60 protein-coding genes (2 of these 60 running past the window's edge) are annotated in these 57,671 nt (G+C 41.1%); 34 read left to right on the top strand and 26 right to left on the bottom strand.

All coding sequences use genetic code 11. The annotated features are described in order from the left end of the window. Nucleotides 1-1,684 carry the 3' portion of an ATP-dependent DNA helicase RecG gene (recG, locus tag ACQV1I_RS17570; protein ID WP_116333392.1) on the top strand. The gene continues 371 nt to the left of window position 1, outside the view, so only the last 1,684 of its 2,055 coding nucleotides appear in the window; its start codon lies off the left edge, out of view; the stop codon is at nt 1,682-1,684. 279 nt (nt 1,685-1,963) lie between these two features. Here recG and ACQV1I_RS17565 read toward each other — a convergent pair whose 3' ends face one another. Continuing rightward, entirely contained in the window at nt 1,964-3,250 is a 1,287-nt protein-coding gene (locus tag ACQV1I_RS17565) for a hypothetical protein (RefSeq protein WP_116333391.1), read from the bottom strand. Between the two features lie 273 nt (nt 3,251-3,523). Between ACQV1I_RS17565 and ACQV1I_RS17560 the strand changes: the two genes are divergently transcribed. After that, the gene (locus ACQV1I_RS17560) at nt 3,524-3,955 is read left to right on the top strand and encodes a hypothetical protein (RefSeq protein WP_116333390.1); all 432 of its coding nucleotides are present in this window, start codon (nt 3,524-3,526) and stop codon (nt 3,953-3,955) included. Nucleotides 3,956-4,218: 263 nt separating this feature from the next. On the opposite strand, the gene ACQV1I_RS17555 is transcribed toward ACQV1I_RS17560, so the two are convergent. From ACQV1I_RS17555 to ACQV1I_RS17545, 3 genes are all read right to left on the bottom strand, one after another. Next, on the bottom strand, nt 4,219-4,884 hold the full coding sequence (locus ACQV1I_RS17555) for an MBL fold metallo-hydrolase (protein ID WP_094699458.1): 666 nt from the start codon (nt 4,882-4,884) through the stop codon (nt 4,219-4,221). Between the two features lie 209 nt (nt 4,885-5,093). Further along, entirely contained in the window at nt 5,094-6,143 is a 1,050-nt protein-coding gene (locus ACQV1I_RS17550) for a YncE family protein (RefSeq protein ID WP_116333389.1), read from the bottom strand. 180 nt (nt 6,144-6,323) lie between these two features. Beyond that, entirely contained in the window at nt 6,324-6,863 is a 540-nt protein-coding gene (locus ACQV1I_RS17545) for a MarR family winged helix-turn-helix transcriptional regulator (RefSeq protein ID WP_094699589.1), read from the bottom strand. Between the two features lie 250 nt (nt 6,864-7,113). Here ACQV1I_RS17545 and dinB point away from each other — a divergent pair, with 250 nt between their 5' ends. Then, nucleotides 7,114-8,349: a DNA polymerase IV gene (gene dinB / locus ACQV1I_RS17540; RefSeq protein ID WP_116333388.1), complete on the top strand. Its 1,236-nt coding sequence runs from the start codon at nt 7,114-7,116 to the stop codon at nt 8,347-8,349. After that, complete coding sequence (locus ACQV1I_RS17535) at nt 8,346-8,765, top strand: hypothetical protein (RefSeq protein WP_018671754.1); 420 nt, start codon at nt 8,346-8,348, stop codon at nt 8,763-8,765. The genes dinB and ACQV1I_RS17535 overlap by 4 nt, the downstream gene beginning before the upstream one ends. A gap of 46 nt (nt 8,766-8,811) precedes the next feature. On the opposite strand, the gene ACQV1I_RS17530 is transcribed toward ACQV1I_RS17535, so the two are convergent. Both ACQV1I_RS17530 and ACQV1I_RS17525 read right to left on the bottom strand, forming a co-directional pair. After that, nucleotides 8,812-10,080 (bottom strand): MFS transporter, encoded by a 1,269-nt coding sequence (locus tag ACQV1I_RS17530; protein WP_116333387.1) that lies wholly within the window; start codon nt 10,078-10,080, stop codon nt 8,812-8,814. A gap of 12 nt (nt 10,081-10,092) precedes the next feature. After that, complete coding sequence (locus ACQV1I_RS17525; protein WP_018671752.1) at nt 10,093-10,539, bottom strand: MarR family winged helix-turn-helix transcriptional regulator; 447 nt, start codon at nt 10,537-10,539, stop codon at nt 10,093-10,095. A 132-nt stretch (nt 10,540-10,671) separates the two neighbouring features. On the opposite strand from ACQV1I_RS17525, the gene ACQV1I_RS17520 reads away from it, so the two are divergent. Together ACQV1I_RS17520 and ACQV1I_RS17515 are read left to right on the top strand one after the other, a co-directional pair. Continuing rightward, entirely contained in the window at nt 10,672-11,022 is a 351-nt protein-coding gene (locus tag ACQV1I_RS17520; protein ID WP_116333386.1) for a YolD-like family protein, read from the top strand. A 266-nt stretch (nt 11,023-11,288) separates the two neighbouring features. Further along, nucleotides 11,289-11,570, top strand: a complete 282-nt coding sequence (locus ACQV1I_RS17515) for a hypothetical protein (protein ID WP_003341509.1) — start codon at nt 11,289-11,291, stop codon at nt 11,568-11,570. Nucleotides 11,571-11,893: 323 nt separating this feature from the next. Here the strand turns inward: ACQV1I_RS17515 and ACQV1I_RS17510 are convergent, their stop codons facing one another. From ACQV1I_RS17510 to ACQV1I_RS17495, 4 genes are all read right to left on the bottom strand, one after another. Beyond that, nucleotides 11,894-12,511, bottom strand: coding sequence for an ImmA/IrrE family metallo-endopeptidase (locus tag ACQV1I_RS17510; protein ID WP_094699452.1), 618 nt, complete (start codon nt 12,509-12,511; stop codon nt 11,894-11,896). Nucleotides 12,512-12,641: 130 nt separating this feature from the next. Beyond that, nucleotides 12,642-13,283 carry a GTP pyrophosphokinase gene (locus tag ACQV1I_RS17505; RefSeq protein ID WP_018671749.1) on the bottom strand — a complete coding sequence of 214 codons (642 nt, stop codon included), beginning with the start codon at nt 13,281-13,283 and terminating at the stop codon, nt 12,642-12,644. Between the two features lie 290 nt (nt 13,284-13,573). Further along, entirely contained in the window at nt 13,574-13,960 is a 387-nt protein-coding gene (locus ACQV1I_RS17500) for a DUF2500 domain-containing protein (protein WP_116333385.1), read from the bottom strand. 73 nt (nt 13,961-14,033) lie between these two features. Next, nucleotides 14,034-14,660 carry a stage II sporulation protein M gene (locus ACQV1I_RS17495; RefSeq protein WP_018671747.1) on the bottom strand — a complete coding sequence of 209 codons (627 nt, stop codon included), beginning with the start codon at nt 14,658-14,660 and terminating at the stop codon, nt 14,034-14,036. A gap of 446 nt (nt 14,661-15,106) precedes the next feature. On the opposite strand from ACQV1I_RS17495, the gene ACQV1I_RS17490 reads away from it, so the two are divergent. Next, complete coding sequence (locus ACQV1I_RS17490; RefSeq protein WP_116333384.1) at nt 15,107-15,763, top strand: hypothetical protein; 657 nt, start codon at nt 15,107-15,109, stop codon at nt 15,761-15,763. Between the two features lie 217 nt (nt 15,764-15,980). Here ACQV1I_RS17490 and ACQV1I_RS17485 read toward each other — a convergent pair whose 3' ends face one another. The 4 genes from ACQV1I_RS17485 to ACQV1I_RS17470 form a co-directional block, all read right to left on the bottom strand. After that, nucleotides 15,981-17,030 carry a TolB family protein gene (locus ACQV1I_RS17485; protein WP_116333383.1) on the bottom strand — a complete coding sequence of 350 codons (1,050 nt, stop codon included), beginning with the start codon at nt 17,028-17,030 and terminating at the stop codon, nt 15,981-15,983. 24 nt (nt 17,031-17,054) lie between these two features. After that, entirely contained in the window at nt 17,055-17,891 is an 837-nt protein-coding gene (locus ACQV1I_RS17480; RefSeq protein WP_116333382.1) for a permease prefix domain 1-containing protein, read from the bottom strand. Continuing rightward, entirely contained in the window at nt 17,888-18,214 is a 327-nt protein-coding gene (locus ACQV1I_RS17475) for a PadR family transcriptional regulator (RefSeq protein ID WP_094699446.1), read from the bottom strand. The genes ACQV1I_RS17480 and ACQV1I_RS17475 overlap by 4 nt, the downstream gene beginning before the upstream one ends. A gap of 266 nt (nt 18,215-18,480) precedes the next feature. Beyond that, nucleotides 18,481-19,686, bottom strand: a complete 1,206-nt coding sequence (locus ACQV1I_RS17470) for a S8 family peptidase (RefSeq protein WP_094699445.1) — start codon at nt 19,684-19,686, stop codon at nt 18,481-18,483. Between the two features lie 1,121 nt (nt 19,687-20,807). Here ACQV1I_RS17470 and ACQV1I_RS17465 point away from each other — a divergent pair. From ACQV1I_RS17465 to ACQV1I_RS17455, 3 genes are all read left to right on the top strand, one after another. Then, nucleotides 20,808-21,800, top strand: coding sequence for an ornithine cyclodeaminase family protein (locus ACQV1I_RS17465; protein ID WP_116333381.1), 993 nt, complete (start codon nt 20,808-20,810; stop codon nt 21,798-21,800). A 387-nt stretch (nt 21,801-22,187) separates the two neighbouring features. Further along, a complete protein-coding gene (locus ACQV1I_RS17460; protein ID WP_094699443.1) occupies nt 22,188-22,799 on the top strand; it encodes a YhcN/YlaJ family sporulation lipoprotein in 612 nt (203 codons plus the stop codon). 348 nt (nt 22,800-23,147) lie between these two features. Beyond that, on the top strand, nt 23,148-24,824 hold the full coding sequence (locus ACQV1I_RS17455; protein ID WP_116333380.1) for a GGDEF domain-containing response regulator: 1,677 nt from the start codon (nt 23,148-23,150) through the stop codon (nt 24,822-24,824). Between the two features lie 157 nt (nt 24,825-24,981). Here the strand turns inward: ACQV1I_RS17455 and ACQV1I_RS17450 are convergent, their stop codons facing one another. Next, nucleotides 24,982-25,431 carry a MarR family winged helix-turn-helix transcriptional regulator gene (locus ACQV1I_RS17450; RefSeq protein WP_018670759.1) on the bottom strand — a complete coding sequence of 150 codons (450 nt, stop codon included), beginning with the start codon at nt 25,429-25,431 and terminating at the stop codon, nt 24,982-24,984. Nucleotides 25,432-25,747: 316 nt separating this feature from the next. Between ACQV1I_RS17450 and ACQV1I_RS17445 the strand changes: the two genes are divergently transcribed. From ACQV1I_RS17445 to ACQV1I_RS17430, 4 genes are all read left to right on the top strand, one after another. Next, complete coding sequence (locus ACQV1I_RS17445; protein WP_104065179.1) at nt 25,748-26,140, top strand: VOC family protein; 393 nt, start codon at nt 25,748-25,750, stop codon at nt 26,138-26,140. A 179-nt stretch (nt 26,141-26,319) separates the two neighbouring features. Continuing rightward, nucleotides 26,320-27,039, top strand: coding sequence for a GGDEF domain-containing protein (locus ACQV1I_RS17440; protein WP_116333379.1), 720 nt, complete (start codon nt 26,320-26,322; stop codon nt 27,037-27,039). Between the two features lie 431 nt (nt 27,040-27,470). Continuing rightward, a complete protein-coding gene (locus ACQV1I_RS17435; RefSeq protein ID WP_018670762.1) occupies nt 27,471-28,088 on the top strand; it encodes a DUF47 domain-containing protein in 618 nt (205 codons plus the stop codon). Further along, entirely contained in the window at nt 28,081-29,088 is a 1,008-nt protein-coding gene (locus tag ACQV1I_RS17430) for an inorganic phosphate transporter (protein ID WP_094699440.1), read from the top strand. The genes ACQV1I_RS17435 and ACQV1I_RS17430 overlap by 8 nt, the downstream gene beginning before the upstream one ends. A gap of 33 nt (nt 29,089-29,121) precedes the next feature. Here ACQV1I_RS17430 and ACQV1I_RS17425 read toward each other — a convergent pair whose 3' ends face one another. The 4 genes from ACQV1I_RS17425 to ACQV1I_RS17410 form a co-directional block, all read right to left on the bottom strand. Continuing rightward, complete coding sequence (locus ACQV1I_RS17425) at nt 29,122-29,361, bottom strand: hypothetical protein (protein ID WP_018670764.1); 240 nt, start codon at nt 29,359-29,361, stop codon at nt 29,122-29,124. Nucleotides 29,362-29,525: 164 nt separating this feature from the next. After that, on the bottom strand, nt 29,526-30,320 hold the full coding sequence (lgt, locus tag ACQV1I_RS17420) for a prolipoprotein diacylglyceryl transferase (protein WP_094699439.1): 795 nt from the start codon (nt 30,318-30,320) through the stop codon (nt 29,526-29,528). A 132-nt stretch (nt 30,321-30,452) separates the two neighbouring features. Further along, entirely contained in the window at nt 30,453-31,349 is an 897-nt protein-coding gene (gene ligD, locus ACQV1I_RS17415) for a non-homologous end-joining DNA ligase (RefSeq protein ID WP_094699438.1), read from the bottom strand. A gap of 31 nt (nt 31,350-31,380) precedes the next feature. Next, nucleotides 31,381-31,956: a pyridoxamine 5'-phosphate oxidase family protein gene (locus ACQV1I_RS17410; RefSeq protein ID WP_094699437.1), complete on the bottom strand. Its 576-nt coding sequence runs from the start codon at nt 31,954-31,956 to the stop codon at nt 31,381-31,383. 143 nt (nt 31,957-32,099) lie between these two features. Between ACQV1I_RS17410 and ACQV1I_RS17405 the strand changes: the two genes are divergently transcribed. Next, a complete protein-coding gene (locus tag ACQV1I_RS17405; protein ID WP_094699436.1) occupies nt 32,100-33,572 on the top strand; it encodes a PLP-dependent aminotransferase family protein in 1,473 nt (490 codons plus the stop codon). Here ACQV1I_RS17405 and ACQV1I_RS17400 read toward each other — a convergent pair. Genes ACQV1I_RS17400 through ACQV1I_RS17390 form a run of 3 tightly spaced genes read right to left on the bottom strand, consistent with a single transcriptional unit; the run spans nt 33,557 to nt 35,973 of the window. Next, the gene (locus ACQV1I_RS17400; RefSeq protein WP_094699435.1) at nt 33,557-34,495 is read right to left on the bottom strand and encodes an ATP-dependent DNA ligase; all 939 of its coding nucleotides are present in this window, start codon (nt 34,493-34,495) and stop codon (nt 33,557-33,559) included. The genes ACQV1I_RS17405 and ACQV1I_RS17400 overlap by 16 nt on opposite strands. 56 nt (nt 34,496-34,551) lie before the next feature. Continuing rightward, nucleotides 34,552-35,274, bottom strand: a complete 723-nt coding sequence (locus tag ACQV1I_RS17395) for a polymer-forming cytoskeletal protein (RefSeq protein WP_094699434.1) — start codon at nt 35,272-35,274, stop codon at nt 34,552-34,554. Beyond that, complete coding sequence (locus ACQV1I_RS17390; protein ID WP_201747391.1) at nt 35,275-35,973, bottom strand: YhbD family protein; 699 nt, start codon at nt 35,971-35,973, stop codon at nt 35,275-35,277. Nucleotides 35,974-36,079: 106 nt separating this feature from the next. Here ACQV1I_RS17390 and ACQV1I_RS17385 point away from each other — a divergent pair, with 106 nt between their 5' ends. After that, on the top strand, nt 36,080-36,625 hold the full coding sequence (locus tag ACQV1I_RS17385; protein ID WP_116333377.1) for a glutathione peroxidase: 546 nt from the start codon (nt 36,080-36,082) through the stop codon (nt 36,623-36,625). 75 nt (nt 36,626-36,700) lie between these two features. On the opposite strand, the gene ACQV1I_RS17380 is transcribed toward ACQV1I_RS17385, so the two are convergent. Continuing rightward, nucleotides 36,701-37,675 (bottom strand): Ku protein, encoded by a 975-nt coding sequence (locus ACQV1I_RS17380; RefSeq protein WP_094699432.1) that lies wholly within the window; start codon nt 37,673-37,675, stop codon nt 36,701-36,703. Between the two features lie 80 nt (nt 37,676-37,755). Continuing rightward, nucleotides 37,756-37,899: a hypothetical protein gene (locus tag ACQV1I_RS17375; RefSeq protein ID WP_018670774.1), complete on the bottom strand. Its 144-nt coding sequence runs from the start codon at nt 37,897-37,899 to the stop codon at nt 37,756-37,758. Between the two features lie 426 nt (nt 37,900-38,325). Here ACQV1I_RS17375 and rsmD point away from each other — a divergent pair, with 426 nt between their 5' ends. Further along, the gene (rsmD, locus tag ACQV1I_RS17370) at nt 38,326-38,892 is read left to right on the top strand and encodes a 16S rRNA (guanine(966)-N(2))-methyltransferase RsmD (RefSeq protein ID WP_094699431.1); all 567 of its coding nucleotides are present in this window, start codon (nt 38,326-38,328) and stop codon (nt 38,890-38,892) included. Between the two features lies 1 nt (nt 38,893). Further along, the gene (gene coaD, locus ACQV1I_RS17365) at nt 38,894-39,388 is read left to right on the top strand and encodes a pantetheine-phosphate adenylyltransferase (protein ID WP_094699430.1); all 495 of its coding nucleotides are present in this window, start codon (nt 38,894-38,896) and stop codon (nt 39,386-39,388) included. A 92-nt stretch (nt 39,389-39,480) separates the two neighbouring features. On the opposite strand, the gene ylbJ is transcribed toward coaD, so the two are convergent. After that, a complete protein-coding gene (ylbJ, locus tag ACQV1I_RS17360) occupies nt 39,481-40,698 on the bottom strand; it encodes a sporulation integral membrane protein YlbJ (RefSeq protein ID WP_116333376.1) in 1,218 nt (405 codons plus the stop codon). A gap of 133 nt (nt 40,699-40,831) precedes the next feature. On the opposite strand from ylbJ, the gene ACQV1I_RS17355 reads away from it, so the two are divergent. Both ACQV1I_RS17355 and ACQV1I_RS17350 read left to right on the top strand, forming a co-directional pair. Further along, nucleotides 40,832-41,665, top strand: a complete 834-nt coding sequence (locus ACQV1I_RS17355; RefSeq protein WP_018670778.1) for a patatin-like phospholipase family protein — start codon at nt 40,832-40,834, stop codon at nt 41,663-41,665. Further along, nucleotides 41,622-42,710: a SepM family pheromone-processing serine protease gene (locus ACQV1I_RS17350; RefSeq protein WP_116333375.1), complete on the top strand. Its 1,089-nt coding sequence runs from the start codon at nt 41,622-41,624 to the stop codon at nt 42,708-42,710. The genes ACQV1I_RS17355 and ACQV1I_RS17350 overlap by 44 nt, the downstream gene beginning before the upstream one ends. 6 nt (nt 42,711-42,716) lie before the next feature. On the opposite strand, the gene ACQV1I_RS17345 is transcribed toward ACQV1I_RS17350, so the two are convergent. Further along, on the bottom strand, nt 42,717-43,952 hold the full coding sequence (locus ACQV1I_RS17345) for a nucleotidyltransferase (protein ID WP_116333374.1): 1,236 nt from the start codon (nt 43,950-43,952) through the stop codon (nt 42,717-42,719). 167 nt (nt 43,953-44,119) lie between these two features. Here ACQV1I_RS17345 and ACQV1I_RS17340 point away from each other — a divergent pair, with 167 nt between their 5' ends. From ACQV1I_RS17340 to ffh, 14 genes are all read left to right on the top strand, one after another. Further along, nucleotides 44,120-44,638: a YceD family protein gene (locus ACQV1I_RS17340; RefSeq protein WP_094699425.1), complete on the top strand. Its 519-nt coding sequence runs from the start codon at nt 44,120-44,122 to the stop codon at nt 44,636-44,638. 193 nt (nt 44,639-44,831) lie between these two features. After that, entirely contained in the window at nt 44,832-45,002 is a 171-nt protein-coding gene (gene rpmF, locus ACQV1I_RS17335) for a 50S ribosomal protein L32 (RefSeq protein ID WP_018670782.1), read from the top strand. A 174-nt stretch (nt 45,003-45,176) separates the two neighbouring features. Continuing rightward, nucleotides 45,177-45,743, top strand: coding sequence for a transcription factor FapR (gene fapR, locus ACQV1I_RS17330; RefSeq protein ID WP_018670783.1), 567 nt, complete (start codon nt 45,177-45,179; stop codon nt 45,741-45,743). A 32-nt stretch (nt 45,744-45,775) separates the two neighbouring features. After that, nucleotides 45,776-46,789, top strand: coding sequence for a phosphate acyltransferase PlsX (gene plsX / locus ACQV1I_RS17325; RefSeq protein WP_018670784.1), 1,014 nt, complete (start codon nt 45,776-45,778; stop codon nt 46,787-46,789). Then, on the top strand, nt 46,786-47,799 hold the full coding sequence (locus ACQV1I_RS17320; RefSeq protein ID WP_094699423.1) for a beta-ketoacyl-ACP synthase III: 1,014 nt from the start codon (nt 46,786-46,788) through the stop codon (nt 47,797-47,799). Before plsX ends, ACQV1I_RS17320 begins: the two co-directional genes overlap by 4 nt. Nucleotides 47,800-47,832: 33 nt before the next feature. After that, complete coding sequence (gene fabD / locus ACQV1I_RS17315; protein ID WP_201747390.1) at nt 47,833-48,789, top strand: ACP S-malonyltransferase; 957 nt, start codon at nt 47,833-47,835, stop codon at nt 48,787-48,789. After that, nucleotides 48,789-49,529, top strand: a complete 741-nt coding sequence (gene fabG / locus ACQV1I_RS17310; RefSeq protein ID WP_176452342.1) for a 3-oxoacyl-[acyl-carrier-protein] reductase — start codon at nt 48,789-48,791, stop codon at nt 49,527-49,529. Before fabD ends, fabG begins: the two co-directional genes overlap by 1 nt. A gap of 52 nt (nt 49,530-49,581) precedes the next feature. Further along, nucleotides 49,582-49,815 (top strand): acyl carrier protein, encoded by a 234-nt coding sequence (gene acpP, locus ACQV1I_RS17305; RefSeq protein WP_094699420.1) that lies wholly within the window; start codon nt 49,582-49,584, stop codon nt 49,813-49,815. 130 nt (nt 49,816-49,945) lie between these two features. Then, nucleotides 49,946-51,187: a beta-ketoacyl-ACP synthase II gene (fabF, locus tag ACQV1I_RS17300; protein ID WP_094699419.1), complete on the top strand. Its 1,242-nt coding sequence runs from the start codon at nt 49,946-49,948 to the stop codon at nt 51,185-51,187. 33 nt (nt 51,188-51,220) lie between these two features. Continuing rightward, nucleotides 51,221-51,910: a ribonuclease III gene (gene rnc, locus ACQV1I_RS17295; RefSeq protein WP_018670789.1), complete on the top strand. Its 690-nt coding sequence runs from the start codon at nt 51,221-51,223 to the stop codon at nt 51,908-51,910. 440 nt (nt 51,911-52,350) lie between these two features. Further along, nucleotides 52,351-55,923, top strand: a complete 3,573-nt coding sequence (smc, locus tag ACQV1I_RS17290) for a chromosome segregation protein SMC (protein ID WP_116333372.1) — start codon at nt 52,351-52,353, stop codon at nt 55,921-55,923. A 68-nt stretch (nt 55,924-55,991) separates the two neighbouring features. Further along, nucleotides 55,992-57,005, top strand: a complete 1,014-nt coding sequence (gene ftsY, locus ACQV1I_RS17285; RefSeq protein ID WP_116333371.1) for a signal recognition particle-docking protein FtsY — start codon at nt 55,992-55,994, stop codon at nt 57,003-57,005. Nucleotides 57,006-57,166: 161 nt separating this feature from the next. Next, on the top strand, nt 57,167-57,505 hold the full coding sequence (locus ACQV1I_RS17280) for a putative DNA-binding protein (protein ID WP_003336871.1): 339 nt from the start codon (nt 57,167-57,169) through the stop codon (nt 57,503-57,505). Between the two features lie 11 nt (nt 57,506-57,516). After that, nucleotides 57,517-57,671, top strand: the start of a protein-coding gene (gene ffh, locus ACQV1I_RS17275) for a signal recognition particle protein (RefSeq protein ID WP_116333370.1). Its footprint extends 1,288 nt past the window's final position; the window shows 155 of its 1,443 coding nt (coding positions 1-155); its start codon is at nt 57,517-57,519; the stop codon falls past the right edge of the window.

The raw sequence follows: 57,671 nt of genomic DNA, 5'->3' as shown, positions 1-57,671 counted from the left end.
AATTACCGTGAGTGAAATGACACAAAAAGATTCACCACGGGCCCAAAAACGCAATGATCTAGTTCCGGTTTATCCTCTAAGTGCAGGAATTAATCTTTTATTTTTACGCAAAACCATTCAGCGTGCTCTTGAAAAATACGGTAAGTTAATTCCGGAAATTTTACCTCAGGAACTAGTAGAACGCTATCGTTTATTGCCACGTCATGAAGCAATTGAGTTGATCCATTTTCCGGGGGATGCACAAGAAGGTCATCAAGCTCGCCGCCGCATTATGTTTGAAGAACTCTTTTTATTTCAAGTAAAAATGCAGGCGTTTCGTCGGATAACACGTCAACAGACAGAGGGGGTTGCACAAGCCATTCCGCTGGATCTGGTGCGAGAATTCGTGCGTTCCCTACCGTTTCCGTTAACAGGAGCTCAGAAACGTGTGGTAAAAGAGGTGCTAGATGATATGCAGGCCCCCTATGCGATGAATCGTTTATTGCAAGGGGATGTAGGCTCCGGTAAAACAGTGGTAGCAGCTATTGCCCTGTATGCTACAGTGAAAGCTGGTTATCAAGGGGCTTTAATGGTGCCCACAGAAATTTTGGCTGAGCAGCATTTGCATTCATTAACAAGTTTATTAGAGCCATTGGGGCTACAGATCGCACTATTATCAGGTTCTGTTTCAGGGAAAAAACGTCGGGAGTTGCTTGAAGCTCTGCAATCAGGAAGCTTGGATGTAGTAGTTGGTACGCATGCACTCATTCAGGACGATGTATTTTTCTCCAAACTGGGGCTAGTGATAACAGACGAGCAGCATCGCTTTGGGGTCGAACAACGGCGTGTGTTACGTAACAAGGGACTTTGTCCAGATGTCTTATTCATGACAGCTACACCTATCCCACGTACGTTGGCAATCACGGCTTTTGGCGATATGGATGTCTCTGTAATCGATGAGATGCCAGCTGGACGTAAACCAGTAGAGACTTCATGGGCTAAGCATGAGCAGTTTCATCAAGTGCTAGAACGGATGCGAGCAGAACTATCACAAGGTCGCCAAGCCTATGTAATCTGTCCTTTAATTGAAGAATCCGACAAGCTAGATGTACAAAATGCGATTGATGTGCATGCGCAATTAAGTATGTATTTTCAGGAGTACCAGGTAGGCTTGATGCATGGTCGTTTGCCGTCCAAAGAGAAGGATGAAGTCATGCAATCATTTGCTAGTGCAAACACTCAAATTCTTGTTTCGACGACCGTAGTAGAGGTTGGGGTAAACGTGCCGAATGCAACCTTTATGGTAATCTATGATGCTGAGCGGTTTGGTCTTGCCCAATTGCATCAGTTACGTGGACGTGTTGGTCGTGGTGCTGATCAGTCATATTGTGTACTCATTGCCGATCCAAAATCAGAAGTTGGAAAAGAACGGATGCGTGTCATGTGCGAAACGAATGACGGTTTTGAACTATCTCAACGCGATTTGGAGCTTCGTGGTCCAGGTGATTTCTTTGGAACCAAGCAGAGCGGGGTTCCTGACTTTAAGGTAGCAGATTTACTCAGCGACTATAAGGCGTTGGAGGTAGCTCGCCAGGAAGCAGCGGTTATGGTCAATAAGGATGAGTTTTGGACAGAGCCTGCTTATGAATATTTGCGCTCCTATTTGCGAGAGCAAGGAATTTTAGATGGTACTGTTTTAGATTAGACAAGCAAAAGGCGTTCTTTGTTCTTTTTTGGGGATAACGAATGTAGATGATTCTGAGTATTGTCTTATACTTGTAGGACGAAAAAGAGTGTAAATAAGAACAATAGTTCGATGATTTGGATGTAAGAACCCCCTTCCCGCTTCTAGATTTTAGAAGAGGGAGGGGGTTTTCGTGTGGAAAACGACGAAATATGAGGCGTTTTGCTCGTACTTATGTTCATTTACAAAAATCTTTTGTTTAAAAACCAATCGATGTAGCAGGAAATCAAGGTCCCTTGACTAGTCGATGGAATCTAACAAAATTACTTCACCATTCGTTGCCAGTACTCCATAATGGCAATCTAGTTTTCCACACAATACATAATGGGTTTTCTCTGGATGCAATACATATATGGGCGTTAAAGTGAGGTGCTGTTTAAGCGGTTCGAAGGCAAGCTCTTTGTCAATTGTTATAGGTTCAGCTTGCGCTAGATTTCCATATACGTCTTTCCAAAAGAACTGATTATCAAAATAGGAGACAATATGCAGTTGTTTCGGGTCTAAGAATAAAGTGATTTTAGCTGATATCACTTTGGTGCTAGAAACAGGTCGGAGTATTGCCTGGATATAGCTATTTTGCCGGTACAGATAGGTTAGTTTCCAGCGTCCTGACTCTGTTGGATACATAGAACGTAAAAAGTCGGAGATTGCATGAATGGCTCGCTGCTGCTCAGCCTGTGTAATTGGTAACATATCTGGATGTGGTTCGTTAGCAAATGCTTGTTCGGCTGACACTTCCGCTTGGTTCTGAAACAGGGTAAGTTCTTGTTCCTCATACGTAAGCGTTAATGGTGTGTCCCATTGAAAAACATGGTCGATATTCAATCGAAACCGATTATCTACTATAACTTCAAAAGGATAGGTTGTTGATAAATCATTGGTTATATAAATTTCTTCGAGCGCATAAGCCGGTATCCATTTGTTTTGCTCTGTTGAAGGGAAATCGAGTAAGCTAACCTGTTCGTTTGCGATTTGTATTACATCTTCATCTAGGACAATTGTATAGGGCTCTTCTTTTATCATTCCTTTTGTAGGAAACGATCCACTTACTGAAAAAGAAATAAGCTGTCCTTTATCATTATGTTCTACCGTAATCATTCCACCTGGGGAGAAAGGAACTCCATTATGGCAGGCTGTAAAATTGTAGGTGGTTGAGGGCTGTGTCTGATCATTTAGAATGAACTGCTCTTCATGACGAAGTCCTGTTTCTGTTTCTACCCACTCTATTATTTCTGAATACGTTGAGAAGCGTGTGGAGCTTGTGGAAAAAGTTTCTTCTCCGACAAAAATGACACTGGTAAAGCGCTTGGAGCTAATATCATATTCGATTACGGCTGTACCGGGTGGATTCAAATCATCCTCAGTACGTTCTGTCACCCCGTTTACAAACCATTCCATGCTTAATTGATAGGTTGTACCACGAATAGTATCCGCCGTTGCATATAAACGGCTCGTATGTAAGTGATACGTTTGCAGACCAAATTTTTCATTTGTAGCAGTAATAATCTCTTGCACTCGTTTATCCACTTTTGATCACCTCTATAGTAAGTTACGTAATTTGGTCGGGATGGTTTCACGGGAAACGTACATAGAGTCAAATTGTGGAGGAGTTTTCTAAGGCAAATGCTTATAGTAAAGGATAAAATGAAAAATGAATAGTTGTTCGTTACCATTATAGGATGAAAGCGTTTTTAATTATGGCAAAGTTTCGTCATTTCAAGGAAAGAGTTGGCGAAAGATTCTTTTTTCACTATGATGATTCTTAGTATCTACAGCACGAGGAAAGAGGAGCAGGGCAGCATGTCTTTTTTGCGCATCATCACTGGCTTGTGGGAAAACCAGGAAGAAACATATGAACAGGCTTGGGACCCCATGCTAGCCACGCGTTATTTTGAGATGGATCAGTCTGAGTTAGTACCGATTGTGCTTTGGACTTTAGAACACTATTTACCCAAGTGGAAGATCATTCATTTAGATCTGGAACGAGGTGAAATCATGGTAGAGACCATAGAGTGGTTTCATCAATATGATGTGGTTATCTCCGTTTACACGTTGTTTACAGGCAAGAGCACAGTGGATATAGTATCAGCTAAACGCTCCTGTATGGGTGATCTTGGTGCCTGTTATCGGCACGTTTCCCACTTCTTTGGTGCTTTGCAGGCAGCGCTATCCTCACGAGAGGAAGAGTATGAAGCTTATGAGCTTTTACAAAAAAGATTACTGCAAACATAGAACCAGTCTAAACCTAAAAGAGGGGTAGACTGGTTTTTACTTGATAGGCTAGGGTACTTTTGTGTATATAACAATGGCAGTCAGAACTTAAAGCTCCAGTGTCCAGAGAAAATAAAGTATTAGACTAATCAATCTCTCTACAGAAAAAGCCAGTCGTAACACGAAAATGAAGTGATAGACTGGCTTTGGTTTATTTGAACTATCGATACCCGTTAGCGTAACAACATCGTTTCACCAAAAGATAATCCGCTGAAACTTTAACTTTATAATCCTTGGCTAAGTCCTAATATCTGATCATTACCATTTACATTACTTAATCCCCCGTGATAACAAACCACGGATGCAATGTCGAGGTCTACATACTTTTTTAAAGAGAGACGAGCTGCATTCATATCCGGTGTGGTCGGGACATGAATTCCCCCAAGAATCCCGTTTACACTGTACATCGAATCCCCGGCAATGAGAGTCTTACTTTGCCTTAAATAAAGGCTGATATGCCCGGGAGTATGCCCAGGAGTATGGATGACGCGAATCCCGCCGCAAAACGGCAGTTCCTGACCGTCAATCAAGGTATCGTCCACTTTGCCTTTCGGGGGATTCTCAAGGTGCCCGTCTTTTAAAAGCGGTATCTCCCCCTGAATATACGGCTTATCCAGTTCGTGTGCATAAACTTTAACATTATTACCACACTCCTGCAAAATCTCAGGAAGACTGCCTATATGATCCACATCCTGATGCGTCAAAATCACAACTTTTAGTTTGTCGAACGACACTTCTACCTTTTCCATGGCCACGCGTAAATCGTCAATTTGCCCTGGGAATCCTGTGTCTATTAAAACAGCCATTTCTTGATCCCACAAAAGAATTGGGTGAATAATATTCCCATGAAAATCTAGATGAAGCATTTCTACTCCCTTTGAAATTTCCATAATATCGGGCCTCCGTAAAACAAAATTTTTACGCAAAATAATATTATTCTGTAGGTTTAGTTGTTGTCAACATCTTCTCTATAAATCGCTCGACATAACAGAACGGTTCCCCGCCGCTTAAATGAATTCTTTTATTGGTATATAGGAAGTAGCAAAGGAAAGATAACTGTGTCATATACACATCGTTAGCTTTCCTTTATTACAGCATTCTATATTTCTATATAGGCGATACCATGAGCATTTGGATGTATAGAAGGAACAGACTGATCTTGCTGATCTAGTTTAAGCGTATGAATTTTCTTGTAATGAATCAAATCTAATACACTTACTGTGCCTGATTTAAAATTGGAAACATATCCAATGGTTCCGTCAGAGGAGGAGCGAATGTTGAGAGGAAATAAATCTATTTCGACCGTGCCTAAGACTTGTAATGTTTCCCCATCGAGAATCGATACATATCCTGGTACTGAATCAACGATGTCCTTCGTAATAGCTGAAGGTTTTTCTTGATAGCGTAGATGACCGAGTAAAACCTTCCCGTCAATTGTCACATGAACAGGATGAATGATATCGGAAAAGGCTATCGTTTTGATAATGACATCTGTTTCTGTATCAATCATACTAAGGGTAGGCTGTTCGTTTTTATGATCACTTGAGAGACTTGGGGAAGGGACATAAACTCGGTGACCGTTAGGCGAAATGGCCAGCTCTTCACTACCAAATGGAACAGAAATTTTCTTCATTAGCTCTTTTTTACGTAAGTCTAAAACAGAAATAAATGGCGCTTCTTTATTAGCGGAATATCCTTTTGTACCTTCTGGATGAATCACAAACCAATGAGAGCCTTTTGCCCCAGTAGATATCCGATTGATGACTTGTCGCGTATCAGGATGAATAACGATAACGCCCCCACCATTTGATTCTACACTGGCATACAATAAGTCGTTGCGCTCATCAAAAGCTAATCCATGAGGAGCAAACTCAGGTGATATATCAATTGTATCCAGTAAGGTAAAAGTAGGGATATCGATAACCAGGATTTCATGACCGTTTTCTTTCGCATGACCATAAATTCCAGAACGGTAGGTAATGCTTACATATAACAGTTGACGTCTAGAATCAATACACACCTCATGTGGTTCAGGAATAGGAGATGTTACTTTCCCTACCTTTTCGTATGTTTTTGCATCAAAAAAATGAATATTGCGACCGTTTGAGCTAACGACTGATAAAATGGCCTGATTTTTAGTAACGTTCATTACGATTGCCCCCCTTGTTTGTGTAACGTTTTAAAAGTTCAGCTTGGAAAACAGTGTAATAGAGATCTACTAGAGGACATCACCTCCTTTCATATAATTAACTATCCATATAATAAGGTTATCTAACTATATAGAGAAAAAAATAAGGTAGCTGTATGATTCATTTATTTATTTATCTCTCTATCTCTCTTTCTTTAGCTTTGCCCTTGTACTTTCATGCATTTTCGTTAGGACTTTCTCTAAAACTCGACATTCTTCTTTGGTAAATTCCTCTACCAAAGAGGCACAAGAGGACCAGAAAATCGGTAACGAGCGAAACGTAATCTCTCTTCCTTTTTCCGTGATCTTAATGATTAATCGTCTGCGATCTTGTGGGTGGTGATCGCGTATTATCAATCCTCGTTTTTCCATCCAATCGAGTATGCTTGTGACAGAAGCTCGTTCGATCCCCAACCGATCAGCTATAGCTGATGGACTCATACTAGCTTCTTTCTCGTTTTTTTGATCTAAAATAAATAACAACAAGAAGCCTAATTTACTTTCCGAGATTCCCAGAGGGGCCAAGTCTATATCTATGGCATCTAATACATTATCGGATACCCATAGTGTGATTAATCCAAGCTTAGCTAGCATAGGGTCCGTGTCCTTCGATATCGTCTGCTTTATTAGCTCTTCGTATGCTCCTATTTGCATGGACAGGGATTCATTATTCGATATCATTGCTTCTGAGTGGTCTTTTTTCATGAACGTGCTCCTTTTGAGACTACATATCCATATAGTTAGGTAGGCTAATTAGAATGTTGCTATCATAGCATTAATTTCAAATAAATGCAATTATATGGTAAATGATATTTTTTATCCCGATGCACTTGATCACTGTATAAAATTACCTTCTGGTTCATAGTATAAATAAGAACAAGTGTTTGGTATACTATTCGACGAGAATATACGTTCGATAGGAGTGTTTGAGGTGCACAAGAAGCGGGTGATTTTTCTAATTGATATGCAAAGCTTTTACGCAAGCGTTGAGAAAGCGGCTAATCCAGAACTTCGTGATCAAGCTGTCGTGGTGGCTGGTGATCCAAAGAGGCGGAGCGGTGTGGTACTAGCTGCTTGTTCGTTAGCGAAAGCATATGGTGTGACCACAGCAGAACCCTTGTGGAAAGCTGAACAAAAATGCCGACATCTTGTGGTAGTGCGCCCCCGCATGCAACGTTATTTGGAGGTAGCAGCGCAAATTACGACTATCTTTGAATCCTTTACCGACTTAGTGGAGCCTTTCTCGATTGACGAACAGTTTCTCGATATTACGGGTAGCTTGCGATTATTTGGGAATGATCCAGAGGCGATTGCGACTAAGATTAGACAGCGTGTTCTCATGGAGACAGGAGTAGTCTGCCGAGTAGGAATTGGCGAAAATAAGGTTTTGGCTAAAATGGCTTGCGATATGGCTAAAAAGCAAGGGGATGGGATTTTTTGGCTCAAAAAAGAGGGGCTATCTGATACGCTGTGGCAGTTACCCATCGAAAAGCTGTTTGGCGTAGGTTCACGGATGAAACGTCATCTTCATCGGATGGGTATGTACAAGATTGGCCAGTTAGCAGAAACATCGCTTGATGTCATGATTAAACGTTTTGGAGTAAATGGAGAAGTGCTCTGGCGGACTGCACATGGCATTGATGAGTCACCTGTATCGGTTAAGGCGCATGATGTTCAGAAGGGGATTGGTCATCATATGACATTACCACGTGACTATCATACAGCAGAAGAGATTAAGGTGGTTTTGTTGGAGTTATGTGAAGAAGTGTGTAGAAGAGCTAGAAGCAAGCAACTAATGGGCGGGGTCGTAGCTGTAGGATGCCGAGGAGCGGATTTTGACGTGCCGACAGGTTTTTTTCGACAGATGAAAATGCCAGAGCCAACCAACGATGTGATGACGATTTATGCAGCTGTCTTAGAATTGTTTGAGCGTCATTGGGAGCATTCCCCGGTACGTAGCGTGGGTGTTCACATTGGACAATTGACACCAGATGATGTTTGCCAGCTTAGTTTATTTGAAGACAAAATGAAAAAGCGATCTCTTGCCTACACCATGGATGGCATTCGATCTCGCTTTGGCAATGATGCGATTATACGCGCAGTATCGATACTCGCGGCTGGTCAAGTGAAGGAGAGGGCACACAAGATTGGGGGGCACTATAAATGAGTCAGCCAGCCGTTCCACTTGAGTGGCAGGAGCATGTGCGCGAATCTATTTTATTTGGTTTGTTGTTTAAAGTAGCGATGGTGGACCAGCAGACTTTGCGACAGATTCCATTGTCTCTCTCCTATGTTCATTTATTGGATCACCTGTCTCGTTGGGCAGAGCGTAGACATCATTATCTGCGCAGAGCCCTACTAGACAGAGGATGCGAAGTGATTGGCACACAGACCAAAGGGGGCTTATATCGAGTACAGGTTCGGCTCAACGGCTATGTACACGAGCTACGCTATTCCCCCGAATTATTACGGGCAGAATGTCAGGCACGTGTCCAACAATGGCTGACGGGAGAGAAGCAACCAGATGATGTAGGAAAAGGTAGCACAAGCAGGGGCTTGGTTAAAAACCAAAGATTGATATGAACCTGTATGCTACTACCATCTACCTGCATGCCCTTACTCTCTACGGTTAAATCTTTACGTTCTCAGCATGCTTAGCTAGCTCTCTTTTCATGCGCTTTCCACGTGTCATTAAAAAGAACAAATAAACGAGCAAATAGGTCACCATAGCTAAAGCAGAGATGCGATACATGATTGCATAATTGGCACTCGATGCTACTACGCCGAGCAACATAGAACCGATGGCAACTCCTAAGTCAATGGAGTTGAGAAAAGCAGCATTAGCCATTCCTCGCTTATCTGGGCTTACTTCCTTAATGATCCAAGCCTGCATGGAGGGTTGTAAGGTTCCGTAGCCTAATCCATACAACACAGCCGAACAAATCAAACCTATCATACCAGTCGTGAAGGAGAGAGCGAGTAGACCAGCGATTACGAACAAAGCACCAGGAATCAGAACGGATACATGCCCTTTTTGGTCAAAAATCTTGCCGGATAGAGGACGAATACACAGAATAGCTAAGGCATTAAACAAAAAGAAGTTACCTACATTGTCAATTTGTATTTCCTTTCCAAATAAGGCCAAAAAGCTAAGTAAACCGCCATAAGTAACTGATAGCAAAAGATTTAGCAAACAGGGAAGCAAGATGTTCTTATCCAGAAAGGGAGAGCGACTATTGGATGGCACGGATTCTTGCACCGATTGCGTAATGGACGCCTTAGCATCTGTTTGCATAGTAGGCTCAGCATTTTCAGCTGCAACTGATTTTTGCTTAGGTAAAACGAGGTACAGCAAGGGAAAAATCAATAAAATCAACAAGGTAGAAGAGGCAGTCAATGTACCAAAGCCATACGTTGCTAACACCCATAATCCAATCATCGGTGCAATAGACATAGCTAGGCTGGTAGATAGACCGAAGTAACCCATACCTTCTCCCATACGGCGAATTGGAATGACATGAGAAACCATTGTGGGAAAGGTGGTACTAGACATCCCAAAGCCAATTCCATAACAAACGCGCATAACAAGCAAGACGGCAATAGTTCCACACCAATAGTATCCGGCTGTAGAGAGGGCAGCAATTACCAATCCTGTGAATAGTAGGAAAGTGATCTTCCCCTGCTTCAAGAGTTCCCCTGCGAATAACCGCGTCACAATGGCAGACAAGGCAAAGAGACTTGTTACTAGACTGATCGTAAAATCAGTAGCATAGAAGGTCTCTTTGACATAGGCCGGGAAAGCGGGAAGGATCATTTGTAAGTTAAGAAATAACAACAGATTACAGACTGTTAACAGTATAAATTTTTTGGACCAAAGTTTCTCTTGTTCTCCTATCAAAACGTACCACTCCTAAGACTCTATCTGTTTTTGAGCATTCTCACTCATTTGTTGTAAAAGCTGTTTCATAAACGCTAGATCAGCATCCGAGATGTTGTGGAGTGCTTCCTGAATCGTTTGTTGCTCGATGGGGAGTGTCTGTTTGACCATTTCTTTGCCAGCATCGGTTAAGAAAAGCAAAAAAGCACGGCGATCATTTTCAGACGTTTTTTTGTGAATCAAGCCTTTTTTATATAGTGCATCTAAAATTCGGGTTGTTGTTGGCTGATCTTTGGATGTACGGTGTGCTAGTTCTTTTTGATTAATACCGTCTTGTTTATCCAATTGATACAAAAGTGAAAATTGTTCGGTAGTAATGTCAAATTCCTTTAAGCGTGAAGAGAGCAGATAAACGATCTTGCGGTAGGTCTGACCCAGCATAAAGCCGATAGAGTCCTCAGAAACAATTTGTTTACTCAAAGGGGCTCCTCCTTTCTTAGAAAAAATACTTGCTACAACAATTATATGTAAGACAATTATTCTTGTAAATATATGTAGTTGAAACAAGTTTTTAGTATCATTGAAAAACGAAAAAAGAAAGCAGTGACAATCATGAAAAACAAGCCTGTTTCCAAGAAGGAAAATCTTTTTGCGTCTAGCCGATTTATCTTGCCAGAGCATCGAGACCTATATTTACGAATGAAAGCAGAGCAAGAGAGATACTGTCCACCTGACTTAGACGAGGAGGAGCGTGTCACTATTAGTGCCATATTGTTCCAAGGTTTACAACAAAAGCGTTTGCTGACACTGCGTTATTACGATGATAAGGGAGAACAACGTATTATCGGGCATGCTCTGCATGTTGATCCTGTGTCACAACGACTTAAGCTACAGACACAGAACGGGGTGTCTTGGATTAGCTACCAGACTATTTTGGCTGCTGAAGTGGAGGATATCTGGTGAAAATTTGTGAGGGTCGGAAAATAAATCGAGGAAAAAAATAAAATAAATGTGAGTAAATATCATGGAAATAGAGAGAAAATGAGTAGTAACGCAAAAAATCATGATTCGCCAAGATTGAACGATCTATTTTACGTTTCCAACTGAATTTATAGATTTTTCACTGGAATTTTGCGTGAAAATGCATTTTGCATTGGAAAGCGTTTTGGCTGTATTGTATGTAACGTGAGATTTTTACGAAAACACGTAAGCACAAAAGGGGATTACAAATGTTAGCACAAGAGATGGGCATGGTTTTAACCAAGCACGCGGAAGTAATGGATGCGAAGCGTTGGGCGAATCTGATTGAACAGATGGAAAAGAAAGGTTTGTACGTCGTGATCGAGACAGATACCAACTGCCGCATGCTCAGTCCACTAGGTGGATTGATGCCGATGCCTTCAAAAAATCAACAGCTGACGGTTTTGACAGAAGAAGAATTGCTAGCAAAAGGCCTAGATATTGGCCATCATATTGTAAAAAAGCAAGTAGATGTCGCTAGCGGATCATAAAAAGGATCAAACGAAAAAAACAAACAATGAAACCCACAAACCCACAAAATGAAACTAATGACACCAATGCAGCTGCCATAGGGCTCTCTTTCTTAGGAAGAGAGCTTTTTATTCCTGCTCTATTGACCGCCTTTTCCTCCTGCCGACATTAGTCATAAGCGAGCTTGTAGATTGTTGACATACTCCTAAAAAGGAAAACAGACTGACTCAGATGGGCCAGCCTGCATGCGTGTTTTTGATAAAATGTATACATCCAAATAAAATACTAAGTTAGTTACATATAAATAAAAAATATGAATAAAAAATATGAATGACAAAGTAGCCTAGTTTTGTTTCCTCGATAGCTGTTGCTGCAATTGGCTAAGCAAGCGTTTCGTTTCGGGAGTCAGAGAAGGTAGTTCAGGAGCTAGCCTTCGTTTTTGCCGATACATAATCATACTCCATTCTTGTTCTTGTGCTAGCCAGATTCGGCGTTTGATCTGCTCCCATCGTCGGGAAGCCAATGAGATCGGTACGCGAAAAGCTTGAGCTAGCTGGTTTAACCAATCCCTTTCGTATGTAGGCATAGTTAATGTTTGAAGTAAATAAAAGGGCATAGCTGCGTACAATTGAAAGTGCCCTGCTTGCATTTCCTGTAAGTCACGTAGAGCGGGTGGCAATGACAATTGATTGCCAGAATGGCGCAATGGATGACATAATTCATGAAAAAATTCGGCTCGTCGTTCTACTTCTGACAAATGCTGATGTAAAAAAATCAGAAAGTCTCCACTATTCTCGCACCATCTTACGTGGGATGGTAATCTTGTAAAAGCAATTTCGCCTCCAAATAACTCTGCAATCTCTTCTAGGTGTAATTCCTCAGGAGCTAGAAATCCATGTCGCTGATACCTAGCTGTAATCCATTCCTCTAAGGGTGTCATTTGATATAATTCGAGATTCATGAAAACCTCCTCCTCCTAAATTATAACTCAAAAATAAGAATATTTGTTCGTATCTAAGAAAAAAAAGGATAATTGCAAGCGTACGGGACGCATCCAATTATCCTTTTTCTTTTTGTATGGGGAGAAACAGCTATGCTTTGGCTCCCGCAACTACTTTAAATTCTTTCCCATTTAAGATTTCTTTGCGTAATCTCAACATTTTCTGGTCTAGGCTATTGGCTGCTTCAGCTGCTTCAGTCAATTCATGCAAGACATAAGGTGGTACTTGTTTATCGTACTTATAAAACAAAATATGCTCTAGGCTGGCCCAGAAATCCATGGCTAAGGTCCGTAGTTGAATTTCTGCGTTTACCCATTGTATTCCTTCATTTAAGACGAGAGGGACCTGAACGATGAGATGCAAGCTTTGATAGCCATTTGGTTTTGGAGAGGCTATGTAATCTTTGATCTCTACAAGGCGCAAATCTTCTCGTTGTTTAAAATGGTCCGCAATGCGATAGATGTCTTCAACAAAGGCACAAACGATCCGAACACCAGCTACATCAAACAGCTTGTCTCGCACGCTTTCTAAAGTCTTTGGCAATCGTTTACGCTCCAACTTTTTCATGATACTAGCCGGCTCTTTTAAACGTGTTTTGATATGTTCAATAGGGGAGTATCCATCTTGCAATTTCCATTCTGTATTCACAATCATGATCTTCGTTTCCAATTCACGTAAAGCGAATTGATAATGAAAGGCCATGTTTTTCCAAACATCCATATTTTCTAGCATAGGTACGCTCCTTGTATTTCTGTGACTTTGACGCTAAGCCTGAATGCAGTTCATAGGCATGGCATGGTGAGCAATATTAACTTTATTGTACCTGATGGTTGTGGGAGAAATATGTAAGCGGCGAAAAAGGACGTTGCTGATCGAAAACAGCAACGTCAGAAAAGGATATATGACATCATTTCAAACGAAACGGCTCTCGGCCCTTGGTAAACAACGGTCTCCATCATTTAAACAATATTTTTACGCAGAAGCAATAACAACTTCATGTGTTATCAATGTAAGATGAATGATTAAGCCGAAGTAGTTTGACGCTGAAAGCCTTTAAATCGTGTTCCTTGATAAGAAATAATACCATAGTCTCCTTCGACTAACAGCCCATATTGCGGTCCAGTCAATTGAAATTCTTTGCGCTCGCCATTCTCCAATTCAAATGTGACATAATATGAGGTGTGAGAAGCATGATTTTCAGAGCGACCAGACACTTGAAGACGCTTTGAAATAATATGAGCTTGTTTATTTTCGACAGGAGAATTGTTATTTTTCGTCCAAATAAATAGAGCACGACCAAAAACGAAAATAAAGCCACCAATCACAATAACAGGAATAACGTTAGACATAAAAGAGAACATGAAACCAAACATGGGTGATCCAGGCTCGAGCGGATTAGAAAAGAACAAAGTGGAATCCTCCTAATTACAAAAATAGAGAATATTCACTTGTATTATAGCATAAGTAGCACTTTTTTACAGTTTATACCACCTTGTGAATTAGAATAGGTGTCACATAGCCTTCAATAAGTGCTGCGAGTAACACAAGCGGTAAAATGACCAAAATATAGGTTTTAAGTGACTGGATGATGGCTTTTTTAACGGAATAATGATGGCGATTGCGTGAAAATAAACGGCGAAATACAGTAAGACTAAGAAAAATACCAACACTCCCACTTAAAAAGATAGCAATCATCTCAATAATACCGTGGGGGAGGATTCCGTAAACTAAGATATTTATCCAAGGTTGATTCTGAATAGCAACGGAAGCAAGTAAAATACTAATCGTGCTAATTGTGATGATCGCTGAGAAGGCAGGTAAAATAATCAACGGAATAATTCCGACTAAGACAGATAGGAAGGTCGCTTGAACATTATTTTTAAAAATAGTCCAGAAAAAATATGTGGATGTACCGCCTGACTTGATCCCTTTTGCTTCAAAGGCTTGAGCGAGTGTTGCCAACAGCTCTTTAACCGTTTGCGGATTTTTTACAATGAGCATATAAAAAACAACAGCGATGACTAAGGATACCAGCATAATAGTCCAAAAACTTTTCTTGTAATCTTGACGGAAATGTTCCCATTCTTGGGCATACAAATCACGTAGCATAGCACTTCTCCCCTTATCAGTTAAGAATAATGGTTTGTCTACTTGGTTATGTACACCTACAATCATGAACGAAACAATAATAGGTAAATAGCATGGTCAATGCTCACCTCAGTTCTGTAAAGCTCTACATGATTCGTGGGTGTGGATCTTATTTTCCTTTCCTAAAGACTTATAACGATATTATTTATATTACCATCCAAGTAAATTTAAGAACACGTCGAGCATGAATTCCTATGGTACGAAATATCGTTCTGGTTTTATAAGGATGTAAAGCTAGGCAAAACACCTAAAAAATATTTTTCATGAAAAAGAAAGGCAGAAGATGATGTCATGATTGGGAAAACAATGGTAAAATGAAAGGAACAAAGCCTTCTCCACCTAGAATGTAAGCTTAAAACGTCACAATTTTAAGCTTACAGTCCAAGCCAAGAGAAAGGAGTGTTTCTTTGACCAATCAAAAAAATCAAAAACTACGCTGGGCGGTTTGGATTAGTTTATCTTTGTTTCTTCTTCTGAAAGCCTCCTTTCCACATAACACCACGCTTCTATACCGCCTTTTACAGCAGATAGGAATTCCTACCAGAATAGAGACATTTCATGTAGATGGTATATTGCTTTTATTATTATTTTTCTTCGTACTTGCTCTTTTCCTGAAAGAATACGGGACAGGTAAAACAATTTTGACACTATGGATTGCTGTGCCAGTAGCAACATACCTTCTTGTAGGTGGTTTTCAATATTTTATTGCCACTGGTATCTACGCTCTCGATTATGAGAAGAAAAGAAGCTCCTGTCACTACCAAAAGGAATCAGATGGATTGGTTAAAGGAAGCTGCCAATTTCGTATCAAAAATTATGGTGGTAAAGAAGTCCATTTCTCAATAGATATGCCGTTTCGTCTATTCGATGATAACTATATTCAGTCGGAACCGTTGCGAGCAGAGTATGTGATTCAACCACGTGCAGAAGAGATTTTTGAAATGCCGTTTCAAATCCGTCTAGCTCAAACAATTCCAACCGATGAACCGGAAAGAATAGGGGGAGGCAGCATTTCAAGTCCAGAAATTATGGTGCAGGCAGAGGGGCATGAACGGAAACTTTAGAAAGAAGTGTTTGGAAATAGGAAGATAAGCACAAGTAAACTGATCTAAGCTGGACTAAGATAAAAGCGCAAGAAGATATCCAAAATATAGATATCTTCTTGCGCTTCTTGTTTCTATCAAAAAGTATTTTCGATATATTTGTCTTCTTGATAGAAAATCCCCCAAAGTGAAGGCGAGCCACTTTTTGTGATTCGTACTTCCTTTGGTGAAAGAGTTTTTATTTTGGCAGAACGATCTGTAACGTTTGCAAATTAGAGCCGTCTGTGTTCACTGTTCTAAGCTGATAAGAGGATTCAGCAGGCCAGCCAATATCCTCTAAGAAAAGTAGCTTGTTCTGTTTATGAAAATAGACAGGTGAATTAGCATGTTTTTGTAAAGTGGTGATTTGCTTGGCTTGTTTTGTTTCTAGATCCATGGTGAACAATTCGTATTCATACGTTTTGTTTGATGAAGCAAGTGAAACAGCTACAAAGGAAATCTGCTTCTCATCTGGTGAAAAACGAACGTCATACATCTCAGGTGTTCCAAGTGCATCGTTTACTGGTAAATAGCTAGTCAGTGTCTTTCCTTGTAGATCGGTAGCAAATAGTGACAGTTTATCTTGACTAAAGTCGCGCTTGTCAGATGAATTTGTAAATTTGGTGAAGAATAACTTTTGTCCGTCTGATGATACTGACAAGTCTGTCATCTGATATTCTTTATCATGTGTAATTTGTCGTTTGTTCTTCCCCTGTACATTAATAGAAAAAAGATCATATTCATGGGGGCGTTTAGAAGCGATTGGAGAGTAGTTTTTAAATACTCCAGCTTTTAAATAATAGATTGTTTGATTATCAGGAGCAAAAACGGCGTCCGTGATCAGCTCATCAGGCTCAGATAAAAGATGTAGTTCAGAGCCATCTGCATTCATAACGTAAAGTGCTTGTTCAGTGGTCTTTTTTTCTGCTCCTGTACGTCGAGCCAGAGTAAGGATCTTTTTCCCATCGCTTGAGTAGACGGGCTGAAACAAAGAATGACCAGAAAGACTTGCTAGCTTTTTGACGTCTGTTCCATCTGGATTTGCTGTATAAAGACTAGCTACCCCATTAACGGAGTAGGAAAATAGCAACCGAGAGTCATCTGGAGCAATATCAACCCCTGCTTCCAAACCTGTTTTTCCCGCATCCATTCCAGTGGTAGATGCATACAGAGAACCTGTCGCCCAAAGACCGATTGTTAGACAAAATGCAATCCCTAAAAATAACCAAGTGCGCGTTTTTTTGTTCATTTATATCACCTCTTGTATTTTTCGTTAGAAAGAACAAAGAAAGCCGACAAAAACAGCAGAGAAAACCCCGAAGAGCAATCCTAGAAATGGCATTCTACCAATTAACTTGTACTGAAGCCAATAGAGACAGGCCCATCCGAGGAGAAAACATATAGGAAAAATAGTGAAAATCCAGCCGAAAAATAGAATACCACTTGACCATTTTATAATCGGATATAGCAATACTAACAGTAAGGTTACATTTACTGTATGAATTACGTTTCTTTGTTTACGCTCCGAGAGGGCTAAGTGTAAAGGTTTTTTCCAAGCCGTCATCAGGAGTGTAAGCCAAGAGAGAAGAAGTAATAAAGCAGTGTTAGCCAACAATAGATTACGAATCCATTTTGTTCCTAAAAAAGCGAGATATGACCAATACAAAAAGAGTAGAGTGAGTACAATGAGAATCGTGCTGATCAAAAGTTTGCGCTGGAAAATATGCTCTGGATTCCAATAGAACCAAAGTAATGAACTACCAAGCAACATTCCAATTACCATAGGGAGAGGAATATATGCCTGTAAAATAAACAGGGCGTATAAGTAATGAAGAATGGTGAATAAAATGGAGCCTGCTCCCACAAGCAATAACAATAGACGATAATGCGGAGCTTGGGATTCTTGTAATTCTTCACCAATCTCCTGCTCACCACCAAAATCACGAATGGCTAACTGTTCAGCCTCCTCAGGTGAATAACCAGCTTGCAGATAATCACGTTGTAATTGGTGCAGATGGTCCAGAAACTCTTCTGCTAGCTCAATTCGATCCTGCTCACTAAATTCTCCATGTGATAAAATAGAGGAGACATACTCTTCCATTCGATTCATACAAAACCCTTGGATACCTTACTCACCAGTGAGTGAATCGTGTTCCACTCCGATACTTTCCGCTGTAATTCCTCTGTGCCAGCATCTGTAATTTGATAATATTTGCGTCTTCCTTGAGTCTCATTGTCTCCCCAATACGAGGTGGCCCATCCTTTTTTATGTAGTCGATTTAAGGCCGGATAAAGAGTACCCTCACTCATGTGATACAAATTATCACTTTTTTCCTTTAATTCTTTTGTGATTTCATAACCGTACATATCACGTTCAGAAATTAAAGAGAGTAACAAAATGTCGATGCTTCCTTTCATTAGTTCCTTATCCAATAAGCTCAGCTCCTTTTATTTTTTATATTGTATAACGATGTATCTTGTATTGCAATACGATGTATGTAATTTATTCATAATGAAAACAGCCCTTTCTTGGAATGGCGTAACACCATCCAGTAATAGGGCTGTTTTAGATCAAACATTCAGCTTGATTGCTTGTCACCATGCTGTTGGTTCGCTCCCATCTAGTTGTGTTTTGGAAGTAACAGGTTGTTCAAAGACAGAGGATTAGCTTCCATTAGTAGATCACGTTGTGCAGTTAATTAAAATCCGTTAACTGCTTTGTATGCATTTACGCGACCATTTAGGTAGCTAGAGCCTGTAACAGGTGTTTGATCAGCTGTAGATAGTACACGATCAACGATTTGTTGGTTTGTAGCACCAGGTTGTTTACCCCAAGTTAATGCTAGAACAGATACGGCAACTGGAGTAGCCATGGACGTACCAGACATATTGGTGTAGCCACTGTTTTTGTAAGTGGAGTATACTGATACACCAGGAGCAGCAATGTCAACCCATTTTCCGTAGTTGGAGAAATAAGCAAGTCCATCATTAGAATCAGTAGCTGCTACAGCAAGTACGTTGTTGTAGGCAGCTGGGTAGGTAAGAGAGGAGGATCCGTTGTTACCTGCGGCAGCTACGATGATTTTGTTTTTGCCCCAAGCATAGTTAATGGCATCTTGGAAAGATTGTTGGAAAGAACCCCCACCAAGTGACATAGAGATGATGTCAGCTCCATTATCAGTAGCCCATGTTACACCATTGATGATGTCAGCCGTGTAGCCTGAACCTTGAGCATTTAGAACCTTTACCGGAATAATTTTAGCTGAACCATCAACACCGCTAACCCCAATACCATTGTCACCGATAGCTGCAGCTAGACCTGCGCAGTGCGTACCATGACCATGGTCATCATTAGGAGAAGTTACACCAGAGACAAAGCTCTTACCAGATAATAGGCTATTTTTTAGATCAGGATGGTCTAATTGAACACCAGTATCTAAGATAGCTATTTTCTTTTGGGACCCTTTAATAATATCCCATGCACCATATGAGTTAATTTTGTTGTGGTGCCATTGGCTACTGATTAGAGGATCGTTTGGTGTGTAATCTACATGATACAGCATGTTGTATTCAACGGATTCTACGTTTGGATCAGATAAATACTTTTGTTTGAATTCCTCAGCTTGTCCATCTGGAACTTTTACTAGTTGCCACTCTGACTTTCCATTGCCCAACTCCTCTACTTCTTCAGCACCTAAAGTAGAATGAATTTGTTCTGTGTTAATAGGTTCTAATGTGTGTTTGAATTTTACTAATATTTCGTCATCTTTAAATTCACCTGTTGCGGGAGCATCAGCGGTTTGTACTTGATGCTCAACTTTTTCAGTCATTGAAGCGAAAACATTGATAGGTAAGATAGTGGCTAACGCGGTGCAAAGAGATAGGACTTTTAGTGATTTCTTCATTTTTAACAACATCTCCTTTTAAAATATTTTGTTACTAGTCTAAATTATACGAAAATTACAAAAAAACACAATATATAACTTATCGACAAAAAATGTCTCAAAATATCATTTTATGTCGAAATGTTAATTTTAAAATAACAATCCAATTCATTATTATTTGAAGGTAGGCCTTGGTTTTCTGTAAAAAAATAAATAAAAGTTTGATATATCCGTGTTATATTAAGACAAGCTATATTTGTAAGCAACCTCGGACTGTAGAAACAATTTAGTAACATGTTAGGGAAATAAAGAAAAAATAGACTAAATTCGTTGAAATAAATTTATGGAATAATCAAAAAATATTAGAGTAAGCAGTGTGTTGTTGGATCTAAAAAACATAAATTGTAAATTTTAGAAAAATCAGGTTATTATTTACTTTCCATACACGATGGCTAGTACCAAATAAAAGATAGTCCTGAATTGCTGTAACGATTCAGATTGTATGGTGCACAACGATAGGATTTTTCCTGTTCCATTGTCTGAGACTTCCATGTAAAATCTGTGAGGTTCTTCGTTTAAGAATCTATATATATTCAGCCGGTGTTTTTCTTAGTAAGACTAGTACCTCATCTTGTTTGCCGTTATGGAGGCTATAGCTCGCACTTTTCTCACTTTGTTTGTGAGAGGAAAGAGCCTCTGTGGTCAAGTGAGGAGCTTTAAGGCTAATAGACTGAAAAAAGAATAAAAAAGCAGTGATGAAAAAATACGGAAAGTAAAAAATCGTGAGCAAACACTCACAACATTCACACTGATAATTGCATAGCAAGATACGAAGAGGAAAAGGTTAATTATATCCACTTTTTATTTATTATAAATACTTATTGAAGGTGTTGAAGTTTGTTTGCTACGTGTAAAAAATGGTAATGAATCGACTGAAATGGCGTTTTGTTAGGCAACATGAGTGGATTGGTACCATTTGAGAGCCTGGGATTATGGTGGGGACGACTTTGCTTGAAATTGGAATTCTTCTACCGAACAAAACGAATTATGATTGAATATCCAGCAGGAAAAGTCATTGCTTTTGCACAAATAGTAAAAAAGAGACGAATGGGTGGAAATTTAACAATCAAGGAGAGGATAGAATGCTGATTTTAAGGCAACAGGAAGTGAAGCAGCTGCTTAGCATGAAAGAAGCCATTGAAGCCGTAAAAAATTCCCTGATCGAATTTTCTAATAACAGAACCGTTAATCCAATTCGATTGTCTGTACCTGTGAAACAGGGAAACGGTACGGCCTTGTTTATGCCTGCTCTTGTACCAGCTATGGAGAGTCTTGGAATGAAGTATGTTTCGGTTTTTCCTGATAATAAGACAAAGGGGAAGTCTACCATTACAGGGCTCATGATCCTCTCTGATGTGAAGACGGGTGAACCACTTATGTTGTTAGATGCTTCTTATTTGACAATTGTACGTACGGGTGCGGCATCCGGTCTAGCTACCCAGTATCTAGCGCGTCAGGATGCCAGGATTCTTGGTGTGATTGGAACTGGGGCACAATCGCAGGGATTGATCTCTGCTATGCTAGCGGTTCGTCCGCTTAAGGAGATTCGGTTATATAATCGCACACAGCAAAAGGCAGAACAATGTAAAGCAGAGCTACAGCAGTCCCCACAAGGAAGAGATTTGCTGATACAAGTGGTACCAGAGGCAAATCAAGCTGTTGTGGGCGCAGATATTGTAATTACAGCAACCAATGCAATGAAGCCAGTTTTTTCGGCAGACGCAATATCGGCAGGGATTCACATCAATGCAGTAGGATCTTTTCAACCTAATATGCAAGAGATTCCTACAGAAGTAGTTACGAAGGCAAGTAAAGTGATTGTAGAAGCTAAAGAAGCCGCTTTAGAGGAAACGGGAGACTTGTTACTTCCTATACAGGAGGGAGTTTTTTCTAGCCAACATGTGCATGCAGAGTTAGGTGAGATTGCAGCCGGTCAAAAACCTGGGAGAGAAAAAGCGGATGAGATTACATTATTTAAATCAGTAGGCCTAGCTGTAATGGACGTGGTTGTGGCTCAGGCAATGTATAAGAAAGCGAAACAGGCGGGCGTAGGTCAAGAAATTGAGCTTGTGTAGACAACATGTGTAATCGCGAAAAGGAAAGGTAGTTAACTTGTACCTAATAGTACCAGAAAAGATCGGGATGTAATGTACACAAAGGAAGAGCAAATCATGGATAAACTAGGAAAATTCGGGCATCAATGGAGGTGCTTGGTCTTAATATCCATGATCGATGCCTGTATAAATATAACTAAAAAAGCTTAGAGAATAGGGTAATACGGGTAATACGTGAATGTTAGTATCGTGTAAACAAAGAGAATCGAAATGAAGATAGACCTCCTTTAGTAGCATAATTAGGGAGGTCTACTTGTTACATACTGGTTTCATAGAACTTTTACCATTCCTGTGAATCGAGTAAAACCCCCTTAAAACAAGCATGCTATAACTACTGGGGGTGTTAGCATGAAACAAATCTATACAGGCATTATATGGAGCTCAGCAATGGTACTGACCCTATCTTTACTGGGATGTTCTACTCATTCTCCAGGTGGCACGAATACGCAAATTGGCATTCAGGATTACAAAAGTGATCGTCGCAATAACCATGAGTTTGTAGAACCAGGACCAGTGAAGATGATGTACCAAGGAAAAAATACAAATAGCTATCAGTTAACCGCCGTGGAAGAACGCGCAAAAAAAGTACCTGGAGTTCTTGATGCAAAAGCGATTATTTATGGAGATACCATGGTAATCGGTGTGATCACGGATGGAACTCCTAACGGAAAGTATGAACGAAAACCGATCCAACGTGATCCAACGAGTGAACTTCGACCAAAGCTAAGTTTAAAATTAAATGTTGATGGACACGACAATCGCATTATTCGTGGAATACGAGACACATTAATTCGTCAGGATAAGGCACGTCTCGTCTTTATTACTCCTGATTATAAAATGTACAAGCGAATTCTATCTATTCATGACAGATTGTTGGCAGGCCAGTATGTTGACGATAATGAATTCAGACGTTTAATCAACGATGTAGGCGCATATACAGAAGGGTTCAGTGCTTACTAGAGATTGATAGGCATGCGGGTACTTGGTAAAGTACCTGCTACCTTGCTTTTAAGGGAAAGATACAGAATGATATCACACTTCACAAAAGTGATAAGAACATAGAGGGATTGATTGTGCGATTGGATATGTATTACAAGTAACAAAAATAACAATAAACTCGTCATATATTTGACAGCCAATACCCAGCAGATAAAACAATTACGACAGTTCCCACTTAAAAACAAGTAGCACTTTTATTGTTATGGTACCGTTCATTGAGTCTCACAATCGGTAACCAGTTTTACACAATGAAAGTCTCCTTGAACTGAAGGGGAGGGGAGCGGATAGAAGTGGATGTGACATGTTGCCATGACTACGAATAAAAATCAAAAACAGTTACATGAGGCCCGTAAGCTGTTTTTGCATGATTTAACAAATCAACTAAAGAGCATAGAGGAGCACCTGGGGCATTATGTGTATGAACAAAATTGGCAGTCGGCCCAAGAAATCTACCGCATTGCCCATACCTTGAAGGGGAGTGCACCTATCTTTGGATTAGTGGCAATTGGGAAAGTAGCTGATTTATTGGTGAAGGAATTTGAATGGACACAATCAGATTGTAGAATAAGATTAGCTCCGGAACAGCTTCGTATGGCTCACATGCTAATTAGTCAATTAAAAATGGAACAGAGCTTTAGTAAGGAAGAAATGTTACAAGAAGAAAAACAATGGAATGAAGAGGATCAGCTAGTAAATAAACAAGCATATCGATTACTTCTAATTGATGACGATGATGTTTTGCGAACCTATCTGGTCAAACGTCTCTCTCAAGAGGGATATCTAGTGGAAGCGGCAGCCAATGTGGAAGAGGCGAAGCATTTATTATGGGAGCGGACCTTTGATCTCATCATGTTAGATCTAATGATGCATCCTCAATCTGGATATGAAATTTTTGATTATGTGAGAAATGATCTCGTTTTAAAGTGGATTCCACTTGTCGTATTATCTGGAAAGAAAGATAGCAAGGATAAGATTAGGTGTTATCGGATGGGGGCGGATCATTACGTAACCAAACCCTTTCATTTTGAAGAACTGGAGGCCTGTATTTATCGCTTGCTTACCAGAACCCAGCACTATGAACACATGGCTTTCCGTGACCCGTTAACAGGAGTGAACAATCGACGTTATTTCGATCATCAGTTGCAGGTCGAATTGGCTCAAACCCGCAGGAAACAGGAACCCATTTCTATTGCTTTTATTGATATCGATTATTTTAAAAAGATTAATGATATATACGGACATCATATTGGTGACTTAGTATTACAAGGTTTAGGTCGTATCATACAGCAAAATTTACGTGCAACAGATTTATTAGCGCGATATGGCGGAGAAGAATTTGTAATCGCCTTCCCTGGCACATCTGCTAAACAGGCTACAATGGTGTTAGAACGAATCCGAGATCAGTTACAACAGGCTCCTGTTGTACAAATAGATGGGCAAGATTTTCATATTACTTTCTCGGCAGGTGTTGCTGATTGGGACAAAATGATGCCAAACCAAAAATGGTTGGAGCAGGCTGATCAAGCTATGTATGAGGCAAAGCGTCAAGGACGTAACCAAATTGTTAGGGTTAAGCTCGATATGGATGAACCTGAGAATGATTTGGAAGCAAATCAGAAAAAATGTTTGCTGATAGCTGACGATGATCAAATGATTCGTTCCATAATAAGAACAAAGCTTGCTCATCTAGGAGTAGATATCATAGAAGCAACAGATGGGGAAGAGGCGCTGGAAGCTATGAGAAATAAGCGACCACAGCTTTGTATTTTGGACGGAATTATGCCTAAAATAGATGGATTTTCATTGTTGAAGATAATTCGACAAGATCAGAATTTACGCAAGATGAGAATTATGATGCTTTCAGCACGAAATACGGAGAAAGATATCGTACAAGGATTGTCGTTAGGGGCAGACGATTATATGTCGAAACCGTTTTCAATGCTTGAATTGGAATTACGTGTAAAGAGATTGTTGTATGTCGAGTAATAACAAACATATATGTGTATAAAAAAGAGTAAGAGGCTTACTATCAAGAGATTCTTACTCTTTTTTCTGTAATAAAAAAGCATCATAAAAAAGTAAAGGCATCATTTCCTTGGAAATAATACCTTTAATCGACAAAAAGTAGCATGAAACCTAACGTTTATAAGTCGCCGGCACCTTTACGTAATTTAACTAACAAATGTAATAATTGTTGTTGTTCATCTTTTGATAGAGGGGCAAAAAAACTATTTTGATAGTGCTCACGGATTTTAATTAATGATTCTTCTACCATGCTCTGATACTTATCTACTAGTTTAACCACATAACTACGGGAATCTTGGGGATGTGCTTCCTTATAAATAAATCCCTTTTTAAATAAACCTGGCAAAATTCGGGAGATAGTCGTTTTGTCACGTAAGGTAATCTCCCCTAGTTCCGTTGGGGTAACACCATTTGTTTTATATAATACAGCAAGCATTTGCCACTGTTCAGGGGTTAGATCGTAAGGCTTTAATACCTTATTGGTTTCCTCACGGGTAAGCTGACCAATTCGGTGAAGATTATGACCTAAACTATTACATACATCAGCTAAGTACGAGCTAGGATTCATAAACAGGGTCCTTTCCATTCAAAAAGCATTTTCTTTTTATATAACCACAGATAGAAAACTTCGTCAAAGCGAGACACATAACGACTTTGTGTATAGTATAAGAAAACAGAAAAAGAAAAAGCGGATAAGATCGTATGATTTATAAGTACATTTCCTTTATCCATGAACAAATACTTTTTAAAAATCGTTGCATTTTAGAAGTGATTTATGAGATTGATGCTAGGGATTTTCAGCTTGTAGAACATTATCATAGGGAAAGAAATGATGATGGGGGAGCGAGTAAAACATGAATGAAAATGCAAATTTACATGAAAATATGAGAGTCACAGGCTTTAGTCATATCACTTTACAGGTCTCAAATCTGGAACAATCTCTACGTTTTTATTGTGAGAAATTGCAAATGAAACTGGTGCATCAAGGCAGAGCAGATGCTTACTTGGAATGGGGGAGTGCTTGGATATGTCTATTGGAAAGGCCGGAAATATTTCCGATCGAATTAGAACGACAGTATTTTCATCATTGTGCTTTCTATATGAACGAGGAGGATTTTGACAGAGCAGTGGAGTTATTACGTAAGAAGGAAATCACGATAGTAAAAGGTCCTATCCTTCGTGGAGGCGGCAAAAGTATATATTTTCATGATCCCGATAAGATTATGCTAGAACTACATACAAGCACTTTACATCAAAGGATGAGCAATTGGACCTAATTCGTTATTTGTGCCTTATTTTGGGAAAAGAACAGAAATATCCTTTTTCTGGGATGCTATAGGGAATGTTTCAACTTGAAATGAGTAGTATCAGTGGGTAAAATGAACTAAATGATATGGTTCTAAAGATTTACTCCTGATTGATATGAAACAGCGTCCAGCTTGAGGGAGGTATCAAATTGAGATATCGATATGGAGGAGCAGGTCTTGGATTTCTCCTCGGTTGCTTGTGGTGGTGGCTTGGCGCCGTTTCTCAGGTCTCTTTTCAAGCTGTTTATGTTCCAATTTTTTTAGCAGTTCTTCAGGGGGCAGGTGGCTTTTATTTTGGAAAAATACTTGAGGATTACAAAAAACAGGCTCATCATGATTCTCTAACAGAGGTTCTGGCTAATCGACAGTTTTTTAAGATGATGGACAGGGAAATTCAGAAAGCAAAAATCTACGAATATTCAGTCACGTTGCTGGTTATTGATCTGGATCATTTTAAAAAATACAATGATGAACATGGTCACTTGGAAGGCGATAAAATCTTGAAGCGATTCGCAAGGTTTTTACGTGAGAATGTAAGGGGAAACGATCTGGTTGGACGTTGGGGAGGAGAGGAATTTGTGGTTCTACTTCCGCATACTTGCCTAGAGGCAGGAGTGGATGTAGGTCTACGTTTGCAAAACAAAATTAGACAACAAATAGGTGAAGTGACGGTTAGTATAGGAGTGGCTTCCTATCCAGATCATGCTACTACAGCTGCCGAACTTACTGCCTATGCAGACCAAATTATGTATCAAGCAAAAAAACAACGTGATTGCTTATATTGTGGTCCAGTGGGTGGCGAGATAAAATTTTGGCATCGAGATACCAACCACGTTCCATTACATGAACATATACATGAATGTATGTAACAACGTACACAATAGAAATGAGAGGATGAAACCAGGATACTCCCTGGTTTTTTTTATGACACAAAAGAATGGAGATCATCTGATTCGAATGACCTATTGATTTGGCAAGCAAACATTTTGTTAACAATCTGTTATCTAATACCAAGAAATATCTAAATGATACCAGTTAATCTATGTATAAATTATAAATAAATGTAAATAAAGGTATTTTTTAATTATTTTTCGTGAAGGAAAGAAAGGATTTTTTTACAAAAAAACAGGAAATGAAATCGCTGAAAACCCTGTCATCTAGCGGTTTATGAAATCTTATTAATATCTTTACAAAAACTTAACATAGTTTTGTCGAATTTTGACTATAAATCAATTTACGTAGAAATACATGTTTTATATAATCGTAGAGGTGATAATTCTGAAGGAGTGAGATTTCTTCCATGATCAAATCTAACAAAACAACATTCTTCGATCTTTTTGAACAGCAGGCTGCGACTGTACATAAAGGTTCCCATCTCTTTTTTGAAATGGTTAGCAACTACCAAAATTTACAGGAGAGAGTAGCTGAAATTAAAGCAGTTGAAAAAGAAGGCGATGCTGTTGTTCGTCAAATAATGAACCAGTTAAACTCAACATTTATCACACCGTTGGAACGTGAGGATATTCACGCGTTGGCTCATACACTGGATTCCGTTATTGACTTGATTGATAGTACTGCAGAATGCATGTATCTCTACCAAGTGAAACAAGTAGACAAGCGTGTTCTAGCTCAAGCTAACATCTTACACCAACTAACCTCTAAACTAATTGAATTGATTCGCACTCTACGTAAGCTGGATCATAAAGTGGTAGAGGGTATCGCAAAAGATATTAAAGCTCTTGAACATGAATCAGACGCGAATTATCGCAAAATGGTATCTGAGCTGTTAAATACACCAGGGCAAGACCCAATTGAAGCGATTAAGCTGAAAGAGATTTATGAGAAACTGGAAGACTGTGCTGATTTTGCTGAGGATGTTTCTAATCTGGTTGAAGGGATTGTGCTGAAGAATGCTTAATCTGTCGCCAGAATTAATCATCCTGATTCTTGTGGTGATTATGGCTTTAAGCTTTGACTTTATCAATGGATTTCACGATACAGCCAATGCAATTGCTACCTCGGTGTCAACTCGTGCACTAAGCCCGCGTACGGCCATTCTTATGGCTGCTATCTTTAACTTGGTCGGTGCACTTACTTATACAGGTGTTGCCAAAACGATTGGTAGCGATATTGCTAATCCATTTGAATTGCAAAATGGTTTAGTCGTAGTACTAGCTGCATTGGTCGCTGCGATTCTTTGGAACCTAATTACTTGGTGGTTTGGGATTCCGAGCTCTTCATCGCATGCGTTAATCGGCGGAATTGCGGGTGCGGTTGTAGGAGCTGAAGGCTTTAGTGCGGTTAATTATGGTGGCTTTATAAAAATCATTCAGGGCTTGATTTTTTCCCCGCTTATTGCCTTTGTGATTGGATTTATTGTTATTAAGCTCGTTTCCAAAATCGTTGCTAACATGCCTTATCACAAGACTAATAGAGGCTTCCGTTATTTACAGGTGCTGTCTGCTTCTTGGCAAGCATTTAGCCATGGTGCGAATGATGCACAGAAGACGATGGGGATCATCACTTTTGCAATGGTTTCTGGTGGATTTGCTACAACAACAGATATTCCTCTATGGGTTAAGGTATCCGCCGCTCTTGCAATGGCATTTGGTACTTCTGTTGGTGGATGGAGAATTATCAAAACGCTAGGTGGAAAGATTATGAAGATCAAGCCGATTTCCGGTTTTTCTGCTGATATTTCCTCTGCGTTTATCATTACTCTATTTACGATCCTGAAATTGCCGGTTAGTACCACTCATGTTATTTCCTCCGCTATTATGGGGGTGGGTGCCTCGCAGAAATTCTCTGCTGTTAAGTGGGGGGTTGCGGGACGTATCGTCTTCACGTGGGTGATTACACTTCCAATAGTAGCTCTATTAGCTGCCATCAGCTATCGTGTTCTTGATGTATTTCTATAAGATTTTACAATAGTTAGGTTATAAAGCTAAAAGCTAGGACACTCCTGTTAAGCGTTGCCAGAGAGTGGGCCTAGCTTTTATTTCGATTTTTTGGATAGAATGAAAAGGAATATAACACAAGTTATTTTGACGGAGCAGGATTCCAGCACTGTCAAAATCATAAAACACTCCTTCTTCCGTATGATGGGAAGTAAGAGGATTCGAAGTGTTGGTTTGTTGATAATACACAATAACAAAGTGATCCAGATATTCCTCTAAAAGTTCACTGGTCATTCTTTCAGCCCTCCCTTATCAGAAATGCCTGTCGATTATGACTGTATATCCAGTATGACCTTTTCATATTTTTTTTAAACGAGCAAAAAACCCTTTAAAAAACAAAAGCATCCTGTCCCTCTTACGAAGAGACAAGGATGCTTTATTTTTAGTCATGGGTCTTGCTACATACTATCTTTTTGCTTGGAGCCAATCTTTTTTTGTCTACGATAGCAGTAAACCAGTACAATTAGACCTACAACCATCAGGGCGAGGCTCATTATTTGAGCAATACGCAAAGGTCCGAGATACAAAGAGTCTGTACGCATTCCTTCAATAAAGAAACGGCCAAATGAATATAAAATGAGGTAGCTACCTAAAATTTGACCATCAAATTTTTTGAACTGATACAGCATCAATAACAGTAGAGCTAGCACAAGCAGATTCCACAAGGATTCATACAAGAAAGTAGGGTGGTAGTATTGACCTTCAATGAACATTTGTTCGCGAATAAAGGCCGGGAAGTTAGACATGAATGCGGCAGAAGCGACATCGCCATGAGCTTCCTGATTCATAAAGTTACCCCAACGACCGATGGCTTGACCCAAGATAACACTTGGCATCATAGCATCTGCTAATGTAAGGAAAGGCAGATTGTATTTTTTTATATACAGAGCACCGGCGATAAATCCGCCAATTAATCCTCCGTGGATTGCCAGACCACCATTCCATACCTTAAAGATATCGAGCAAGTTATCTTTATACGTATTCCACTCAAAGGCTACATAATAAAGGCGAGCACAGATGATAGCGGCAGGAATAATCCAGACCACCATGTTTAAAATGTGATCGGGATCTATACCAGAGCGCTTGGCATTATAACGCGCGAGATATGTTCCTAGTAAAAAAGCAGTCCCCATAATAAGTCCATACCAATGGACATCTAAGCTTCCGATGGAAAAGGCAATCGGATCATACAAAGTGAATCTCCTCCTCATGTTTACTCATGGGGAAAGTATAACATAGAATACGCACGTATTTCCTCATGCATTCTCATGAAAGTTGTTTTTCTGTAAAGATAAGGGTTAAAACAAAAAATGCCTTTCAATATCTTACTTTAAAATATCTAAAATATGTGCTAGAGAGGATCGATTTTCTTGCTGTTGCAGGGGAAGAAATAAATCTCCTTTTTGCTTAATACGTTCAGGCATTGTATGGATGGTAAAATCACTGGGGTGTACACTTTCTATTTCTGACCAGCTTAAAGGGGCAGAGACCGTCGCTAGCTCCTTGGCTCTAGTCGTGTAGGGAGCGGGTAATGTTTTTCCACGCCAATGCTGTAAGTAATCGAGATATAACTTCGTTCCCCGATTCTTCGTGAGACGTTCAATTGTTAGTTTTTGAGGATACTTTTGCGTTAGATAGTTACAAATAAATTCTCCTACCTTTCGAGTCTGTTCAAAAGCATAGCCTGACTGAATAGGAATGTAGATTTGAATACCACTTGCCCCCGATGTTTTGGGATAGCTGTTGAGCTGTAACTCATCAAGAATTTCTTTTACATACAGGCTAGCCTCTATTGCATCTGTAAAATCGGGAGTGGATGGGTCGAGATCAAAAACTAATTCGGTAGGCCACTCCTGTTGGTAGGTATGAAAAGCAATATGCCATTCTAATACAGCTTGATTAGCCATCCAGATTAGGGTGGCTGTATCATTTAACAATGCATAGGTGATGGAGCCATCTACAGCACGTAAAATCCAATCTGGTGCATAGTCTGGAAGATTCTTTTGATAAAAGGATTTATCCTCGACCCCATGTGGATAGCGGATCACAGTTAAAAACCGATCAGTTGTATAAGGTAGCAAATAAGGCGCCATTTCTATGAGATATTGTAAATAAATGAGTTTGGTTACACCAGCTTTAGGCCATAGAGGCTTATTTGGATTTGTGATAACTAACTCTTTTCCTTCGATGTCTATACGATACTCTGTTGTAGCAATCGCCAAGAATAAACCCCTCCTGCTATTCGGATGTGCCTTATTCTTCCCGATTTTTCTGTGATTTCTTCACATCATCCGTTACTTTTTTGCCGGGATAAAAGAGTTTATGTTCTTTTAGTGGGTTTTCTTTGGCACTAATATGTGTCGGAACAATTTTAAACACGCCAACCGCACTGCCAAAAGGAGAGCGATATTGGGTGACGTGAGCCTCAGATAGGGAACGGTCAAAATAACCAGGTACATATTTGTCTAGCATAACTTGTAAAACTCCTGTAGCTTCTTTCGGATCGGTAATGAGTTCGATTTGTCCAAAAACAAGAACACTAAAATAAGCGGTATCCACGTGAGCGGGGATCGGATCTGATAGAGTGCCCCTCTCATGGCTGACGGTAAAACAAACCCGGGGATTCTTAGCCATCAACGTATTTTTTCGTCCTTCCATTGATCCATGAAAATAAATACAACCATTTGTCCAGACGAAATTGACAGGAATTACGTATGGTTCATCATGAAGGGAAAAGCCTACGTGACCGATAGAGGTGGTTTCTAAAAAATGCGTAATTGTTTGCTGATCATGAACTTCTTGTAGCGATCTTCTTAATGGATAGGACATGGTTTTTCCTCCTACTGAGTAAAGAATTCTTGACATACCAATTTGGATTACTTCATAATTGTCGTGAAAATCTGACCCTTTTCATAGAACCAGAATGAGAATTAATTATAGGGACAGATTTAGCTGGTATTCGGGGGTGCCATATGTTTCCCACCAAGAAAAAGATGCAACAAAAAAAGCCAATGTATCAGCAGTTATATGAAGCCATTAAAACTGAGATTGAAAATAATAGGTTAGTGTCCGGGAGTAAACTTTTATCAATTAGACAGATGGCCCAAGAATGGCAGGTGAGTCGAAATACAGTAGAGGCAGCTTATCATCAATTACTTGACGAAGGCTACGTGAAAAGCAAAGAGAAAAGCGGGTATTATGTGGAGGATTTATTGGCTGATGGGTGGGCCAAGGATGTGACACTGGAAGTAGTGAAGCATTCCGCAAGGTTGGTGGATGAGCCAGATGATGTAGTAGCCCCTGCTCGATATGATTTTGTATATGGTAAGGTGGATGGAAATGTATTTCCATTAAAACAATGGAGAGCCTGTATGGAGGAAGCGATGCAATTCGAATTAGATCGAACGGAGGCATATGGCGAATATCAGGGAGAATCACTGTTGCGGGAGGCATTGGTTACGTATGTATATCAGGCCAGAGGTATTAGATGTGGAGTAGAGCAAATTTTTATTGGATCAGGTACGCAACAGCTATTAAGCTTGTTATGCCAGACTGTCTTTCGTGATAAATCTGTCGTAGCGATGGAAGATCCAGGATATGATCAGGTGCGTCATGTATTTCATTCACATGAAATGTCAGTACTACCGATTCAGTTGGATAAGGATGGTATTCGCTTAGATCAATTGATGGCAAGTAAGGCTGATATTGCCTACGTCACCCCATCTCATCAATACCCCTATGGGATGGTCATGTCTATTGTACGACGACTGCAATTAATTGCTTGGGCAAACGAAACAGGGGCTTATCTGATTGAAGATGATTACGACGGAGAATTTCGTTATGGCACGAAGCCTATCCCAGCCTTGAAAGCGTTAGATAACAATGAGCAGATCATTTATTTTGGCACAGCCTCTAAGGTGTTATTGCCATCCCTGCGAATTAGTTACATGATCTTACCTCAAAGCTTGGTTACCCAGTACCAGGAGATATGGAAAAAGTATCTACAGACTGCTCCAAGAGTGATTCAATATGCACTTGCCTTGTTCATACAAAAAGGGGAGTGGACTCGGCACATCAGACGTATGCGAAATCTGTATGCAAAAAAGCATCGCATTTTGCTTCAAACACTAACGAAAACAATGGGAGAGCAAATCGAAATTATCGGGAGTGAAGCTGGTTTACATATCTTGATTCGCATCCATACAACTTATACAGAGGATGAATTGATTCAACGGGCTAGGAAACAGGACTGTCAGGTCTATTCCATCAAGCAGTATTATCAACATGGGGGACAACGAAAAAACTCAGAAACATCTGAGTACCCTGTACTTCTGTTAGGCTTTGGTGCCATTCCAATCGAAGAGATAACACCAGGAATAGAAGCACTATATAAAGCTTGGTGGGGAAGTGATCATACATCAGCAAGCCATCATAAATCAAACTGACATGACTGGGGAGGTACTTCGACAAAGGCTTGAATACTTGGTTGTCGTAATGTTAAACCGTCTGTCCACTCAGCAAAATGAACTTTTACAGTTAGTTCAGGTGCAATCCAACTAGCATCTTTATAGCGAACAGGACGATTTATGAAAGGCATTTCTTTTTGAATGAGCGGCTTGATAAATTGTGTTAATGCTAGCCAATCAGCGTTTGTCAGTTTTCCTGTACCAGCATGACCAATATAGTTCAAGTGACCATCAGGTGTGTAAAGACCTAGAAGAAGGGAGTTGACTACTTGATCGCGAAACGTAACACCGCCGACAACTGCAAGTAGGTCACGGTAATATTTTTTCTTTTGCCAACGCTTATCTTTTCCATTGATGAGGTAGCTACTCGTTAGATCTTTTAGAACAACCCCTTCTAGTTGATGCTGTTGCACGACCTTATACAGCGCCTGTCCGTCGGGATGGCTGGTTACGAGTTGAATATGTTCAGTAGGCTCGATCCACTGTTGTAACAGTTCTAACCGATCGCGGAGGGGGAGGTGATTGACCCAGTCCCCATTAACAAATAGGATATCAAAGATCATATAAGTAATGGGCACCTGGGATTGTACATGAGGTACTTTTTCAAGACGACGAATTCCGTCTCTACGCATTACTTCATGAAAGGATGGCTTTCCTGTAGAACCAAGGGAAATTACTTCACCGTCTAGAATAATGGAACTGGCTGAACAATACGTAGCGATATTTGTGATTTCAGGATAGTGCCAGGTTCTTTCATTATTTCTTCTGTTAAAAAGCTGCACCTGTTGACCGTCAAAATAAGTTAAGATGCGAACACCGTCCCATTTAATCTGGGCTATCCATTCAGAGCCTTGAGGAATGCTTTCACAAATGGTTGGTTCAAACGGAATGATTGGGTTCATATGCCACCTCGTAACAATGGGATGATTGGATATACAGATCGCTTTTCTAACAGATATTATTGCTGTTGTACCTTTTCCTTCACGTTTGCTTTATCGTCGCAAATAAGGCTAGTTTTATATTCTACTAGCTGAATTTCGCATCCAGGACCCAAGGTGATATGATTGCCTCGGACAATGGTTGCTTTGGTATCTTCAAGATAAATATCGTCACCTTCAATGATATGCGTAGTTAGGCAGTTGGTAAAAAACGGGCGAAGTAGGGAAGGGAGGAAGGAGCCTTTTCGTCTTACTTCAATATGCTCACCGCCTATTTCCTTTGCTCTGCATTCACCACTTGGTTGAATATAAATTCGTCCAGCGTTCAGTAATCCGTCGATTTGAAAGCAACCATATGTCTGAAAAGACTCCGCTTCACAATCACCAGCAATTTTAGTATAACCACGTACTCTCATCTCTTCCCCATGGCAAGAGCCTTCCACGAGAATGCTACCATCAATGTTAATTTCTTGACCTTTAATCTGACCATTTACTTTTGTATTTCCACTAATTTTCATGATTTGGCTTTCAACGTTTCCATGAATAGAGGAGTTACCTCGTACGACGAAGGTTTCGGACTCTACATCTCCATCCACAGTGGCGTGCCCTGCGCAAGAAAATTCCCTACATACAAGATCAGTCGTTATTTTTGCACTACCTGCTATTTTGACGGAATGAAATGTTCCTCCAGGTACTTTCATAGATCCATTGATTACGAGATCATCTGGTTCTCTTTTTACCATTTACAACTCCTCCTTGAGTATGTCCCATTTTTGTTTTAAATTTTCGAGTAAAACGGGAAGCGAAAGACGCGCAACAATGCGAGCATCCTCTTCCCAATATATTTCGTCAGGGGACATTGTTAATAAACAGATTGACATGCCCATTTTTCTAACGAGAATGAGTTCAGTAGCTTTTCCCTGTAAAGAAGCATCGTTGGCTGCATAGGTACGTAGAACGGTTTTGGCTTCCTCCTGACTACACTCACCACTGAGAAGTAATTGATCAACAGTGTACAAGGATAGGACTATTTCAAAAGGATATTCCTGCTGTTGAGCAAAACATTCTTCATATAGCTGAAGTGAAATCGGTGTAACAATGTTTCGAGAAAGGATGCTTTGCCGGCTGATTGAATGATTTAAGGGAATGGGTGAGAACATATCTGCCAATTCATCCAGTGACAGATCATCTTTCATGCTTAGAATTTTGTTCACTCGATGAAGGATTTCTTGTTTAGGAAAAAAAGTCTCTTGCCCTGTAAAGGTTGATTTACGAATAAACCAGTCCTCGGGAATTAAATTTTTTCGTTTCCAGCGGTAAAGCTGACCATAGGAGATTCCGGTTTGCTCTAACAATTCTTTTTTTGAAAGCAATTCCTGATTAATCGGGGTGACCTCCTTATATAAGGATGATATTTTATTTTGTGTAAATGATCGTAACATAACAATGTTACGTTGTAAATGCAAAAAAAACTGTATCAAAGTGCAAAAGTAATTGCGAGATTTTATTTAGAATGATTATAATGTAATGGAGAGGATGGTGAAGAGTTTGAGCATATTTAACTTTTCCGTACAAACGATGAATGAGGAAACAGTGTCATTAGAACGTTATAAAGGTAAGGTTTTACTCATTGTTAATACAGCTAGCAAATGTGGCTTTACACCTCAATATACAGATTTACAAAAGCTGTACGATCGTTATCAGGACCAAGGCTTAGAAATTTTAGGATTTCCTTGCAATCAATTTGAGCAACAAGAACCAGGAAATAACAAGGAAATTGCTCAGTTTTGTGAGTTAAATTATGGAGTGAAATTCCCTGTATTTGCAAAAATGGATGTAAAGGGAACGAATGCGAGCCTACTATTCCGCTACCTATGTCAGGAAATTCCGTTTGCTGGTTTTGATGAGTCACAGGCATCTGGTCGGCTTTTACATATGTTTTTGCAAGAAAAGTTTCCTGAGACATTGATGGATGACTCCATAAAATGGAATTTCACAAAATTTTTAGTGGATCGTGAAGGGAATGTAGTGGACCGTTTTGAGTCGCCAATTGAGCCAATGGATTTGGAAACCCCAATTAAGAATTTATTATAGAAATAATAGTCAATAGAAAGTAAAAACGAAAAAGCTGAGAGCAACCAGCTGAGCCCTCAGCTTTTTCGTTATTGATTAGGAAGTCGGTGTTTGTGTTTTTTTGCGTCGTAGGGCTTTTGTTACGGTAGTTGAGCTGGTATCAGGAGACAGCTCTGTTGTAGCCGTAGTCGCAGATGCTCTACCTTTCTTTTTGGGGTTCTGAGCTATAGGGCGTGGCTCAGGATAACGTTCCACTATGTCACGGTTCTCTTTTGTTTCTTTCGTAGCCAAGCCTGGTGGTGTTTCAGCTTGTGCCAAGCTTTCTTTTAACGCCTGCATGAGATCAATGACATTGGCTCGTGGTGCGGAAGGAGCCGTTGCCACTTCTTTACCTTCCAGCTTTTTCTGAATGAGTTCTTGTAAATGTTGTCGGTACGTATCTTGGTAATGTTCAGGATGGAAGGGACGAGACATGCTTTCGACTAATTGAATGGCCATAGCTAGCTCGCTCTCGACTAAGGGGGCATCTGCTTGAGGGAGAGCTGGTACTTGAGCTAAAGAGCGTACCTCATCTGGATAAAAGATCGTTTCTAACACCATACCGTTTTCATATATACGTAATACGGCCAAGCTTTCTTTATTACGCAAAGTGATTCTAGCGATTGCAATTTTACCTGTCTGTTGTAGAGCGACTCTTAGTAGGGAATAAGCTTTTTCTCCCGTTTCCTGTGGGGAGAGATAGTAGCTTTTATCAAAGTAAATTGGGTCGATTTCGGACAACTGAACAAAATCGACAATTTCAATAGCCCGTTTTGTTTCTGGGGCAATCTTGTCTAAATCTTCCTCTTGAATCATAACAAAATTACCTTTTTCATATTCGTATCCTTTTATGATTTCATCGGAAGCTACTTCACGATCACATGTCGGGCAAACCTTGGAGTACCGAATCGGCGTGTGGCACTCCTTATGCAATTGACGAAACCGAATATCTCGATCTTCCGTTGCTGTAAACATACGCACAGGGATGTTGACCAAACCAAAACTAATGGAACCTTTCCAAACGGTGTGCATAAAAAACGCCTCCTTATAAAAATAGTATCCACAAGGAGGCATGATGTATTGGCATGTAACTTTTGGGACGCCTATAATAATTATTGGTTATGCTTTTTGACGTCAGCAAGATCTGCTTGCGATTGCATATCACGGGCACGTTCAATACCAACACCAGTGCGATCTGCTTGCGATTGAGCTTTAGAAGCTTTAATTTTACGTTCTGATGGATTTTTAGCAGCCATGTTGGGCCCTCCTTATATTCTTTATGAATGGGGACGTTTACTAATATCCCTGTTTTGAACAAAAAAATACCCCACTTCTTCTTAAGAAGAGTGAGGCAGTCATTCAAGCTGTTTCCACGCGGGAAACCTGTCACCATCATGCTCCTATCTACATGAGGTGTCAACTGAACTGACTTCAATTATGGGAGAGGAGAAACCGGAGGAAGAGCTTATGGGGAAACGTAAGTCTTCTCCGCGGTTGTCAGCGACACCATAGCATCGCTTGTAACACATTTTTACCAGCAAACTGGTAACTTATACATTCTGATTTATATTTTTTATCGGTAGCGAAATTTTACGTTTTTCCTACCTATATGGTAGTATGAAAACTACTGTCTCACAAAAAAGTGTGACAACGGATATGTATACAAGTTAGGTGAAGAGAAAATGAGAGTGATTTCAGGAGAACACAGAGGTCGTCCACTAGCCGCTGTACCTGGTACAAGTACAAGGCCCACAACAGACAAAGTAAAGGAATCCATCTTTAACATGATAGGACCTTATTTTGATGGGGAATGGGCTTTGGATCTATATGCAGGGACAGGGGGCTTAGGGATTGAAGCTCTTAGTCGCGGTGCTGCTAAAGCGATTTTTGTAGACAGTGATAGTAAAGCTTTCAGCACGGTCAAACAAAATCTTAAAACCATGCGATTGGATGAGCAGTCAGAGGTTTATAAAATTGATTCAGCACGTGCCCTTAAGGTACTTTCTACTCGTGGAGTACAATTTGATCTGGTATTTCTCGATCCTCCTTATGCGAAGCAAAAGCTTGAGCAAGAGATTGAACAACTACAACAGTTACATTTAGTAGCCGCTGATGCTTGGATTGTGACGGAGCATGACTCAAAGCTAACCTTGCCTGAGCAAATTGGATTGTGTGAGCAATATCGCTGCTCTACCTATGGAGATACTAAGGTTACCATTTATCGTTATACAGTGGAAGGAGATTCCTAGCATGAGAATAGCAGTTTGCCCAGGCAGTTTTGATCCGGTTACATATGGGCATTTAGATATCATTAAGCGTGGAGCTAAAATTTTTGACAAGGTAATTGTAGCTGTACTGGTTAATTCAAATAAAAAACCATTATTTACACTAGAAGAGCGTATGGCATTATTACGTGAGGTAACCGCTGAGTATTCTAATGTAGAAGTAGATACGTTTAATGGTTTGTTAGTCGATTATATGCAAAGAAAAGAAGCACGGGTTTTGTTAAAAGGCTTGCGAGCAGTATCTGACTTTGAATATGAAATGCAAATGGCCTCGATTAATCGTAAGCTAGATGACGAGATTGAAACACTATTTGTCATGACAAATAATCAATATTCTTTCTTGAGTTCAAGCATTGTAAAGGAACTCGCCAAGTACGATGCCAATGTAACTGATCTGGTGCCACCGATTGTAGAGCAATCAATGCGGTTAAAGTTTCAGGAATTACAGGGAAATAGCTAAAAACTTTGCTAACCAGTAACGTAAGCACAAACAAATGGGTAAGGAACATGAGTTTCTTACCCTTCCTTGTGTTTGCATAAAGATAGGTTACATTATTGCTTCCATACCTTGTGTAGTAAGAAACATATTAGAAATAAGACGATTGCGATACAAGCTGCAATGGTGCTCATTTGTGAAAAGATTAACCACCATGACTTAGCTTGTAGTAAGTGTTCACTAGGTAAAAATGCTGGGATGCTCGTATTTACATTTTGAGTAATGATAGTAAGTGGCTTCCAGAAAACGATAGTTAAAAAAGCTGCTAAAGTAGCGTGTATAGCTCGACCGATGAGATAAGGCTTTACACTAATATCCGTTTTGCTCAATATGCTTGCAACTTGGGCATGGACGCTTAGACCACCCCAAGATATGATGGCAGCCGTAATAGCTGCTTTCGTCATCATAGAGATATCCTGAATTTCACTAGTGTTTTGGGCACCCATTGTTACTTCAAACAACCCAGCCAAACCAGCTTTACCCATCGCATCCGTAAATCCAACGGGACCCAATAGTAAAAAGAGAATCCGGTTTAAGAAATTGGTGATGCCAACTGTCTGCATCATTTGAAGTAAGACTGAGAACATGATGATAAATCCCCCGACGACCATCAAGGTTTGTAGAGCGGATTGCACTGCATCTCCCATTAGCTTGCCAAAGGGACGATTGTCACTGATTCGGGCACGATGCATAGCTTGTAAGGCCCGGTAAAGTAAGGGATGCTGTGATTTTTCATAAGTAGCTGTAATGGAGGAAGCAGGGGAGTACATACGATAGAGAATGCCAAGCAGGATAGCAGCACTATAATGGGTAAAGGCGATTACATATCCAAGCTGTTCGCTGTTAAAAAAACCAACAGCTACTGCTCCGATAACAAATAGCGGATCTCCTGTGGTAGCAAAGGTAACGAGCCTCTCTCCTTCTACTTTTGTAATGTGGCCTCGCTCCCGTAATCGAGTGGTTAAATTGGCAGCGACTGGATAGCCAGAAGAGAACCCCATTGTCAGTACGAACCCTCCTGTACCAGGTACATTAAATAGAGGACGCATCAGTGGCTCTAGCAATACCCCGATAAAATGAACAACACCAACTCCCATCAGAACCTCCGATACAAATATAAAAGGGAGAAGAGCAGGAAAGACAACTTCCCACCAGATGTTTAATCCGCGAACAGCAGCTTGAAAGGAAGGCTCCGGATTAATAATAAGCACGAAAACCAAAAGGAGCGACAAAATCGCCAAGCTAATTGTGAGATAAGGAGAACGATGCGACATATAACCCTCCCGGATGTAAGCGTTAGTACATGTCTACGTTGGAAAGGTACAAACTATTCATCTTCTCTTATAGCTAAAAAATGAATGGAGAAGTGGGCTGTTTTCATATGATGAGGGGAGGAGGCGTTTTTTCATGACAGACAAGAAACGACCAACCATTGGTTTAGCACTTGGTGCTGGTGGTGCACGTGGTTTTGCTCATATCGGCATCCTAAAAGTACTTGAAGAACATGATATTCCTGTTGATTATATAGCAGGGAGTAGTATGGGGAGCTTGGTAGGGGCCTTTTATGCCAATGGGATGAAACCAGACATGATGGAAAAATTGGCGATAAATCTAAAACGCAAGCACTGGCTAGATTTGGTTGTCCCTCATATGGGATTAGTAGCCGGTCAAAAGATAAAAGAAATCATTCGCTTATTGACTCATGGCAAAAATATTGAAGAACTACAAATCCCCTTGGCAATCGTAGCAACAGATATAGAAACGGGAGAGCGAGTTGTTTTTACAGAGGGACCGGTGGATATCGCTGTTCGTTCCAGCATTGCTATGCCAGGAATTTTTGTACCAGAACAGGTAAACGGCAGGATGCTGGTGGATGGTGGTGTTATTGATCGGGTACCGATAACAGTTACGAAAGAAATGGGTGCTGATCTAGTCTTGGCAATTGATGTAGCCAATTTTGATACTAAAATGAAAGTGTCAACCATCTTTGATGTGATTGCCCAGACGATTGATGTAATGGAACGGGAGATTTTGCGCCACCGGATGTTATCCGCAGATTTGGTTATTCGTCCAGATGTAGGCCACATTGGTAGCTTGTCGTTTACACAAATAGATTCTATTGTGGAATTAGGAGAGCTAGCGGCTCGTATGCATGTTGATCAAATTAAAGAGATGATAAAGAATTGGGAGGAAACAGATGCAAAACGAACATCAATCGAACGAGCGCTTAAGACGAACTAATAAACGTAATGTAGCCGTCCTGGTAGCTATGATCATCATGATTCTGATGGTCATGAGTACCTATATCCCTATGCCTTATTATGTTCAGCGCGCTGGAACGGCAAAAGAGCTAGCCCCCATGATTACTGTAGAGGGTGGCGTGAAGAACGAGAAGGGCACATTTATGTTGACCACCGTACGTATGTCCCGAGCAACACCTTTATGGTATGTATACGCACAATTTTCTAAGGATGCTGATCTTATTTCAGATAAATTTATTACGGCTCAGGGTGAAAGCGATGAAGATTACGCAAAACGAGAGCTATTGGTCATGCAACGCTCTCAACAGGTTGCAGAAGCGGTTGCTCTTAAAAAAGCAGGTTATCCAGTCAAAATGGAAGATCAAGGAGTCCTAGTTTTGTCTGTTATGGATGGCTTTCCAGCTAAAAAAGTATTAAAGGTAGGCGATGTCATTACCTCGCTAAACGACAAGCCTGTGAAAAATAAAAATGACCTATTCCTCTTATTAGAAGGAAAGAAAGCGGGGGATGTCATCCAATTGCAATTTAAACGGGATGGTAAGGAAGAGCGAGCGGAATTAATTCTGGTTCAATTACCAGAAAATAACGGAGCTACGTCCCATCGAGCTGGATTCGGTATTACACCACAGGATCAAAAGCGTATCCTATTTGATAAAAAAATTACGATTGCCGCTAATAATATTGGGGGACCATCCGCAGGCTTAATGTTTACCTTGGAAATTTATAATCAATTGCGCTCAGAAATCGATATAACGCGTGGCTATCGTATCGCTGGAACGGGTGAAATGAATTCGGATGGTACAATAGGGCGGATCGGGGGTATCAATCATAAGGTTATCGCCGCTGATGCCGCAGGAGCAGAAATATTTTTTGCACCAAACGATACGAGCGGCGATAAATCAAACTATGAAATAGCGGTGGAAACAGCGAAACGTATTCACACTTCTATGCGGATTGTACCAGTAAAGACGGTAGATGATGCACTTCAGTATCTACAGCACCTAAAGCCAAAGGGAACAGAGTAAGTTTCTCTATTGCTCAGGTGTGATTTGTAAAGGAATTCGTCGATATTCCTCCACAAAGGGCTGCTCGATGCAAGTAGGATGCGCCAAACGGTACAAAGCATTTGAGCGAATATCAATATCAAGCATAGGGTGCAATCCATCTCGTACATTCGTGTAGAGAGGGATTGCACTTTTTTGTTTAGCCTGCTGGAGTAATTCTCTTCCTTTCTGGCTGAACCCAAGCACACGGGCGTATGAGGCCCCGTGGCGGAGGTTGAAAGTAGATATTTGTTCTTTTGTCACATCGAGTAACACGTTAAGTAACATACGTTGAATGCGGTTTTGCGTATATCGCTTACTTTTGGCGGAAGTGATCACCTCTGCAACTGTTTTTGATCGCCGTACCGATTCAAGGAGCCGGTATTCCATGCCTTCTTCTATTTCATGGTACGCGGCTAGTTTTTGTGGAGTGAGCTGTAAGAGACGATGGAATAAAGGATGAACGAAATCCTCCCAACTCATAGGACAAAGTTCCGAATTCCATTCGCGTTGCAACACATCTATGGTAGTTTTAGGTACGTAAGAGGCGACTGTAGCTACACTTTGCTGTTTATCTGTCAATATTTTTCGTAAAGCAGTAGCGCTGGCTATCTGCTCGTCTGTGATCGTTTCTTGATGGTAGCCTGCTTTTTGGCGTTGAATGGTGACAGGTACAATTTTGCTGTTTAACCTAGCCAGCGATAGGAGATAGTTAAAACCGAGTATATTATTTGGTTGATCGAGGGTTGTACCGTGAATGCCATGATCAGCGAGGTACGTGTGAGCTGCTTCAGCGTACGCCTTAGGGTAAGGGAGACCATCACGTAGACCTGCTTTTAGTAAATGAGAAAATTCAGGTGTCTCATGCGCTAGTAGCTGTGCCGCTTGTTTCATCCAACTAATGTCTCCACTTTCACTACCAAAGCATAGCGTATCTACTACACCGATCCGATCTAACAGCGAGACTGCGCCATGGGTAAACAACTCAGCGTTAGAGGTGGCAAAGAGGGTGGGGAGTTCAATTACCAGATCAACACCTAAACGAAGAGCCATCTCGGCTCGAGCCCATTTCGAAACGATGGCAGGTTCACCCCGTTGTAAAAAGTTACCGCTCATGACCGCGATACAGGCGTCAGCCCCTGTCTTTTTTTTCGCTAACGAAAAATGAAGCTTGTGTCCATTATGCAAAGGGTTGTATTCTACTATAAGGCCCACTGTTTTCATTTGTAAAAATTACATCCTTTCTACCAGAACCTATCTGTACTGGTAGTGTAGACAAGTTCATTTGTTCTGGCAAATTCTATTTGCAGCTAATAAGGTGTCAAGGAAAATAGGTTGACAAAGATGTAGGCAAAAGCTATAATCATCTTTGTTGTGCATGAGGTGATAACATGAATATTAAATTAATAGAATTGCACCACAGAAAAGGAGAACCACTTCCTTTTCAAACAAACTTGGATTCCCAGGATTTAAAGAAGCGTCATCAAGAGATTCGAGACTTATCACCCGTAAGCGTTACGGGAGAGGCTATGGAGCTCGGTGGCTTAATCTATATCAAGGGAGAGATACAAGCAGAAGCTAAGTTCGTTTGTGCGCGTTGCTTGACACCGTACACGGAACAGCTTTCGATTCCTTTTTCTGAAACCTTTGCGCCGAATACATCCGATATCGAATTCGATGAGGATAGCGATATTCATCAGGTGACTGGCGAAGAGATCGAGTTGGACCCGTTCCTGGAAGAAGACTTCCTGTTGTCGATTTCAGCGTTTCCATTGTGCTCCAAGGATTGTGAGGGACTGTGCTCGAATTGCGGAATTAACCGCAATGAACAGTCATGCAATTGTTCCACAGAACGTATTGATCCGCGTTTAGAAGCTCTAAAGAAATTCTTCATTCAAGCAGAAGAATAAGCTTGTTTTCAAGATGAAGCGCTTCTCTTTGGATGAATTGCTTCATTTTTGAACGGGTTGGTCGATTCCTGTGAATTGGTCCTAACCCACATACATCGGTTCCACAGATAACCATTTCACTTATGGCTTTATGCCTTGAGTTTCTATATGGGGAACCTTCAGACATTTTGACTTCGAAGGAGGTGTAAGGAAGATGGCAGTACCTCAACGTAGAACTTCCAAAACTCGTAAAAGATTGCGTCGTACGCACTTCAAATTAGAGATTCCAGGTATGGTTAAATGCGATAACTGCGGCGAACACAAACTAGCTCACCGCGTATGCGCAAGCTGCGGAACTTACAAAGGTAAGAAAGTGGTTCAATAAGTAAGAGGCAAGGTGAGATAATCACCTTGCTTTTTTTCTATTCAAACGGGAATTTATAACGGATTAAGTTATTTTTTATGAATAGGGTTGTAAAAACACCCTCCCTCCCGTATACTAATTTAGTACCTGGTATTAAAAACAACTCGTAAGCATAGATAGAAAAAGCTAAGGGGGGTGCCGAAAATCGCTCGCATAGCAAAGAGAGATCGTCAAAGACAGCTCGTGGATAGTCTGGAACGAAATCCATTCGCTACGGATGAAGATTTGGCTACGATGTTTGATGTTAGCATTCAAACAATAAGGCTGGATCGTTTAGAGCTAGGCATACCGGAATTACGTGAACGGATTAAGACTGTTGCAGAAAAAAGTTTGGATCCAGTCAAATCACTAGGAATTGAAGAAGTGATTGGCGAAGTAATAGATCTACAGTTGGATGATTATGGAATTTCCGTTTTGGAAATAACAGAGGAGCATGTGTTTCATCGAACACAAATTGCTCGTGGGCATTACATTTTTGCTCAAGCCAACTCCCTGGCCGTTGCTGTCATCGACGCGGATGTTGCTTTAACGGCTACAGCCCGCATGCGTTTTATCCGACCTGTGAAGCAAGGTGAGAAGCTAGTTGCCAAGGCTGTGGTTCGTTCTACGGAAGGGGACGAAAGCAAGGTGCGCGTCGAAACGAAGGTCCAAGGAGAAAATGTGTTTACTGCTACCTTCAGGGTGTTTCGTATCCGGGAGTAGTAAGAGCAGGAAGAAACAGGAGGGAATTGTATTTGCGTATTTCACTTGATGCCATGGGGGGCGATCATGCACCCCGCAGTGCTGTAGAAGGAGCTCTGGAGGCTATCGCTGTTGAACCCTCCTTACAAATTGTTTTAGTTGGGGATGAATCAGCTATTGGCAACTATCTGCCTACACCCCGTCCATCTAATATTGAGATTTTACATACAACAGAAAAAATAGCAACAGATGAAGAACCGGTCAAAGCAGTACGCCGTAAAAAAGATTCTTCCTTAGTGAAAGCTGTTGAGCTAGCACGTCAAGAGGAAGTAGAAGCGGTCATTTCAGCTGGTAACACCGGCGCGCTGATGACAGCTGGCTTACTTGTGACTGGACGTATGAAGGGAATTGAGCGTCCAGCTCTTGCTGCGATGATTCCTAAGATTAAGGGTGGGGTTACTTTGGTGCTTGATGTTGGTGCCAATATGGATGCCAAACCGCAACACCTTGTGCAATATGCCATTATGGGTAGCCTTTATGTAGAAAAAGTCTTAGGAATTAAACAACCACGTGTTGGACTACTAAATGTCGGTACGGAAGAAGCAAAAGGTAATGAGCTGGCAAAAAGCACCTTTCCTTTGCTAAAAGAGAGTCCGGTACATTTTATTGGAAACGTAGAAGCACGAGACTTATTAGAGGATGCTTGCGATGTGCTGGTATGTGAAGGCTTCTCTGGCAACATTTTATTAAAAAACACAGAGGGAACGGCATTAGCAATATTCTCCCAGTTGAAACGTGAGCTTACTTCAACCCTCATGAATAAACTGGCTGCTGCTATTTTAAAACCAAGTCTAAAGCGTTTTGCTAACCGCATGGACTATGCAGAGTATGGTGGTGCGCCGATGCTTGGATTGAAACGACCTGTCTTTAAGGCGCATGGTTCATCCGATGCAAAAGCTTTTAAAAATGCCCTGCTTGCAGCGGCGCGTTTTTGCAAGTCTGATGTCAATCAGCTCATCTTGAAGGAGCTACAGATCGATCATAGCGGAAAAGGGGAAAAAGAATGAATGGATTACGTCCTGTAGGAATCCTGGCAACAGGCTCCTATACACCTGATAAAGTGTTAAGTAATGCCGATTTGGAAAAGATGGTGGAAACCTCTGACGAATGGATTACCTCTCGAACTGGAATTCGTGAACGCCGAATTTGTGCGGAAGACCAAGCTTCTTCAGACCTAGCCTATGAAGCTGCTGTGAGAGCACTGGACAAGGCAAATATTAGTGCTGAAGAGATTGACATGATCATTGTGGCAACAGTAACCCCAGACCATTCTTTCCCATCTACATCATGCATATTACAAGAAAGATTGGGTGCTAAGAAAGCGTCAGCTATAGATCTTTCAGCAGCATGCACTGGCTTCATTTACGGGGTGACAACTGCTACACAATTTATCGCGAATGGCATGTATCGTTATGTGCTGGTAATCGGGGTAGAGTCATTGTCCAAAATTACAAACTATGAAGATCGAAATACATGCGTACTGTTTGGTGACGGTGCAGGAGCGGCTGTTCTTGGTCCTGTTCCAGAGGGAATGGGCTTTAAAGCATTTGATCTAGGCGCGGATGGATCTGGCGCCAAGTTATTAAGTCTACCAGCTGGCGGTTCACGTTACCCAGTTTCGAAAGAGACAGTAGAGAATAAAATGCACTATTTGAGCATGACAGGCAATGAAGTCTTTAAATTTGCCGTGCGTGTAATGAACAGTGCAACTGAAACGGTTTTAACAAAAGCAGGTTTAGAAAAGGAAGCAATCGGTCTCTTGGTACCACATCAAGCGAATCTACGTATCATTGATTCAGCTGTGAAACGGTTTGGCTTGTCAGAAGATAAAGTGGTAATTAACTTGGATCGCTATGGAAATATGTCGTCTGCCTCTATTCCGGTTGCATTGGATGAAGCAATCCAATCGGGAAGAGTAAAAGAAGGAGACAATGTTATTCTCGTTGGCTTTGGTGGCGGTTTGACTTGGGGAGCAGCGCTGCTTACATGGTGCACACGTGAGCAAAACGGCGAATAATACGAAGTACACATGGATTGGAGTCGAATGGATTTGAATAAACTAGCATTTGTTTTTCCAGGACAAGGCTCTCAGTTTGTTGGAATGGGAGCACAGTTATGTGAAGAATCATCAGCGGCAAAAGCGATTTTTAGTCAGGCGGATGAAGCGTTAGGCTTCTCGCTTTCACATCTTTGCTTTGAAGGACCTGAAGAGGAGTTGCGTTTGACAGTAAACACGCAACCAGCTATTTTGACCATGAGCGTTGCTGTTCTCAAGGTTTTACAAGAAAAATGCCCTGATCTGAAGCCGGATTTCGTGGCAGGACACAGTTTGGGCGAGTATTCTGCACTGGCAGCTGCTGGAGCAATCAGCTTTACTTCTGCTGTGAAAACCGTACGAGCTCGTGGACAATTTATGGAACAAGCAGTGCCTGCTGGCCAAGGGGCTATGGCAGCTGTACTTAATATGGACCGCCAAAATTTGCGAAGCATATGTGAACAAGTTACCGAAGCCGGATATCCTGTTCAGCTTGCAAATATGAACTGCCCAGGACAAATTGTAATTTCAGGTAGTGCTGAAGGTGTAGAAAAAGCAGGAGTACTGGCAAAAGAAGCGGGCGCTAAACGCGTCATGCCACTAAATGTTAGCGGACCTTTCCATTCTTCTTTAATGCAACCAGCTGCTGAGCTTTTACAAGCTGTTTTGGCTGATATCGAAATAAACGATGCCAACATATCAGTAGTGACGAATGTTACGGCACGTCCTGTGACGAAATCTAGTGAAATCACTACGAGCTTGGTTGAACAGGTATCTTCTCCTGTTCTTTGGGAAGATTCGGTTGCTTGGATGATCGAGCAAGGCGTGACTACGTTTGTTGAGATCGGCCCAGGAAAAGTATTAGCTGGTCTGGTGAAAAAAATTGCACCAAAAGAAGCCAACATAAAAATCTTTAGCCTGCAAGACATGGATTCACTTACTGAATTCGTTGGAGGAGGAGAAGCATGTTAATGTTAGAAGGTAAAGTAGCTTTGATTACAGGAGCTTCTCGTGGTATCGGTCGTGCCATCGCGCTAAAATATGCGGAAGCAGGAGCGAATATCATCGTTAATTATTCAGGAAACGAAGCGAAAGCTCAGGAAACAGTGACCGACATCGAAAAACTGGGTCGTGAAGCAATTATGATTCGCGCCAATGTAGGAAATACAGAAGAAGCGGAGAATATGGTAAAAGAAGCGTTGGAGCGCTTTGGAAAAATTGATATTCTCGTAAATAATGCAGGAATTACTAGAGATAATCTCTTAATGCGTATGAAAGAGTCAGAATGGGATGAGGTTATCAACGTCAATTTAAAAGGCGTATTTAATATGACAAAAGCGTTGACTCGTCCAATGATGAAACAACGTGGTGGAAGCATCATCAATATTACATCGGTTGTAGGTGTATTAGGTAACGCAGGACAGGCTAACTATGTGGCTGCCAAAGCAGGAGTCATTGGCTTAACCAAAACCACTGCTCGTGAACTAGCTTCACGAAACATTAAGGTGAATGCTATTGCTCCAGGATTTGTTGACACTGATATGACAGATGTTCTACCTGAAGATGTCAAGAGTGGAATTCTAGCACAAATTCCATTTAACCGTCTGGGATCAGCTGACGAAATTTCTAATGTAGCCCTTTTCCTAGCATCTGATGCATCTAGCTACATGACAGGGCAAACTTTACATGTAGACGGCGGTATGTATATGTAAACTGGTTTTTACTAGGGACATCCCGTATAATACGTGAGAGGGGGTGAAGTAAGTGGCAGAAGTTCTTGATCGTGTAAAGAAAATCGTCATTGACCGTTTAGGTGTAGACGAAGATAAAGTAACGTTGGAAGCTTCTTTCAAAGAAGATCTAGGGGCAGACTCTCTTGACGTAGTTGAGCTTGTTATGGAATTAGAAGACGAGTTCGACCTAGAGATCTCTGATGAAGATGCAGAAAAAATTACTACTGTGGGTGAAGTAGTTAATTACATATCTTCCCACAAGTAATCGCTAAGGAGGGGCTCCGTTTCGACGGGGCTTCTCCCTTTACGCAAATAAGTGATTTTTTCAACAGACGTACGTTACTAATAATGTAAAGCTAGGATGCGCAAGCTGATTTATATAGAGGTGAATGAACATGAGACGTAGAGTAGTCATTACGGGTTTCGGATGCATTACTGCACTTGGAAAAGACCCAGAAACCCTTTGGAAGAACCTGCTTGCAGGTAAATCAGGGATCAGTCCGATTGAGAATTTTGACGCGACCGATTATCCTACAAAAATTGCAGCAGAAGTTAAAGATTTTGATCCAGAACAATATATGGATAAACGAGAAGCACGTCGGATGGACCGTTTCGTACAGTTAGGTCTGGCAGCAGCGAAGGAAGCAGTGAAAAACGCAGATTTGACCATTACTGATGAGAATGCTGAGCGTATCGGTGTCTATATTGGTTCAGGAATAGGTGGACTTAGCACATGGGAAGAACAACATCAGATTTTGATGGAGAAAGGTCCACGTCGTGTTAGCCCGTTCTTTATTCCTATGCTAATCGCTAATATGGCTTCTGGAATTGCTTCTATCGAGTTGGGGGCTAAAGGTCCAACTTCGAGTGCAATCACTGCATGTGCAACAGGTACGAATGCAATTGGTGACGCTTTCCGTCTCATTCAGTTCGGTCAAGCTGATGTTATGATTACGGGTGGAACAGAAGCGACGATTCGTCCGATGGGGATGGCTGGTTTTTGTTCCTTAAAAGCAATGTCTACTCGTAATGATGAACCACAAAAGGCAAGTCGTCCTTTTGATCAAGGTCGAGATGGTTTTGTTATGGGTGAAGGTGCTGGGGTATTGGTTTTGGAAGAATTAGAGCACGCTAAACAACGTGGAGCAACCATTGTTGCCGAGGTAATTGGCTACGGTATGAGCGCTGATGCGTTCCATATTACTGCTCCGGATGAAAATGGAGACGGTGCACGCCGCTGTATGTTAAATACGTTAAAAGATGCGGGTATATCTCCTGAGCAAGTGGACTACATCAATGCACATGGTACATCTACTCCAGCTGGGGATGTGGCTGAAACAAAAGCGATTAAGAACCTGTTTGGCGAGCATGCCTATAAGTTAGCTGTGAGTTCTACAAAATCGATGACTGGTCATCTGTTGGGAGCAACAGGCGCAATCGAAGCGATGGCGACGGCGTATGCTCTGCGTGACCAGATTTTACCTCCAACCATCAACTTAGAGAACCCTGACCCAGAATGCGATCTGGATTATGTACCAAACAAAGCGAGAGAGGCAAAGGTGGAATATGCCTTGTCTAACACGTTTGGCTTTGGTGGGCATAATGCGACCATTCTTTTAAAACGTTATGCGGAGTAGGGTATGCATTCGGTGAGGGAAGGTGTGAGAGGGATGAATTTTAAACAGCTGCAAGAAAAAATCGGAATCGTATTTACTGATGAGTCCTTGTTGCGGCAAGCATTCACCCATTCTTCCTATGTGAACGAGCAAAGGGGCAAACGGATTTCTGACAACGAACGCTTGGAGTTTTTAGGCGATGCGGTGTTGGAGCTAACGGTCTCCCAATTTCTCTACAAAATGTTCCCGAAAATGAGCGAAGGTGAAATGACCAAGCTTCGTGCGGCGATCGTATGTGAACCGTCACTCGTTAAGTTTGCGGAGTTGCTTCATTTTGGTGAACTAGTGTTATTGGGAAAAGGCGAGGAGCTTACAGGAGGGCGACAACGTCCAGCTCTCCTCGCTGACGTTTTTGAAGCCTTTGTCGGCGCTTTGTACCTTGATCAAGGCTTGGATGCGGTTTTTCAATTCCTAGAAAAATATGTGTATCCGCGCATTGATAAAGGTGAATTTACACAAGTGACCGATTTTAAAAGTCAATTGCAAGAGCTTGTTCAACAGGACAGCTTGGGAGAAATTATTTATCGAATTTTGCAAGAGAGAGGGCCTGCCCACAATCGTGAGTTCGTATCCGAAGTGATATTGAATGGGAATCAGTTGGGAGTAGGCTCTGGTCGTTCCAAGAAAGAGGCAGAACAACGCGCTGCTGCACTTGCTCTCATGAAAATTGAGACGAAAGCGTAACTCATAAAAATAGCTGTAAACCTATAAAAAAGACTAGGCTTCTACTTTGTTTTATCTACAAGGTAGGGGCTTAGTCTTTTTTTGATGAAAAGTTATTTACTATTATTTTGAAATAAGATGAAACGCTTGTAGAAGACCGCAACATTAATTGGAAAGTACCACTGACGAATTAATTAGGATGAAGTGCAGAGCAAACCAATAATAGAAACATGGTTTGAATAGTAGGAATCGTAAGTCCTTACTTTGGCTGAAAACAAAGTAAGGGCTTCTTTTGTTTTCATTCTAAATAAAGCTTAGTTTTTCTATAAATGCAGGATATATGGAAAAACTGGTAACACGCCAGAAAATCAGGTATTTCCCAAGTCACCCTACGCCAAATGGGTCATCTGTGATAAACTAGGAGAGTTAAAGAGGATTGAGTATGTTTAGGGGAGATTATCATGTATTTAAAACGGTTGGAACTGATCGGCTTTAAGTCGTTTGCAGACCGGACCGAATTGGAGTTTGTACCGGGAGTGACTGCGGTAGTTGGTCCAAACGGTAGCGGCAAGAGTAATGTATCGGATGCGATTCGTTGGGTGCTTGGTGAACAAAGCGCCAAGTCGCTTCGTGGCTCCAAGATGGAAGATATTATTTTTGCTGGTAGCGATACGCGCAAACCGGTAAATTTCGCGGAAGTATCTTTGACCCTAGATAACTCGGATGGCTCTTTGGATACCGAATACTCCGAAGTGACCGTTACACGTCGAGTCTATCGTTCAGGGGACAGCGACTATTCTATTAACAAGCGTTCCTGCCGATTAAAAGATATCATGGAACTGTTTATGGATACCGGTGTGGGAAAAGAAGCCTACTCCATTATTGGACAAGGACGAATCGAAGAAATACTTAGTACAAAATCAGAAGATCGCCGGGGCATTTTTGAAGAAGCAGCCGGAATTGTAAAATATAAAACACGTAAGCGAGAAGCAGGCAAGAAACTGGATGAAACTACCCAAAATTTAGTGCGCATTTATGATATTCGCAATGAGGTAGAAGAGCAAGTAGGTCCACTGCAGGAGCAAGCCGAAAAAGCAAAGACCTATAAAGGGCTACATGAAAAGCTGATCCAGCATGAGGTAGCCCTTTACGTACAGCAAATCGAACAGACGCATGCCAAATGGGAAGAAACGAAACGACAGTCAGCTGATTTTGAAAACCAATTGGCCAAGCGTACCGCGCAAGCAGGCCAGCAAGAAGCTGAGCTGGAGCAAGCTCGTTACAAGGTTAATCAAATTGACGAATCAATTGAAGAGCTACAACAGGTATTGCTAACGGTTAGTGAAGAGGCGGAGAAGGTAGAGGGTCGCCGTGAGGTATTGCGGGAGCGCAAAAGAAATCTTGAAGCGAATCGTAAGCAAACGATGGAGCAAATGCATCGCTTAACCGAGAAGCAGCATGCCTTAGAGGAAGAGCTGACAGCAGAAGAGGCACGTCGAGAAGAAGCTAAGGGAAAGATGCGTGAAGCAGAAGGAAAGCTCAAGAAGGCGGAATCTGAATTCCAGGTTGTTGTGCGTGGATTGACAGATGACTTGGAAAAGCTGAAAAGCGATTACTTCGATAAGCTTAATGAAATGGCTCGCCTTCGTAATGATATTCGTCATCAAGAACAGACGCGTGATACCAGCAAGGCGCGAATAGAACGTCTGCAAGTAGATCGTGATCGCTTGGTTAGTGAAGAGTCTACTCAACTGCATACAGGTGAAGGGCATGCCACTGAACTGGCAACAATTGAGCAAAAGCTAAATACAATCTTAACCCGTTTCCGTGAACTCATGGCCGAAACTCGCGGACAAGAACAACAGATTGAAGAGGCTGAAAAAGAAATACGTCGCCTTGAACAGCAACGAGAAGCTACACGCTCTAGATTAGACTTATTAAAAGAGATGCAGCATGATTTCGCAGGCTTCCAGCAGGGGGTTAAAGAAATCTTACGAGCTCGTGAAAAAGGCATGAAAGGAATTCACGGAGCGGTTGCTGAGCTAATGACGGTACCGCGTAAGGTTGAAACGGCTATCGAGGTTGCTTTGGGTGGAGCGCTACAAAATGTGGTCGTAAACGACGAAGCAGCGGGACGTGAAGCGATTACCTACTTGAAACGGCATAATCTGGGGCGTGCTACCTTTTTGCCACTATCGGTGATTCGTTCTCGTTCACTTACCAGTGAAGATGAACGGCAATTGCGCCATGAAAGCGGAGTGGTAGGTATTGCCAGTCGTCTTGTTTCCTTTGATGAAGCTTATCGCGCTGTTGTCGAGTCTATGCTTGGCAATGTGATTATTACTGAAACATTGGAGCAAGCAAACCGTGTAGCGAGAAGTTGTCATTACCGGTATCGGGTGGTTACGCTAGATGGTGATATCGTTAATGCAGGCGGCTCTATGACAGGGGGAGCTGTGAAGAAGAACAATGCCAATCTTCTAGGGCGCAACCGTCAGGTAGAAGAGCTAGAAGGTATGTTAGATACCTTGCATAATGAAATGATACAGAAAAAGGCTAGCATTGATGCTGTTACAAAAACAGCGAAACAAGCAGAGGAACAACAGGAAAAGTTGCGTGAACAGGGAGAAGTTCTCCGTTTACGTGAACAGGAATTAAAAGGGTTGTTACAACAGGCGGAGTTATCTGGAAAGTCATTACGTGAACGTATGGCTGTACTTGATCAGGATATGGCTCTCTATCAAAAAGAGATGAACGATGCTGAGCATAAGCTGATGGAACTTACCCAGCAATTGAAAGGGCTAGAGGAAGAAGAGCATTTGCTCACAACCGCCATCGCTACAGCAGAAACAAGACGAAAAGAGCATATGCTCAGCAAGGAAGAAATGAATGAGCAGATTACCACTCTGAAGGTGCTGGTGGCTCAAGTAAAGCAGGAGCATGCTTCTCGAATTGAACAGGTAGAGCGTTTGCGTGAACAACGTACCTTGTTGACGAAAGAATGGGAAGAAGCAAATCAGGCATTGATGGATCTACATAGCCTGGATGATAATAATGATTCATTTTTTGGAGAGCTGGATGAAAAAATCACCGAGCTTCGCCAGGATAAGGACCGTGTTGCCAACTTAATTTCTGAACGACGTGGAGATCGAGCTAGTCTATTTGCTAAGCAGGAGCAATTGGAGCTTGAAGTAAAAGAGATTCGTAAACAAGTAAAAGCACTTGAAGAGAAACTACATGCCGAAGAGGTAAAAGGAAACCGGTATGAAGTGGAATTAGATCATTTGCTAAACAAGCTATCAGAAGAGTACGAGCTAAGCTTTGACCTTGCCAAGCAGAAATATCCTCCGCTGGGAGAGTTTGCTGAGCAACAGGTGGTAGTTAATGGATTGAAGAAGCAAATAGCTGCACTCGGTACGGTTCATTTAGGAGCAATTGAAGAGTTTGATCGCCTAGCAGAGAGGTTAGATTTCTTGCGTAAACAAGAAGAAGACCTAATAGAGGCAAAAGAGATGCTCTATCAGGTGATTGCTGAAATGGACACAGAGATGTCGCGTCGTTTCCAACAGACATTTGATGAGATTCGAGTCCAATTCCAAGATGTGTTTGTGCAGTTGTTTGGAGGAGGTCGAGCTGATCTCTTATTGTCACAACCGGATCGATTGCTGGAAACAGGAATTGATATTGTGGCTCAACCGCCTGGTAAGAAATTGCAGAATTTAGCGTTGTTATCTGGAGGAGAACGCGCATTAACAGCTATGGCGCTATTATTTGCCATTCTGCGTGTAAAACCAGTGCCATTCTGTGTATTAGATGAGGTCGAGGCCGCACTGGATGAAGCCAATGTCAGCCGCTTTGCAGAATACATGCATCACTTTAGCGGTGAGACCCAGTTTATTTGTGTCACACATCGGAAAGGTACTATGGAAAGTGCTGATGTTCTGTACGGTATTACTATGCAGGAAGGCGGCGTTTCCAAGCTGGTGTCTGTTAAGCTTGAAGAAACGAAAAAACTGATTGATTCAGCTTCATAGATAGTTGTAGTCTTGTAGACTCAACGCACCATGAAAAACAAAGAAACAATATTCAAGGAGGGTCATTTGTGAGCTTTTTTAAAAAACTTCGTGATTCCATCGTTAAAAAATCAGAAGAGGTAACGCAGAAGTTTACGGATGGGTTAACCAAAACCAGAGATCTTTTAGTAGAAAAAGTAGAGGATTTAGTCCGTCGTTACAAAAAAATTGATGAGGATTTCTTTGAAGAGCTAGAAGAAATTCTAATAGCAGCTGATGTAGGCGTAAATACAGTGATGGAGCTCGTTGATGATTTGCGAGGTGAGGTTCGTAAGCACAAGATTGAGGATGCTCTTGACTTGCAACCGATTCTATCGGAAAAGCTAGTTAACTTATTACGTAATGATGAAGCCCACAATACGGCATTACAGATAGAAGAAGGACGTTTAAACGTTGTGTTATTCGTAGGGGTAAATGGTGTAGGAAAAACCACTACCATTGGTAAAATGGCCCATATGTTTAAACAACAAAGCAAAAAAGTAGTTTTGGCTGCGGGGGACACGTTTCGTGCGGCAGCGATTGAGCAGTTGGAGGTTTGGGGGAATCGTGTTGGTGTAGACGTGATTAAACACCAACAGGGCGCTGATCCGGCAGCTGTCATCTATGACGCGGTGCAAGCGGCTAAGTCACGTAAGGCAGATGTTCTTCTCTGCGATACGGCGGGGCGCTTGCAAAACAAAGTGAATCTAATGGAGGAGCTAAATAAGATCTTCCGTGTCCTACAACGAGAAATCCCGGATGCTCCACACGAAGTATTGTTGGTTCTAGATGCTACGACTGGACAGAATGCTATGAATCAAGCTAAGGCTTTTGGGCAATCAGCAGGTGTCACAGGCATTGTATTGACCAAACTAGATGGTACAGCGAAGGGTGGTATCGTTATTGCTATCCGCAATGAACTGGATATACCGGTGAAATATGTAGGTTTGGGTGAAAAAATGGATGATTTACAAGCCTTTGATCCAGAGCAATTCGTACATGCACTTTTTGCTGGCTTGATTGAAAAAGAGGCAGAACAGGAAGCTGAATCCAAGCAAGAATAGTGAGCTTACGAACGCTGTTTTTGTAGAATTTATATAGAAAAAATTAATGTCAACAAAAAGACTTGACAGTAGGCGCAGGATTGTATAGTATATTACTTGGCTCTGTAAAGGAAAAGAACTTTACACAGTAGCAACCGATCTAACTGTAAAGGATTGGTTCCATGCTGGAAAAAACGAATCAAGTGAATCTCTTATTTGACTTCTATGCTTCTCTTTTAAAAGGAAAGCAACGTGAATACCTTGAGCTTTACTACCTGGATGATCTATCGTTAAGCGAGATTGCAGAAATGCATGAAGTAAGCCGACAAGCCGTTTATGATCATATCAAGCGAGCTGAAAAGCAGCTGTATGAATATGACGAGAAGCTGAAGCTAACAGCGAAGTACGAACAGCGTCAAGAGGTTGTGAGGATGATGATCAATCTGGTAGAGGCCACAGGTGGGGACGATACGAGAGAGGAATTGCTTATCTTGCTCCGCCAACTGTCAGAGATGGATTAGGAGGGGCACATATGGCATTTGAAAGCTTGGCAAGCCGATTGCAGGGCGCCTTTGATAAGCTACGTGGCAGAGGTAAAATCGACGAGACCATCGTAAATGAGGCGATGCGTGAAGTACGTCTCGCTTTATTGGAAGCAGACGTTAACTTTAAAGTCGTGAAACAATT

The sequence above is a fragment of the Brevibacillus sp. JB24b genome (genome assembly GCF_051713385.1).
Classification (GTDB): Bacteria; Bacillota; Bacilli; order Brevibacillales; family Brevibacillaceae; genus Brevibacillus_B; species Brevibacillus_B laterosporus.
Note: the sequence above shows the minus strand (reverse complement) of the source record. Positions and strands in the feature narration are given on the sequence as shown.

Excerpts from the sequence above, each read along its gene's own strand:
- ACQV1I_RS17560 (WP_116333390.1), top strand. The coding sequence starts at position 3,524 with ATGTCTTTTTTGCGCATCATCACTGGCTTGTGGGAAAACCAGGAAGAA.
- ACQV1I_RS17555 (WP_094699458.1), bottom strand. The coding sequence starts at position 4,884 with ATGGAAATTTCAAAGGGAGTAGAAATGCTTCATCTAGATTTTCATGGG.
- ACQV1I_RS17550 (WP_116333389.1), bottom strand. The coding sequence starts at position 6,143 with ATGAACGTTACTAAAAATCAGGCCATTTTATCAGTCGTTAGCTCAAAC.
- ACQV1I_RS17545 (WP_094699589.1), bottom strand. The coding sequence starts at position 6,863 with ATGATATCGAATAATGAATCCCTGTCCATGCAAATAGGAGCATACGAA.
- ACQV1I_RS17535 (WP_018671754.1), top strand. The coding sequence starts at position 8,346 with ATGAGTCAGCCAGCCGTTCCACTTGAGTGGCAGGAGCATGTGCGCGAA.
- ACQV1I_RS17520 (WP_116333386.1), top strand. The coding sequence starts at position 10,672 with ATGAAAAACAAGCCTGTTTCCAAGAAGGAAAATCTTTTTGCGTCTAGC.
- ACQV1I_RS17515 (WP_003341509.1), top strand. The coding sequence starts at position 11,289 with ATGTTAGCACAAGAGATGGGCATGGTTTTAACCAAGCACGCGGAAGTA.
- ACQV1I_RS17510 (WP_094699452.1), bottom strand. The coding sequence starts at position 12,511 with ATGAATCTCGAATTATATCAAATGACACCCTTAGAGGAATGGATTACA.
- ACQV1I_RS17505 (WP_018671749.1), bottom strand. The coding sequence starts at position 13,283 with ATGCTAGAAAATATGGATGTTTGGAAAAACATGGCCTTTCATTATCAA.
- ACQV1I_RS17495 (WP_018671747.1), bottom strand. The coding sequence starts at position 14,660 with ATGCTACGTGATTTGTATGCCCAAGAATGGGAACATTTCCGTCAAGAT.
- ACQV1I_RS17485 (WP_116333383.1), bottom strand. The coding sequence starts at position 17,030 with ATGAACAAAAAAACGCGCACTTGGTTATTTTTAGGGATTGCATTTTGT.
- ACQV1I_RS17480 (WP_116333382.1), bottom strand. The coding sequence starts at position 17,891 with ATGAATCGAATGGAAGAGTATGTCTCCTCTATTTTATCACATGGAGAA.
- ACQV1I_RS17470 (WP_094699445.1), bottom strand. The coding sequence starts at position 19,686 with ATGAAGAAATCACTAAAAGTCCTATCTCTTTGCACCGCGTTAGCCACT.
- ACQV1I_RS17465 (WP_116333381.1), top strand. The coding sequence starts at position 20,808 with ATGCTGATTTTAAGGCAACAGGAAGTGAAGCAGCTGCTTAGCATGAAA.
- ACQV1I_RS17460 (WP_094699443.1), top strand. The coding sequence starts at position 22,188 with ATGAAACAAATCTATACAGGCATTATATGGAGCTCAGCAATGGTACTG.
- ACQV1I_RS17455 (WP_116333380.1), top strand. The coding sequence starts at position 23,148 with ATGACTACGAATAAAAATCAAAAACAGTTACATGAGGCCCGTAAGCTG.
- ACQV1I_RS17450 (WP_018670759.1), bottom strand. The coding sequence starts at position 25,431 with ATGAATCCTAGCTCGTACTTAGCTGATGTATGTAATAGTTTAGGTCAT.
- ACQV1I_RS17445 (WP_104065179.1), top strand. The coding sequence starts at position 25,748 with ATGAGAGTCACAGGCTTTAGTCATATCACTTTACAGGTCTCAAATCTG.
- ACQV1I_RS17435 (WP_018670762.1), top strand. The coding sequence starts at position 27,471 with ATGATCAAATCTAACAAAACAACATTCTTCGATCTTTTTGAACAGCAG.
- ACQV1I_RS17430 (WP_094699440.1), top strand. The coding sequence starts at position 28,081 with ATGCTTAATCTGTCGCCAGAATTAATCATCCTGATTCTTGTGGTGATT.
- ACQV1I_RS17425 (WP_018670764.1), bottom strand. The coding sequence starts at position 29,361 with ATGACCAGTGAACTTTTAGAGGAATATCTGGATCACTTTGTTATTGTG.
- ACQV1I_RS17410 (WP_094699437.1), bottom strand. The coding sequence starts at position 31,956 with ATGTCCTATCCATTAAGAAGATCGCTACAAGAAGTTCATGATCAGCAA.
- ACQV1I_RS17405 (WP_094699436.1), top strand. The coding sequence starts at position 32,100 with ATGTTTCCCACCAAGAAAAAGATGCAACAAAAAAAGCCAATGTATCAG.
- ACQV1I_RS17400 (WP_094699435.1), bottom strand. The coding sequence starts at position 34,495 with ATGAACCCAATCATTCCGTTTGAACCAACCATTTGTGAAAGCATTCCT.
- ACQV1I_RS17395 (WP_094699434.1), bottom strand. The coding sequence starts at position 35,274 with ATGGTAAAAAGAGAACCAGATGATCTCGTAATCAATGGATCTATGAAA.
- ACQV1I_RS17390 (WP_201747391.1), bottom strand. The coding sequence starts at position 35,973 with ATGTTACGATCATTTACACAAAATAAAATATCATCCTTATATAAGGAG.
- ACQV1I_RS17380 (WP_094699432.1), bottom strand. The coding sequence starts at position 37,675 with ATGCACACCGTTTGGAAAGGTTCCATTAGTTTTGGTTTGGTCAACATC.
- ACQV1I_RS17375 (WP_018670774.1), bottom strand. The coding sequence starts at position 37,899 with ATGGCTGCTAAAAATCCATCAGAACGTAAAATTAAAGCTTCTAAAGCT.
- rsmD (WP_094699431.1), top strand. The coding sequence starts at position 38,326 with ATGAGAGTGATTTCAGGAGAACACAGAGGTCGTCCACTAGCCGCTGTA.
- coaD (WP_094699430.1), top strand. The coding sequence starts at position 38,894 with ATGAGAATAGCAGTTTGCCCAGGCAGTTTTGATCCGGTTACATATGGG.
- ylbJ (WP_116333376.1), bottom strand. The coding sequence starts at position 40,698 with ATGTCGCATCGTTCTCCTTATCTCACAATTAGCTTGGCGATTTTGTCG.
- ACQV1I_RS17355 (WP_018670778.1), top strand. The coding sequence starts at position 40,832 with ATGACAGACAAGAAACGACCAACCATTGGTTTAGCACTTGGTGCTGGT.
- ACQV1I_RS17350 (WP_116333375.1), top strand. The coding sequence starts at position 41,622 with ATGCAAAACGAACATCAATCGAACGAGCGCTTAAGACGAACTAATAAA.
- ACQV1I_RS17345 (WP_116333374.1), bottom strand. The coding sequence starts at position 43,952 with ATGAAAACAGTGGGCCTTATAGTAGAATACAACCCTTTGCATAATGGA.
- ACQV1I_RS17340 (WP_094699425.1), top strand. The coding sequence starts at position 44,120 with ATGAATATTAAATTAATAGAATTGCACCACAGAAAAGGAGAACCACTT.
- rpmF (WP_018670782.1), top strand. The coding sequence starts at position 44,832 with ATGGCAGTACCTCAACGTAGAACTTCCAAAACTCGTAAAAGATTGCGT.
- ACQV1I_RS17320 (WP_094699423.1), top strand. The coding sequence starts at position 46,786 with ATGAATGGATTACGTCCTGTAGGAATCCTGGCAACAGGCTCCTATACA.
- fabG (WP_176452342.1), top strand. The coding sequence starts at position 48,789 with ATGTTAGAAGGTAAAGTAGCTTTGATTACAGGAGCTTCTCGTGGTATC.
- fabF (WP_094699419.1), top strand. The coding sequence starts at position 49,946 with ATGAGACGTAGAGTAGTCATTACGGGTTTCGGATGCATTACTGCACTT.
- rnc (WP_018670789.1), top strand. The coding sequence starts at position 51,221 with ATGAATTTTAAACAGCTGCAAGAAAAAATCGGAATCGTATTTACTGAT.
- smc (WP_116333372.1), top strand. The coding sequence starts at position 52,351 with ATGTATTTAAAACGGTTGGAACTGATCGGCTTTAAGTCGTTTGCAGAC.
- ACQV1I_RS17280 (WP_003336871.1), top strand. The coding sequence starts at position 57,167 with ATGCTGGAAAAAACGAATCAAGTGAATCTCTTATTTGACTTCTATGCT.